General features: G+C 72.4%; 31 protein-coding genes and 2 pseudogenes. 19 read left to right on the top strand and 14 right to left on the bottom strand.

What is annotated here, in order from left to right:
- Window positions 1–107 precede the first annotated feature (107 nt).
- The 4 genes from AB0917_RS12595 (at window position 108) to AB0917_RS12580 (ending at window position 6,655) form a co-directional block, all read left to right on the top strand.
- On the top strand, window positions 108–911 hold the full coding sequence (locus AB0917_RS12595) for a zinc ribbon domain-containing protein (protein ID WP_366819491.1): 804 nt from the start codon (window positions 108–110) through the stop codon (window positions 909–911).
- A gap of 385 nt (window positions 912–1,296) precedes the next feature.
- Window positions 1,297–2,274: a terpene synthase family protein gene (locus AB0917_RS12590; protein WP_366819490.1), complete on the top strand. Its 978-nt coding sequence runs from the start codon at window positions 1,297–1,299 to the stop codon at window positions 2,272–2,274.
- Between the two features lie 441 nt (window positions 2,275–2,715).
- On the top strand, window positions 2,716–5,040 hold the full coding sequence (locus AB0917_RS12585) for an N-acetylmuramoyl-L-alanine amidase (protein WP_366819489.1): 2,325 nt from the start codon (window positions 2,716–2,718) through the stop codon (window positions 5,038–5,040).
- A gap of 118 nt (window positions 5,041–5,158) precedes the next feature.
- A complete protein-coding gene (locus tag AB0917_RS12580) occupies window positions 5,159–6,655 on the top strand; it encodes a carboxylesterase family protein (RefSeq protein ID WP_366819488.1) in 1,497 nt (498 codons plus the stop codon).
- On the opposite strand, the gene AB0917_RS12575 is transcribed toward AB0917_RS12580, so the two are convergent.
- From AB0917_RS12575 to AB0917_RS12550, 6 genes are all read right to left on the bottom strand, one after another.
- On the bottom strand, window positions 6,652–7,869 hold the full coding sequence (locus AB0917_RS12575; protein WP_366819487.1) for a CopD family protein: 1,218 nt from the start codon (window positions 7,867–7,869) through the stop codon (window positions 6,652–6,654). The genes AB0917_RS12580 and AB0917_RS12575 overlap by 4 nt on opposite strands.
- A gap of 104 nt (window positions 7,870–7,973) precedes the next feature.
- Window positions 7,974–8,801: a polysaccharide deacetylase family protein gene (locus AB0917_RS12570; protein ID WP_366819486.1), complete on the bottom strand. Its 828-nt coding sequence runs from the start codon at window positions 8,799–8,801 to the stop codon at window positions 7,974–7,976.
- Between the two features lie 415 nt (window positions 8,802–9,216).
- Window positions 9,217–9,732, bottom strand: coding sequence for an ATP-binding protein (locus AB0917_RS12565; RefSeq protein WP_366819485.1), 516 nt, complete (start codon window positions 9,730–9,732; stop codon window positions 9,217–9,219).
- Window positions 9,733–10,199: 467 nt separating this feature from the next.
- On the bottom strand, window positions 10,200–10,967 hold the full coding sequence (locus tag AB0917_RS12560; RefSeq protein ID WP_366819483.1) for an enoyl-CoA hydratase-related protein: 768 nt from the start codon (window positions 10,965–10,967) through the stop codon (window positions 10,200–10,202).
- A gap of 95 nt (window positions 10,968–11,062) precedes the next feature.
- Entirely contained in the window at window positions 11,063–12,307 is a 1,245-nt protein-coding gene (locus AB0917_RS12555) for an Ig-like domain-containing protein (RefSeq protein ID WP_366819482.1), read from the bottom strand.
- A 442-nt stretch (window positions 12,308–12,749) separates the two neighbouring features.
- Window positions 12,750–13,991 (bottom strand): Ig-like domain-containing protein, encoded by a 1,242-nt coding sequence (locus AB0917_RS12550; protein WP_366819481.1) that lies wholly within the window; start codon window positions 13,989–13,991, stop codon window positions 12,750–12,752.
- A 409-nt stretch (window positions 13,992–14,400) separates the two neighbouring features.
- Between AB0917_RS12550 and glgX the strand changes: the two genes are divergently transcribed.
- On the top strand, window positions 14,401–16,626 hold the full coding sequence (glgX, locus tag AB0917_RS12545; RefSeq protein WP_366819495.1) for a glycogen debranching protein GlgX: 2,226 nt from the start codon (window positions 14,401–14,403) through the stop codon (window positions 16,624–16,626).
- Between the two features lie 16 nt (window positions 16,627–16,642).
- On the opposite strand, the gene AB0917_RS12540 is transcribed toward glgX, so the two are convergent.
- The 4 genes from AB0917_RS12540 to AB0917_RS12525 all read right to left on the bottom strand — a co-directional run bounded on the left by AB0917_RS12540 (window position 16,643) and on the right by AB0917_RS12525 (window position 20,663).
- Window positions 16,643–17,293: a response regulator transcription factor gene (locus AB0917_RS12540; protein WP_366819480.1), complete on the bottom strand. Its 651-nt coding sequence runs from the start codon at window positions 17,291–17,293 to the stop codon at window positions 16,643–16,645.
- 179 nt (window positions 17,294–17,472) lie between these two features.
- The gene (locus AB0917_RS12535; RefSeq protein ID WP_366819479.1) at window positions 17,473–18,780 is read right to left on the bottom strand and encodes a histidine kinase; all 1,308 of its coding nucleotides are present in this window, start codon (window positions 18,778–18,780) and stop codon (window positions 17,473–17,475) included.
- A gap of 142 nt (window positions 18,781–18,922) precedes the next feature.
- Window positions 18,923–19,654, bottom strand: coding sequence for an ABC transporter permease (locus AB0917_RS12530; protein ID WP_366819494.1), 732 nt, complete (start codon window positions 19,652–19,654; stop codon window positions 18,923–18,925).
- Between the two features lie 91 nt (window positions 19,655–19,745).
- Window positions 19,746–20,663, bottom strand: a complete 918-nt coding sequence (locus tag AB0917_RS12525) for an ABC transporter ATP-binding protein (RefSeq protein WP_366819478.1) — start codon at window positions 20,661–20,663, stop codon at window positions 19,746–19,748.
- 206 nt (window positions 20,664–20,869) lie between these two features.
- Here AB0917_RS12525 and AB0917_RS12520 point away from each other — a divergent pair, with 206 nt between their 5' ends.
- On the top strand, window positions 20,870–22,831 hold the full coding sequence (locus tag AB0917_RS12520; protein WP_366819477.1) for an ABC transporter ATP-binding protein: 1,962 nt from the start codon (window positions 20,870–20,872) through the stop codon (window positions 22,829–22,831).
- On the top strand, window positions 22,828–24,711 hold the full coding sequence (locus AB0917_RS12515) for an ABC transporter ATP-binding protein (protein WP_366819476.1): 1,884 nt from the start codon (window positions 22,828–22,830) through the stop codon (window positions 24,709–24,711). The genes AB0917_RS12520 and AB0917_RS12515 overlap by 4 nt, the downstream gene beginning before the upstream one ends.
- A 69-nt stretch (window positions 24,712–24,780) precedes the next feature.
- Here AB0917_RS12515 and AB0917_RS12510 read toward each other — a convergent pair whose 3' ends face one another.
- Entirely contained in the window at window positions 24,781–25,845 is a 1,065-nt protein-coding gene (locus tag AB0917_RS12510) for an LPXTG cell wall anchor domain-containing protein (protein ID WP_366819475.1), read from the bottom strand.
- 284 nt (window positions 25,846–26,129) lie between these two features.
- Here AB0917_RS12510 and AB0917_RS12505 point away from each other — a divergent pair.
- Window positions 26,130–26,390 (top strand): annotated as a pseudogene (locus AB0917_RS12505) (TetR/AcrR family transcriptional regulator); the annotation flags it as partial.
- 474 nt (window positions 26,391–26,864) lie between these two features.
- The gene (locus tag AB0917_RS12500; RefSeq protein ID WP_366819474.1) at window positions 26,865–28,907 is read left to right on the top strand and encodes a M4 family metallopeptidase; all 2,043 of its coding nucleotides are present in this window, start codon (window positions 26,865–26,867) and stop codon (window positions 28,905–28,907) included.
- A gap of 175 nt (window positions 28,908–29,082) precedes the next feature.
- Here AB0917_RS12500 and glgP read toward each other — a convergent pair whose 3' ends face one another.
- Window positions 29,083–31,755, bottom strand: coding sequence for an alpha-glucan family phosphorylase (glgP, locus tag AB0917_RS12495; protein WP_366819473.1), 2,673 nt, complete (start codon window positions 31,753–31,755; stop codon window positions 29,083–29,085).
- Window positions 31,756–32,457: 702 nt separating this feature from the next.
- Between glgP and AB0917_RS12490 the strand changes: the two genes are divergently transcribed.
- The 4 genes from AB0917_RS12490 (at window position 32,458) to glgB (ending at window position 40,423) form a co-directional block, all read left to right on the top strand.
- Window positions 32,458–34,476, top strand: coding sequence for an alpha-1,4-glucan--maltose-1-phosphate maltosyltransferase (locus tag AB0917_RS12490; RefSeq protein ID WP_366819472.1), 2,019 nt, complete (start codon window positions 32,458–32,460; stop codon window positions 34,474–34,476).
- Window positions 34,473–36,179 carry a maltose alpha-D-glucosyltransferase gene (gene treS / locus AB0917_RS12485; RefSeq protein ID WP_366819471.1) on the top strand — a complete coding sequence of 569 codons (1,707 nt, stop codon included), beginning with the start codon at window positions 34,473–34,475 and terminating at the stop codon, window positions 36,177–36,179. Before AB0917_RS12490 ends, treS begins: the two co-directional genes overlap by 4 nt.
- Window positions 36,180–36,411: 232 nt before the next feature.
- Window positions 36,412–37,833 carry a phosphotransferase gene (locus AB0917_RS12480; RefSeq protein ID WP_366819470.1) on the top strand — a complete coding sequence of 474 codons (1,422 nt, stop codon included), beginning with the start codon at window positions 36,412–36,414 and terminating at the stop codon, window positions 37,831–37,833.
- A 58-nt stretch (window positions 37,834–37,891) separates the two neighbouring features.
- Window positions 37,892–40,423 (top strand): 1,4-alpha-glucan branching enzyme, encoded by a 2,532-nt coding sequence (gene glgB / locus AB0917_RS12475; protein WP_366819469.1) that lies wholly within the window; start codon window positions 37,892–37,894, stop codon window positions 40,421–40,423.
- Between the two features lie 87 nt (window positions 40,424–40,510).
- Here the strand turns inward: glgB and AB0917_RS12470 are convergent, their stop codons facing one another.
- Window positions 40,511–41,884, bottom strand: a complete 1,374-nt coding sequence (locus AB0917_RS12470) for a cation:dicarboxylase symporter family transporter (protein ID WP_366819468.1) — start codon at window positions 41,882–41,884, stop codon at window positions 40,511–40,513.
- Window positions 41,885–42,043: 159 nt separating this feature from the next.
- On the opposite strand from AB0917_RS12470, the gene AB0917_RS12465 reads away from it, so the two are divergent.
- The 3 genes from AB0917_RS12465 (at window position 42,044) to AB0917_RS12455 (ending at window position 45,285) form a co-directional block, all read left to right on the top strand.
- A complete protein-coding gene (locus tag AB0917_RS12465; RefSeq protein WP_366819467.1) occupies window positions 42,044–43,726 on the top strand; it encodes a sensor histidine kinase in 1,683 nt (560 codons plus the stop codon).
- The gene (locus AB0917_RS12460; RefSeq protein ID WP_366819466.1) at window positions 43,723–44,397 is read left to right on the top strand and encodes a response regulator; all 675 of its coding nucleotides are present in this window, start codon (window positions 43,723–43,725) and stop codon (window positions 44,395–44,397) included. The genes AB0917_RS12465 and AB0917_RS12460 overlap by 4 nt, the downstream gene beginning before the upstream one ends.
- A gap of 264 nt (window positions 44,398–44,661) precedes the next feature.
- Window positions 44,662–45,285, top strand: coding sequence for a helix-turn-helix transcriptional regulator (locus AB0917_RS12455; RefSeq protein ID WP_366819493.1), 624 nt, complete (start codon window positions 44,662–44,664; stop codon window positions 45,283–45,285).
- 76 nt (window positions 45,286–45,361) lie between these two features.
- Here AB0917_RS12455 and AB0917_RS12450 read toward each other — a convergent pair whose 3' ends face one another.
- The gene (locus AB0917_RS12450) at window positions 45,362–46,387 is read right to left on the bottom strand and encodes an ATP-dependent 6-phosphofructokinase (RefSeq protein WP_366819465.1); all 1,026 of its coding nucleotides are present in this window, start codon (window positions 46,385–46,387) and stop codon (window positions 45,362–45,364) included.
- 343 nt (window positions 46,388–46,730) lie between these two features.
- Here AB0917_RS12450 and pta point away from each other — a divergent pair, with 343 nt between their 5' ends.
- The 3 genes and pseudogenes from pta to pyk form a co-directional block, all read left to right on the top strand.
- Entirely contained in the window at window positions 46,731–48,812 is a 2,082-nt protein-coding gene (pta, locus tag AB0917_RS12445; protein ID WP_366819464.1) for a phosphate acetyltransferase, read from the top strand.
- 41 nt (window positions 48,813–48,853) lie between these two features.
- Window positions 48,854–50,065: an acetate kinase gene (locus tag AB0917_RS12440; RefSeq protein WP_366819492.1), complete on the top strand. Its 1,212-nt coding sequence runs from the start codon at window positions 48,854–48,856 to the stop codon at window positions 50,063–50,065.
- Window positions 50,066–50,181: 116 nt separating this feature from the next.
- Window positions 50,182–51,276: pseudogene (pyk, locus tag AB0917_RS12435) on the top strand (pyruvate kinase); the annotation flags it as partial.
- Window positions 51,277–51,372 lie beyond the last annotated feature (96 nt).

Here is a 51,372-nt window from a genome sequence, read left to right as displayed (position 1 = left end):
GAACAAGCGATAAAACAAATAATATCACTATGACATTAGTGGTCTTTCTCCCCGCGCCGCCCGCTCCCGTACGTCCGGCACCACCTCCCGTGCGGCCCGGACGACCCGTGCAGCCGGCGCCCGAGGCCGAGGCGCCCATCGGTGCCGTCCAGCCGGCCAAGCCGGTGGCCCGGCGGCCCGTCGTGCGGCCGGTGGAGGCGGACGAGGCGCCGGACGGGCCGCCGTGCCCGGCCTGCGGCACCCCGAACCTTCCCGGGCGGCGGTTCTGCCGGCGTTGCGCGGAGCCCCTCCAGCCCAAGGAGCAGGCCGCGCCCCTGCCGTGGTGGCGCACGGTGTGGCCGTTCCGCCGCCGGGTGCGGGTCCGCTCCGGGCGGGCGCTGCGGCGGATCCTGCTGGTGCTGGCGGTCGTCGGGCTGCTCCTCGTGGGGTTCCTGTTCCTCCCGGCCGGGCGCATGCTCTTCGAGGACGTACGGGACAAGCTCGGCGGTACGGCGGAGATCAGCCCCACCGGGGTGACCGCCAGCGGCGCGGCCCCCGGCCATCCGGCGGGCGCGGCCATCGACGGCCTGACCAACGAATACTGGGGCGCGCCCGGCCTGGGCTCGTCGCTGACGTGCACCTTCGACACGCCCTTCCGGCTGGTCGGGGTCGTCCTGCACACCGGGGCCTCGACGGAGCCCGAGGAGTTCCGGCGCGAGCCGCGGCCGGTCCGGGCGGACCTGGTCGTCACCACGGCGGACGGCACGGTCCATGAGCAGGAGCTGACGCTCAACGACAAGCCCGGTGAGCAGACGGTACGGACGGGCATCAGCGATGTCGTCTCCGTCCAGCTCGTCCTGCGGGAGGCGGCGGGGCAGGCGAAGGGCCGTCCGATCGCGGTCGGGGAGGTCGAGTTCTTCAAGCGCACCTGACGGGAGAGGGGGGGCTCGGCGGCGGACCTGACCAACCCCTGAGCGGTACGTGGCAGGTGCCGCCGCTCAGCTCCTCGGCATGACTTCTCTCATCGCGAAATTCCCGCTGTTCGGCCTGCGGACCCGGAAACGGCTCAACTGCTCGTGCCTGCTCAGCAGTTCGGACCGATGAAGCAATTCCGGTCACATACAGCTTCCCTCCGGCCCTCCACACGGGGTTGACTATGCCTCACGCATGGTGACGCGACCGCCCTCGCCGGCTCGCCGACCCAGCTCCGGCGGGCGCGTCCGTGCGCGAACACCGGGAATGCGCGATGCATATCCCCTATCCGCACTCATTCGACGAGGGGCAGCAATGAGCCAGATAATGTTACCGGCGTTTCACATGCCGTTCGACAGCGCAGGGTGCAATCCGGGTATGGAGAAGACCAGGGAGGCCACCTGGGAATGGGCGGAAGCGGAAGGGCTGATTCTCTCCGTTCCGGCCCGCAGGAAGATGATCCGCACCCGGCCCGAACTCTGGATTTCCCTGATCTTCCCGAAAGCGTCGCAGCACCATCTGGACCTTTTCTGCCAATGGCTGTTCTGGGCCTTCCTGGTGGACGACGAGTTCGACGACGGCCCGGCCGGGCGCGACCCCCTGATGTGCGAGGCGGCGATCGCCCGGCTGGTGGACGTGTTCGACGGGGCCGCGCCGCGCGGGCCGATGGAGCACGCGCTCGCCGGGCTGCGCGAGCGGACCTGCCGTGACCGGTCCGCCCGGTGGAACCGGCAGTTCCGGCGGGACACGGCGGCCTGGCTCTGGACGTACTACGCCGAGGCGGTCGAGCGGGCCGCCGGGCAGGTGCCGAGCCGGGCGGACTTCGCCAAGCACCGGCGGGACTCGGTGGCCATGCAGCCGTTCCTGGATCTGCACGAGATCACCGCCGGAATCGATCTGCCGGATTCCGCCCGCAGCCTGCCCGCGTACATCGCCCTGCGGAATGCGGTGACCGATCATTCAGGGCTCTGCAACGACATCTGCTCGTTCGAGAAGGAAGCCGCGCTCGGCTACGAGCACAACGCGGTGCGGCTCATCCAGCGCGACCGAGGCTCCACGATCCAGGAAGCCGTCGACGAGGCCGGAATTCAACTGGCACGTATTGCCGAACGCGTGATGCGGGCGGAGAAGGAGCTGATCGAGGAAATCGACGCGGCGGGGATCGGCGCCTCGACCCGGGCCGCACTCGAACGCTGCGTAGAGGACTACCGGGGGCTCGTGCGGGGCGACTTCGACTATCACGCACGCGCCGAGCGCTACACCCGCCCGGACCTGGTGGAGCGGGACGTAGGAAACTCGATGTCCCAGCACTTCGCCGCCTGACACCACCCTGCGGAACCCACGAGAGGCCGGGGCCTGGAGGGCGGAAGCGTTCCAGGCCCTGGGGGCCCTGGGGACCGGGACCCGAGACCGGGACCGGGACCCACGACCGACCCCCGAGGCCGAGAGCGCCACCCGAGGCCGGGGCCGAGCCCGAGGCCGGCATCCGAGGCCGAGAGCGCCACCCGAAATCGACACCCGAGGCCGAGAGCGCCACCCGAGACCGGCATCCGAGATCGACACCCGAGGCCGTCGATCGGATCACATCGCAACAGATCGGGAAAGAACAGGCGCGGTCAGAAGTTCTCACGTGAAACACTGCTTCCCGCACACATGCCCCGGGTCGCCCCACCGGCCGGGCCGACCACCGCGTCGTGCCCCCGGCCAGCGACTGGCCGGTCGGAACGCCATGCCTTTCCACCACAGTCCCCGGGGAAATCACACGTGAGAGCACAGCGAAGAATCTGGACCACGGCTGCCGTCGCCACCGCGGCCGTGACGGGCGTCCTGGTGTTCCAGGGCGTCACCGGCGACTCCACCCCCGTCGGTGACGCGGACGCCAAGTCCGCGCCCGTGGAGGCGGATGTCCACCGGACCCCGCTCAAGACCTCCGAGGACGGCGCCTCCGCCTCCCTCGCGCAGCGCTCCACCGAGCGGTTCAGTCTGCTCGGCGTGACCTGGACCGACCCCGCCGCCAAGGTGACCGGCCGGGTCGAGGCCCGTACCCGCTCCGCCGCCACCGGCCGGTGGACCGGCTGGCTGCCCCTGGACACCGAGATCGACGGGCGCACCGAGGCCGGCAGGGCCGGCGTCCGGGGCACCACCGAACCGCGCTGGGTCGGCCCGTCCAACGGTGTCGAGGTCCGTGTCAACGCCGCGGACGGCGTCCGGGCCGGGCTGCCCGCGGGGCTGCGGCTGGACACCGTCGACCCGGGCGGCGCCACCACGCCGCTCGCCGCCGAACCGGCCGCGTTCACCGCCGCGCCCGCCGCGTTCGCCGCCGAGGAGACCCCGTCCCAGGAGCCGACGCCGTCCGACGCGTCGTCACCGGAGGAGCCGCCGGAGGAGCCTTCCCCGGAGCCGCCGGCCCCCGACCCGACCACCGAGTCCCCCGCGCCGCCGCCCCCGAGCCCCACCCTCTCCCAGACTCCGACCGCAGGCCCGAGCCCGACCACGGCGTCCCCGAAGCCGTCCGCCTCGCCGCAGCCCACCGCCTCCTCGACCCCGCCGCTGCCGCCCGCCCCGCCGTCGACGGCCCCGCAGCCGCCGATCGTCTCGCGGGTCGCGTGGAAGGCGGACGAGTCGCTCAACAGCGAGTCGCCGGACTACCTGGACAAGGTCAAGGCCGTCTTCGTCCACCACACGACGCAGACCAACGCCTACTCCTGCGCCGACTCCCCGGCCATGGTGCGCGCGCTGCACACGTACCACGTGACGTCGAAGGGGTGGAAGGACCTCGGCTACAACTTCGTCGTCGACAAGTGCGGCACCGTCTTCGAAGGCCGCAAGGGCGGCATCGACCGGGCCGTGATGGCGGCGCACACCTACGGCTTCAACCGGGACACCGCCGGGATCGCCGTGATGGGCATGCACACGCAGACCCCGGCCACGAGCGCCGCGACCACCGCGGTCGCCCGCGTCGCCGCCTGGAAGCTCGGCCAGTACAAGGGTGACCCCGCAGGCACCGTCCAGCTGACCGCCGGGGCGGACGGCGGCAACATGGCCTTCAAGAAGTTCGTCGCCGGAAAGCAGTACCCCTTCCAGCAGATCTCCGGGCACCGGGACGGCTTCGCCACCGAATGCCCCGGCCTCGGCCTCTACAACCAGCTCCCCGCGATCCGCTCGATGGCCGGCGGCTCGGTCACCGGCCTCGCCATCGCCTCGGTGACCGGGGCGAGCGCCTCCGGCTCCACGTACTACACCAGGTCGGCCATCACCGTCGGCTGGAAGACGACCACGCCCGCCTCCTTCGTCAAGCGGTACGACCTGCTCGTCGGCGGCAAGCCGGTGGCCACCGTCAAGGGCGACGTCACCTCGGCCCCGGCCACCCTCGCCCTCGGCAGGCACTCCGTGCAGGTGAGGGCCGTCCACCAGTCGGGCAAGGTCACCACGTCGGCCGCTGCCACGGTCGTCGCCGAGCGGACGGCCCCCACCTTCTCCGCCAAGCCGGCCCTCACGCTGCGCACCGGCACGGTGAACACGGGCGCCGTCCCGCTCACCCTGAAGTGGAAGGCCACCGACACCGCCGCCCTCAAGGAGGTCCGGCTCACCGCGCCCGTCGCCAGGACGTACGGCCCGACGACGGGCAGCGCCTCGCACACCGCGAAGGCCGGGGCGGCGACCGCCTGGCGGATGACGGCGTACGACCGGGCGGGCAACACCGCCGCCGCCTCGGTCTCCGGCACCCCGGTGATCCTCCAGGAGACCGCCGCCAAGAGGACCGGGAAGTGGACGGCGAAGTCCTCCGGCAGCTACCTGGGCGGCAGGTCCCTGACCAGCGGCGCCAAGAACGCCAGCCTGACCTGGACGTTCACCGGCCGGTCAGTCTCCTGGGTGGTGTCGCGGGCCGCCACATCGGGGCAGGCATACGTCTACGTCGACGGCAAGAAGGCCGCCACGGTGGACCTGAAGTCCGCCACCACCAAGTACCGCGACGCGATCTGGACGAGGTCCTGGCCCACCAGTGCCAAGCACACCGTCAAGATCGTGGTGGTCGGTACGAAGGGCCGCCCGGACCTCACCACGGACGGGCTGGTCTATCTGAAGTGACGGATGGGCCGGCCCGTCCGAAGTGACGAACAGGCCCGCCCGTCCGAAGTGACGGACGGGTCGGCCGTCCGAAGCAGGGGTCCGGACCACCGCACCGCGAGAGGGGTTGGCGCGCACCATGTCCGACGTCGGGGCGGGGAGTCCCCCGCTGGCCAGGACCGTGCAGGGCACCGTGCGCGGTGCGGTGGCGGGGGGTGTCGCGGTCTTCCGCGGCATTCCGTACGCGGCTGCGCCGGTGGGCGCGGGGAGGTTCCGCGCGCCACGGCCGCCGGAGCCGTGGGAGGGCGTGCGCGACGCGGTCGCGTTCGGGCCGACGGCGCCCAAGCGGCCCTACGCCCCGCCGCTGGACCGGCTGCTGCCGGACCCGGAGGTGGCGGGCGAGGGGTGGCTGAACCTCAACGTGTGGACGCCGTCGCCGAAGCCGGGGGCCACCGGCCTCCTGCCCGTCCTCGTCTGGATCCACGGCGGTTCGCTGCTGCACGGTTCCTCGGCGGTGCCGGTGTACGACGGGTCCGCGTTCGCCCGGGACGGGGTGGTGCTCGTCTCGGTCAACTACCGCCTGGGCGTCGAGGGCTTCGGGGTGTTCCCGGACGCCCCCGCCAACCGGGGGCTGCTGGACCAGCTGGCCGCCCTGGAGTGGGTGCGGGACAACATCGCGGCGTTCGGCGGCGACCCGGACCGGGTGACGGTGGCCGGGGAGTCGGCGGGGGCGGTGTGCGTCGCCGCCCTGCTGGCCACGGACCGGGCGGCGGGGCTGTTCCGCCGGGCGGTGCTCCAGAGCGGGGCGCCCGCGGCCCTGGCCCCGGACGCCGCGCGCGGGACGACCGAGCTGATCGCGAAGCGGCTCGGCGTCCCCGCCACGGCCGCCGCACTGGCCGCCGTGGACCCGGACGCGCTGCTGACCGCGCAGACCGGGGTGACGAGCGGCGGCAACCCGCTGACCGGCCGCAACTCCTTCCAGATCGTGGTGGACGGTGAGCTGCTGACCCGGGACCCGGCCGAGGCGCTGCGTACGGGCACGGCGGCCGGGATCGACCTGCTGATGGGGACGACCACCGAGGAGTACCGGCTCTGGTTCGTCCCCGGCGGCCTGACGGAACGGATCAGCGGGCTCAAGCTCCGCCTGGCGCTGCTGAAGTTCAGGGTCCCGGGCGCCACCGCCCGCACCTACCGGGCCAACCGCCCCGACGCCACCCCGGGCGAACTCCTCGGCGCCCTCGCGACGGACCTGCTGCTGCGGGTCCCGCTCAACCGGCTGGCCGACGCCCGCGCCGGGGCGGAGGCCTCCACGTACGTCTACGAGTTCGGCTGGCCCTCCCCCGTACAGCGGCTCGGCGCCTGCCACGCGCTGGAGCTGGGCTTCGTCTTCGACACCCTCGCCCACCCCGACACGATGGCCCTGACCGGCCCGGAGGCCCCGCAGGGACTGGCGGACGCGATGCACCGGGCGTGGGTGGACTTCGCGACGACGGGGGACCCGGGCTGGCCGTCCTGGGACGCGTCCCAGCCCGTACAGCTCTTCGGCCCGGACGGACCGGCCCTCGTCCTGGCCCCGCGCGACGACGAGCTGCGGGGCTGGGAGCCGTACCGCGGGCCACGCCAGGACACACCCTAGGGACGCATGGAGATCCAGTGCGGGTCGGGGACCACGGTGAGGAGCGCGGAGACGACCACGACCGCGCCCAGCACGACCTGTTCGCGGCGGGCGAGGCGGTGGGCGAGGGCCGGGTCGGTGTCCCGGAGCATCCTTCGCCGGGCCGCCAGCGCCAGCGCGCTGACCACCGCCATCAGCGCCAGCTTGACCAGCAGAGTGCGCCCGTAGGCGGAGGTGAACACCACGTCCAGCGGCAGCCGGCGCAGGGTGGAGGCGGTGCCGGTGGCGGCGAGGGCCACGTACAGCCAGATGGCCAGGCGCGCGTACCGGCCGAGCAGCGCACGGGCGGCGATGGGCGAACCGCGCCAGAGCCACATGGTCCGCAGGACGTACAGCAGTCCCCCGGTCCACAGGGAGGCGGCGGTCAGGTGGACGACGGTGAGCGCGGCGCCGATCTCCGGGCTGTACGCCTCCGGGTGGGCGCGCAGGGCCTCCGCGCCGATGACGACGGCGAGCGGGGCGAGGGCGAAGGCCGGGCGCCTGCTCGCCGCGCAGAGGGCGGCGAGGGCCAGGCCGTTGGCGATGAGGAGGAGGAGCCCGCCGTCCCGGGTGGCGTACGTCTCGGTGATCCCGAGACCGCTGACGGCGGAGAGCTGGACGATCTGCCCGGCCGCGGCGGCGGCCCCGGCGACCGCGGCGTACACGGCCCAGCTCCGTACGGCGGTACGGGGACGGCCGCGGACCGGCCGGATGAGCTGCGGGGCGAGGAGCTCGCCGAGGTGCAGGGCGAGCGCCGTGAACAGGACGGTACGGAGCAGGGTGGTGAGCCCCGCGCCGGGTATCCGCAGCTCCCCGGTGCCACGCGCGACGAGCCCTGGGCCGAGCAGGGCTATGAGGAGCGCCAGGAGAGCGGCGGCGACCAGGGAGGCCACGACGGGGAGCCGGGACGGCCGGCCGGGCCCGTCCCCGGAGGCCACCGCAGCGGCCGGCACCGGCTGCGCCGGCTTCGCATCGGCGGTCACCGTGTGCGCCGGCCCCGCAGCGGCAGCCATCACATCGGCGGTCACCGCATCGGCCGGCACCGCGACGGCCGGTCCTACGGACAGTGCGCCGATGGACAGCGCGACGGTCGGCGTGTCGGCCTGCACGCCGGCGGGCACGGCGGCCGACGGCAGACCGTGGCCGCTCGGCTGAGCCGGTGCGGCCGGATCGACGGGAGGTCCGGAGAGCGTCACGGCTCGATCCTCTCCGGTGGACAAACACACAGCAAGCCGTGACGGACGCGGTGGCCGGGAGCGACCGGTCCGACGCCCGAACGCGGCCGGGCGCCCCCGTGATGTCAGCTCAGCAGCTCCGTGGCCGTCACCGCGCGCAGCCCGCGCCGGTCGATCTCGGTGAGGAGCAGGGGCAGCGCGGCGACGGTGACCGGGCGGCCGAGGCTCAGCCCCACCACGGAGCCGTGCCGGAGCTCGCCCGTCACCTTGCGGAGGACGGCCGGTACCCCGGTCGCGGCGTGGTCGAGCGACTCCACGTCGTACGAGAGGACGTGCGGGTACCCGGCCCGCCGGGCGAGGCGCTGGACGAGCGGGGTGGCGTCGGGGCCGGGCGAGGGGCGGAACCAGGTGCCGATGGAGCCGGTGAGCCGGCGCAGCCGCCGGGCGCAGGCGGTGATCTCCTCGTACGCCGTGGGCTCGTCGAGGGTGGCGAGGTCACGGTGGTTCTGGGTGTGGTTGCCGATCTCGTGTCCGCCGTCGAGGATCCGGCGGGCCATGGAGGGGTGCGCGTCGAGCCAGCTGCCGACGGCGAGGACGGTGACCCGGGCACCGGCCCGTTCGATCCGGGCGAGCGCGGTGCGGGCGAGATCCGGGTCGCCCCGGCCCTCGAAGGTGAGGGCGACGCGGGGCCGGTCGCGGGGGCCGTGGGTGATCCGGACGGGCTGCCCGGGGAAACGGCGCGGGGCGGCGGGGGCGGTGGGGGAAGCGGTGGCGGGCGAGCGTGCCGGCGCGGGCGGGGAGGCGTACGCGGGTGAGGTCGCGGGCGCCCCGGCGGCCACGGCCGCTCCCCCGTCCGGCCTTCTCGCGCAGCCCGCCGCGAGGGCCGTCGCGAGGAGCCCGGCCCCGGTGCCCAGCGCGTCGCGGCGGCGCATCGGCGCCCTGCGTCCGTCCATGCCCGACCACCTCGCGTCCCACGGAGTCCCCGGGACACAGTAGAGGCGGAACAGGCGAAATGTAACGATTGACCGATTGCCGGAATGATCTGTGAATCATTCAAGGCGCGCCATAAGAATGCATGGAAAGCCAGGCGAGTGACCGAGCCCACCTATGATTCAGCCAAGAAATGCCCGATTAGCCCGAGAATCACACCAAATGCCGCTTTGGCACCGAGGTCGCCCGTCTGCCATAGTCGGAGCCACGACCCCCATCGACCCGGGCCGAGGTCGTCACGAGCGGCCGTGAACACACCCCACATTCACGGCCCCCACAGCAGCCCCCGCAGCGCCGCACCACGGCAGACCGGGGGCTTCTGTGTACCTCCGGCCTTCATCGCCCCCCGCCCCCCGCCCCCTCACCGGCTCCCGGGCGTCAGCGGTCGGAGATGCGCATCTCGAACCAGGTGGTCTTGCCGCGCGGCAGCAGGTCCACCCCCCACCGGTCGGAGAGCTTGTCGACGAGGAAGAGCCCTCGCCCGCTGACGTCCATCTCGCGCACCGGCATCAGACACGGCAGCCCGCGCGAGGGGTCACGCACCTCGATCCGGATCCAGCCCCGGCGGCGCACCATCCGTAACCCGAAGACGCGGGCCCCGGTGTGGCGCACCGCGTTGCCGACCAGCTCGGAGACCAGGAGCACCGCGTACTCGGCGGTCTGCGGCGACAGGGCCCACTGCCGGAGCACCACGCAGGAGGTGAGCCGGCGGGCGGTCGCCGCGGACTCCGGCCGCGACGGCAGCCGCACCTCCGCCTCGGTCGGATTTCCGAACAACTCCAGCGCCTTGAACGCCTGTTCGTCATCCATGCCCGACGTCCAGCGCGCCGCGGTCGCGCTGCTGCGCGGTCGCGGCTGATCCACACCCTCCAGGCCCGCCATGACCACCATCATGGACGTACGCGCCGCCCTCCGGGGCCGTTCCGAGGGAATCCGATCCCCGCAACACCCCGTTCCGCGCCGGGCTGTTGGCATATGCCAGGGGCAGAACGAGGCCGCTCGGGGCCGCTGTGAGCTGGGGCGATGCGCCGCCCGAGCGGGCTTGCCCCGAGGGACGGGGCACCGGTCCTTAAGGTTGTCTTAAGGCCCGGATAATCCGCCCGGAGGGATGAACCCGCGTCACAAGCACCTCCGGAACGCGGCGGCCACCCGGCGCCCGCCCGCCGGAGAAACGTCCCGCCCGGCCGCCCGTACACCCGGGGAGCGCCCCTCCGGGAGGCCGTACGCCCGAAGGCCCGGAGGCCCGAAGCCTCGGGACCCAGAGGCCCGAAAGCCCGGGACCCAGAGGCCCGAAGGCCCCAAGGCCCAGGGCCCCGAGGCCCAGAAGCCCGGAGGAACCCCCCGCCCGGAGGAACGTCCGCTCAGAGGAACTTCGCCTTGCCGGGGCCCTCCTCCACGAAGCTGCGCATCCCGCGCTCGCGGTCCTCGGTGGCGAACAGCCCGGCGAACCAGTTCCGCTCGACGGTGAGCCCGGTGTCGATGTCCGTCTCCAGCCCGGCGTCCACCGACTCCTTGGCCGCCCGCAGGGCCAGCGCGGGCCCCTTCGCCAGCCGGGCGGCCCAGGCGTGCGCCTGCTCGTAGACCTCGGCGGCGGGCACCACCCGGTCCACCAGACCGAGCGTCAGGGCCTCGTCCGCCTTGACCATGCGGCCGGTGAAGATGAGGTCCTTGGCCCGGGACGGGCCGATCAGCCGGGCGAGGCGCTGGGTGCCGCCGGCTCCCGGGATCAGCCCCAGCAGGATCTCGGGCTGGCCGAGCTTGGCGTTGTCCGCGGCGATGCGGAAGTCGGCGCAGAGGGCCAGTTCGCAGCCGCCGCCGAGCGCGTAGCCGGTGACGGCGGCGACGACGGGCTTGGGGATGCGGGCGACGGCGGTGAAGGAGTCCTGGAGCGCCTTGGACCGCACGACCATCGCCGTGTGGTCCATCGCCTGCATCTCCTTGATGTCCGCACCGGCCGCGAACACCTTCTCGCCGCCGTAGAGGATCACCGCGCGCACGTCCTCGCGCCGGGTGGCCTCCTCGGCCAGCTCCCGCAGCCGGTCCTGGACCGCCACGTCCAGGGCGTTCATCGGCGGCCGGTCCAGCCGGATCGTCCCGACGTTGTCGCGTACTTCGAGGGTCACAGTCATGAAGGCAGGTTAACCACTGCTAACGCGGGCGGACCCGGTGCCGTTGGTCACAGCACCGGGTCCGCCGGGGTCCTGCCGGAAGTCGGGAGGAAGCCTTACTTCTTCCACTCCTCCCAGTCCATGTTCCAGCCGTTGAGGCCGTTGTCCGGCTGGATCTGCTTGTCCTTGGAGTTCTTCACGATGACCACGTCGCCGATCATCGACTTGTTGTAGAACCAGGCTGCCGGGGTCTGGCTGTCGTAGCCGCCGCGCACATCGCGCAGACCGACACAGCCGTGGCTGGTGTTGGTGTTGCCGAAGATGGAGGAGGCGCCCCAGTAGTTGCCGTGCAGGAAGGTGCCGGAGGTGGAGAGCCTCATGGCGTGCGGCACGTCCTTGATGTCGTACTCGCCGCCGAAGCCGACGGTGTCGCCGTTCATCCGGGTCACCTTGAGCTTCTCGCTGATGACCATCTGACCGTTGTACGTGGTCGTCGCCGGGGCGCCCGCGGAGATCGGGATGTCCTTGATCTCCTTGCCGTCGCGGACGACCTTCATCCGCTTGGTGCTCGCGTCGACGGTGGAGACCTGGCTGCGGCCGATGGTGAACGTCACCGTCTTGGCCTGCTTGCCGTAGACCCCCGGCCGTCCCTCCACGCCGTCCAGGTGGAGCTCCACGGTCACCTTGGTGCCCGGCTTCCAGTAGTGCTCGGGGCGGAAGTCGAGGCGGTCGTTGCCGAACCAGTGGCCCTCGATCTCGACGGGCGGGTCGGCGCTCACCTTGATGGCCTTCTCCACCGCGGCGGGCTCGGTGATGCCCCGGGTGAAGTTGATGGAGACCGGCATGCCGACCCCGACGGTGGAGCCGTCCTCCGGCGTGTAGTGCCCGATGAAGGTGTTCGCCGGCACCAGCGTGGTGAAGGTGGTGTCCTTGGCCGACTCACGGCCCTTCTCGTCCTTGGCGACCGCGTGCACCGCGTACTTGGTGGCGGCCGCGAGGTGCCGCTCCGGTACCCAGCTCGCGCCGTCGGCCGAGATCTCGCCCGCGACCTCGTTGCCCTTGGGGTCGGCGACCTTGACCGTGGTCAGCTTGCCCTGCGCGGCGGTGATCTTCAGTGCGCCGCTGGTCGCCACCGACTCCGCGCCGTCCTCCGGCGCGATGGTCACCACCGCCTGCGAGGCCGTGGTGTCCTCCGCCTTCGGGCTGCTCCTGCCGCTGTCCCGGCTTCCCGCTTCCGCGTCCCCGCCGCACGCCGTCACCAGCAACAGCATGGCGCCCAGGGCCAGAGCCAGGGGCCCCGATCCGCCGCGCCGCCTTCTGCCCGCCCCGGCCGATGCCTCCGATATCGGCTGCCCGTTCACTGTGGTTGTCTCCCCTCGCTGGGCCTGGCACCGCCATGGCCCGCATCCCCCGCGCGCTGCTCATACGCGCTCCACGCAAGATAATCACACCGTCGGCGCGGTGAATCCCCTCCGGAATGTCACTGTTCCGTCCCAAGTGGCCAAGGAGAGCCGTGCAGGTGGGGCGGGGTGCCGGACGGCCGGGAGCAGAGAGGCCGGGGTTGCCAGGGGAGCGGGGAGCAGGGGCGTCGCCCGGCCGGGGAGCAGGGGTGCCGGGCAGCCAGGGAACAGAGGTGCCGGGCGACCGGGGAGCAGGGGTGCCGGGCGGCCGGGGACCCGGGGCGGGCCCCCGGCGGAGCGCGGTGGTCTCAGTACAGAGCGGTGATCTCGGCGCAGAGCGGTGGCCTCAGCGGAGCGCGGTGGCCTCAGCACAGAGCGGTGATCTCGGCGCTGAGCGGTGGCCTCAGCGCAGAGCGGAGCCCGCCTTCCACTTCTTCCAGCCCATGTTCCAGCCGCTGAGCCCGTTGTCCGGCGCGACCGTTCTGTCCTTGGAGTTGACCACCTCCACCACGTCCCCGATCAGGGTCCGGTCGAAGAACCAGCCGCCCGGCGTGGTGGCGCTGCCGCCCTTCGCGTCGCGCAGCCCGATGCAGCCGTGGCTGACGTTCTCCTCGCCGAAGACGTCCTCGTCGGCCCAGTAGTTGCCGTGCAGGAAGGTGCCGGAGGTGGTGAGCCGGATGGCGTGCGGGACGTCCTTGATGTCGTACTCGCCCTTGCCCTTCTCATCCGTGAAGCCGACGGTGGCGCCGTCCATCCGGGTCACCTCGTGCATCTCGGTGACGACCATCCTCCCGTTGTACGTGGTCGTCTTCGGGGCCCCCGCGGTGATCGGGACCGTACTGATCAGCTTCCCGTCGCGGCGTACCTCCATGGTCTTGGCCTCCGCGTCCACCCGGGAGACCTGGGAGCGGCCGACGGTGAAGGTGACCGTCTTGTCCTGGCTGCCGTAGACCCCGGGGGCGCCCTCCACGTCCCGCAGCCCGATGTCCACGGTGACCTCGGTGCCCGGTTTCCAGTACGTCTGCGGGCGGAAGTCGAGCCGGTCCTTGCCGAACCAGTGGCCGACGACCTCCACCGCCGGTTTCGCGGTCACCCGGATGGCCTTCTGCACGGCCACGCGGTCGGTGATGGGCCGGTTGAAGGAGAACGAGACGATCATGCCCGTCCCCACGGTGGACCGGTTCTCCGGCTTGAAGTAGCCGATGAAGCGGTGCTCGGGGACGAGCGTGGTGAACGTGGCATGGCGGGCCGAGCGCTGTCCGGCCCTGTCCACCGCCACCGCGTCGACGCTGTACTTCGCGGCCAGGGCGAGCCGGGCCACGCCGGGCTCCGGGCTCCAGGAGAGCCCGTCCTCGGCGATGCGTCCCGCCACGGTCTGCTGCTGGGCGTCCTCGATCCGCATCACCTTGACGCTCTCCAGCCGGCCGTCGGGGATCTTCACCTGGATCCGGGTCTCCGCGTCGACCTCCTTCGCCCCGTCCTCCGGGAAGATGCTGATCACATCGTGGGGAGAGCCCTCTTTGCCGTTGAGCAGGGCCTCTCTCGTATCGGTGCATCCGGTCAGCAGGACCAGCACGGTGAGCAGTCCTGCCCATGTCAGCACGGCGGCCGAGCCCGCCCGTGCGCTCTTCGCTACGTGGTTCACGCTCCCCCAACGACCAGGGCCGGTCGGGGGAAACGTGAGCGCGGGCCCCCCGGTGGGCAGAACAGAGGGAAGGACTACCAGGAGAGGGCCGCGGCCGGGACGTCGCGCGCCCCCTTTCCGGTGCCCGTCCTCATGAGCCGCGGGAGGCGACACGGTGTCGAGCGCAGCCGAGCAGGAGGCAGTACAGGAACCGGCCGGGACGGCGGAGCGGCCCGGGGAACCACCCGGTCGGCCCGCACCCGGCATCCGTACGGAGGCCACGGGTAGGGACACCGCGAGCCCCGTACCTACGGACACCGCGAGCCCGGTACGTACGGAGACCGCCGGAACCGTACCTACGGAGGCCGCGAGCCCCGTGCGTACGGAGGCCGCCGGAACCGTACGTACCGAGGCGGCCGACGCCGTACGCATGGAGGCCCCGAACGGCCTGCGCGTGCGGACCGGGCAGGCCGTGCGGGCCGGGCAGGCCGTGCGCGCCGAACCCCGCACCCCCGCCGTCTGGCCCGGCGCCCCCATGCCGCTGGGCGCCCGCTTCCGGGTCGGCCCCGACGGGGTGGCCGGCACCAACTTCGCGCTCTGGGCGGGCGGGGCCGAGGCGGTCGAGCTGTGCCTCTTCGACGAGCACGGCGACGAGACCCGCTGCCCGCTCACCGAGCTGACCCACGAGATCTGGCACGGCTTCCTGCCGGGCGTCCGGCCCGGCCGGCGCTACGGCTACCGGGTGCACGGCCGCTGGGACCCGTGGACGGGCGCCCGCTGGAACGCGGCCAAGCTGCTGCTGGACCCGTACGCCCGCGCGGTCGACGGCACCTTCACCCTGCCGCCCGAGGTCTACGGGCACGTCCGGGACTGGCCGGACCAGCACGTCGCCGACACCGTGCGCGACAACCGGGACTCCGCGCCGCACGTGCCCAAGGGCGTCGTCGTCCACGATGACGACAACTGGGTGGAGGACCGCCGCCCCAAGACCCCGTGGGCCGACTCCGTCATCTACGAACTCCACGTACGCGGCTTCACCAAGCTCCACCCGGACATCCCGCCCGAGCTGCGCGGCACGTACGCGGGGCTCGCGCACCCGGCCGCCATCGAGCACCTGACGCGGCTGGGGGTGACGGCGGTGGAGCTGCTGCCGGTCCACCAGTTCGCCCACGAGGACCATCTGCTGCGGCGCGGGCTGCACAACTACTGGGGCTACAACTCCATCGGCTACTTCGCCCCGCACGCCGACTACTCCGCCTCCGGCTCGGCGGGCGGGCAGGTCGGCGAGTTCAAGCGGATGGTGCACGCGCTGCACAGCGCCGGGATCGAGGTCATCCTCGACGTCGTCTACAACCACACCGCCGAGGCGGGCGAGCTGGGCCCGATGCTCTCCCTGCGCGGCATCGACAACCGGGGCTACTACCGCCTCCAGAACGACCCCCGCCGCTACGCCGACTACACCGGCTGCGGCAACACCCTGCACGTGGTGCAGCCCCAGGTGCTGCGGCTCATCACCGACTCGCTGCGCTACTGGGTCACCGAGATGGGCGTCGACGGCTTCCGCTTCGACCTGGCGGCGGCGCTGGCCCGCTCGATGCACGACGTCGACATGCTCTCCCCGTTCCTCGCGGTGATCGCCCAGGACCCGGTGCTGCGCCGGGTCAAGCTGATCGCCGAGCCGTGGGACGTGGGCAACGGCGGCTACCAGGTAGGCGCCTTCCCTCCTCTCTGGACCGAGTGGAACGACCGCTACCGCGACGCCGTACGGGACTACTGGCGCGGCGCGCTCCCCGACGTACGGGATCTCGGCTACCGGCTGACCGGCTCCAGCGACCTGTACGCCTGGGGCGGCCGACGCCCGTACGCCTCGGTCAACTTCGTCACCGCGCACGACGGCTTCACCCTGCGCGACCTGGTCAGCTACGAGCACAAGCACAACGAGGCCAACGGCGAGGGCAACCGGGACGGGACCGGCGACAACCGGGCGTGGAACTGCGGGGCCGAGGGCGAGAGCGAGGACCCGGAGGTCAACGCGCTGCGCCGGCGCCAGCTCCGCAACCTGCTCACCACGCTGCTGCTCTCCACCGGGGTGCCGATGCTGGTGGCGGGCGACGAGATGGGCCGTACGCAGGGCGGCAACAACAACGCCTACTGCCAGGACAACGAGGTGAGCTGGCTGGACTGGTCGCTCCTGGAGCAGCCCGAGTGGCGCGAGCTGACCGAGCTGACGGCCCGGGTGCTGAAGCTGCGCCGGACCCACCCGGTGCTGCGCCGCCGCGCGTTCTTCTCGGGGCGGGCCCAGGCCCCGGACGGGCTGCGGGACCTGGCGTGGTTCACTCGGGACGGGCGGGAGATGACGGAGGGCGACTGGTACGCGCCCGCCGCCACGCTCGGGCTCTACCTCTCCGGGCGCGACATCCCGGGGCGGGACGCGCGGGGCGAGCCGGTCACCGACGACAGCTTCCTGGCCGTCCTGCACGCGGGCGCGGAGCCGGTGGAGTTCGCGCTGCCGGGGGCGCCGTGGGCCTCCTCGTACGGACTCGTCCTGGACACCTCCCGGGAGGACCAGGCCGAGCCGCCCGGCACGGTCCTCGAAGGGGGCACGGCGATGACCGTGCCGGCCCGCTCGGTGCTGCTGCTGCGGGTGGCGGCCTGAGCGGCGGGCGTACGGGTCAGCCGAGGATGCCCCGGTCGTAGCCGACGGCGACGGCGGCGGCCCGGTCCTTGGTGCCGAGCTTGGCGAAGATGTGGGTGAGGTGGGTCTTCACGGTCGCCTCGCTGATGAAGAGTTCGGCGGCGATCTCCCGGTTCGTCGTCCCCCGCGCCACCAGCACCAGCACCTCCCGCTCCCGGGCGGAGAGGGTCGCGTCGGCGGGGGCGGCGGGGGTACGGACCCGGGTCATCAGCCGGGTCGCGACGGCGGGCGACAGGACGCTGCGCCCGTCGGCGGCGGCCCGGACTGCGGCGAACAGCTCCTCGCGCGGGGCGTCCTTGAGCAGATAGCCGGTGGCGCCCGCCTCGATCGCGGGGAGCGTGTCGGAGTCGGTGTCGTACGTGGTCAGCACCAGGACCTGGCAGCGGGCCCCGCGCCGGGTCAGCTCGGCGATGGCGGCCACTCCCCCGCCGCCGGGCATCCGCAGGTCCATCAGGACGACATCGGGGTCCAGCCGCTCGGTGACGGCGAGGGCGTCCACGCCGTTCGACGCCTCGCCGAGGACCTCGAAGCCGGGGGCGGCGGCGAACATCCCGCGCAGCCCGTCGCGGACGACCGGGTGGTCGTCGACGAGGACGAGGGTGATGGTGCGGACGGGGTTCTCGCTCATGGACAGACACCCTAGGGTCACCGCGCGGCAGGTCATAGGCGTCCGGCCGGGGAGCACCGGCGGCGGGCCAGGTGTGGCGGGATGTCTGCCAGGGAGCACCCGCGGCGGGTCAGCCGTGTCCGACCCGGGAGCACCGGCGGCGGGTCAGCCGTGTCCGGCCCGGGAGCACCGGCGGCCGGTCAGCCGTGTCTGACCAGGGGGACCCTGGCGGAGACCGCCGTGCCGCCGCCCGGTTCCGACTCCACCTCGACCGTGCCCGCGATGCGCTCCGCGCGGGCCCGCATGCCGCCCAGGCCGAAACCGCCGGTGCGGCTCGCCGGGGCGGCGGCCGAGGGGTCGAAGCCGCGGCCGTCGTCCCGTACGTCCAGGGTCAGCTCGTCGTCCATGAAGGAGAGCGTGACGCCGACCCGTGAGGCCCCGGCGTGCCGCCCCGCGTTGGCCAGGGCCTCGCCCGCGATGCGCAGGAGGGTGGCGGCGACCTCGTCGTGGACCGGTTCGGCGGTGCCGGTGACGGTGAAGTCGGCCCGTACGCGGTGCTGGTCGGCCCAGGTGGCGACCGTCTTCTCCAGCGCGCCGGTCAGCTCGTCGTGCTCCAGGGCGACGGGGGCCAGGTTGTGGACGGAGCGGCGGGCCTCGCCGAGGCTGTGGCGGGCCAGGGCGGCGGCCCGCTCCAGGTGGACGCGGGCGGTGGCCGGGTCGGTGTCCCGGGTGGAGGTGACGACCTGGAGCTGGGCGATGATGCCGGTCAGCCCCTGGGCGAGGGTGTCGTGGATCTCGGCGGCGAGCCGGCGCCGCTCGTCGTCGACCCCGGCCTCACGGGCCTGGACCAGGAGCTGGGCGTGCAGCGCCGCGTTCTCCGCCATCGCCTCCTCCAGCCGGATGTTGGTGCGCTCCAGCTCGGCGATGGTCTCGACCTGGATGCGGGCCTTCTCCTCCTCGCGCATGCCGACGTACCAGAAGAAGAGGGCGAGGGCGGCGTTGATGAGGTACAGCGCGCCGAAGGCGACCCAGTTCATCAGGGAGGCGGGCGGCAGCCCTCCGCTCTGCGAACCGGCCAGGGTGGCGGCGGTGGCGAGCAGCCCGATGCGGACGGCACGCTTGGGGAGCAGGGGTTCGACGTCGAAGTAGCCGAGGGCCGCGTAGATCGCGAAGAACGGGTTGAGCCAGGCCAGGGCGAAGGCGAGGACGGTCCGTACGACGTAGTAGGCCACCCCCGCCGGGGCGCCCGGGGCGGTACGCGGACGGACCCGGCCCCACCAGAGCTGGAGCCCGTACGCCGCGGCGACCAGGACCCCGGCCCCGTACATCTCCGTACGGGTCATGAGCAGGTCGGCGGCGACGGACCCGACGAGGGTGGCCAGGGTGAGGACGGCGTAGGGCCCGTACCGGTAGAACTGCTCCCAGCGGTGCTCGACCGTACGGGGGCCCGTGGCGCCGGACGGGTGCGTCGGCCCGGACCGGCGCGGGAAGCAGGGCGGCTGCGTCATGCGCGCAGTCTCCCCCGGGCGCCCGCCGGCCGTCACGTTCCCCTGTGTCCTCACCGCGCTCGCGTTCCCTTGTGCTCCCACCGCACTGCTCACGCCCCCCGGTGCCCTCACCTCACCGCTCACGTCCCCCGGTGCCCTCACCTCACTGCCACCGGAAGACGCGGCTCGCCGTGAAGCCCAGCAGCGCGGTCCACAGCGCGACGATCCCCAGGTACGCCCAGCTCGGCCAGTGTCCGGACGCGGCCTGGTCCAGGGCCTGGGAGGCGGCGCCGAACGGGGTGATCTCCACGATGCGCCGCAGGGTGTCGGGCATCGCCTGGACGGGCACCCAGACCCCGGCGGTGAACATCATCGCGAGGTAGGCGACCGAGCCGACGGCGGTGGCCGCCTTCGTCGTACGGGACAGGGCGCAGATCGTGGCGCCCATCGCCAGTACGGTGGCGACCGCGAGCAGCAGCGCCAGGATGTAGCCGGGCAGCTGGCCGGGCAGCGGGACCCCGTAGGCGAGGCGGCCGGCCCCGATGACCAGGAGCGCCGAGCCGAGGGCGGCGACGCCGTGCAGCGTGATCTGGGCGGCGAGGATGGCGGAGGGCCGCACCGGGGTGGTGGACATCCGGCGCAGGATGCCGCGTTCGCGGTAGGCGGTGAGGACCGGGGGCATCGCCTGGAGTCCGGCCATGATCATGGCGAGCAGGACCGAGATGGGGACGTAGAGGTCGATGACCCGGCGTCCGCCGAGGTCGTCCTGCGCCTCCTTGAAGGCCGGGACGAAGCCCAGGATCACCAGGAGGACGACGGGGAAGGCGAGGATCCAGAAGAGGCTGCCCGGCTCACGGAGGAAGAGCCGGGTCTCGGCGATCAGGACGGCCGCCATGGGACCGCGGCGGGCGGCGGGCGCCTCGGGCCCGGCGACCGCTGCGGTGGTGGTGCCGGCGGTGCTGGTGGTGGTGACATCAGGCGTCATGTCAGGCGTCCTGTCCGGTGAGGTCGAGGAAGGCTTCGTCGAGGCTGGTCTCGGTGATCCGCAGCCGCTGGGCGGTGACGCCGAGTTCGGCGAGGAGGGCGATGAGCGGGGTGACCGTGTCGTCGGTGGCGTGCAGGACGAGGACACCGGAGGCGTCGGGCGGGGTCACCGAGGCCACGCCCGGCAGTGCGCCGAGCCGGTCCAGCTCGGGCCCGGTCGGGGGGCGGGAGGGGACGAAGGAGAGCACGGTGGAGCCGGTGGCCTGCCGGATCAGCCCGGACGGGGTGTCCAGGGCGACGACCTTGCCCCGGTCGATGACGGCGATCCGGTCGCAGAGGCGCTGGGCCTCCTCCATGAAGTGGGTGACGAGCAGGACGGTCACCCCGCCGTCGCGGACCTCCTCGATGAGCTTCCAGGTGTCGCGCCGGGCCCGCGGGTCCAGGCCGGTGGTCAGCTCGTCGAGCACCACGACCTTCGGGTTGCCGATCAGGGCGAGCGCGATGAACAGCCGCTGCTTCTGGCCGCCGGAGAGCTTGGCGAAACGGGTGGTGAGCCGGTCCTCCAGACCGAGCCGTTCCACGAGCGGCCGCCACCGGGCGGGGGCCGGGTAGAAGGAGCTGTAGAGCTCCAGCGCCTCCCGTACGGTCAGTTTGGCCTGGAGCTCGCTCTCCTGGAGCTGGGCGCCGAGCAGCTGCGTCACCCGGTCGTGGTCGGCGACGGGGTCGAGCCCGGCGACCTTGACGGTGCCCGCGTCGGGGATGCGCAGGCCCTCCACGCATTCGACGGTGGTGGTCTTGCCCGCCCCGTTGGGCCCGAGGATGCCGAAGATCTCCCCCTCGTCGACGGAGAAGGAGACGCCGTCGACCACATGGCGGCCCGCGTAGGTCTTGCGTACCCCGTTGACTTCGATGATTGCCATGTCCCCAGGGTTCCGGTGGGCGGGGGCGGGCGGTATCCGTCATCACGCTCGACGCGCCATCAACCGATCGGCTGACCCGGGGGTACGACCCGGCGGTCGGGAAAGCAGCCGAGGGAGGGCGGCCTCTTCGTTCGGCGCGGCTCCGGAGCGCGTCCGGCCGAAATTGGGAGGACCGATGTCAGTGGTGAAACGTAGAGTCGGCCCTGATGCCCGAAAAGCCTGCAGAGCACACGGACCGGTCCGCCGTGCGCTCCCTCCTGCGTCTGTGGCCCTACGTCCGTCCGGTGCGGTTGCGCCTGTTCACCGCCGCTTTCGTGGCGATCCTGGCGTCCTGTCTGTCGCTGGTGATCCCGCTGGTCCTGAAGTGGATGGTGGACGGGCCCGTGGCCGACCGGGACCCGGGCGGCATCTGGCTGGGCGCGCTGTACCTGCTGCTCCTCGGCATCGCGGAGGCCGCGCTGTTCGGGTTCCGGCGGTGGCTGGTGGCGCGTCCGCTGGCCGGGGTCGAGGCGTCGATGCGGGCCGACCTCTACCGCCATCTGCAACGGCTGCCGGTGGCCTTCCACGACCGCTGGCCCTCGGGTCAGCTGCTCTCGCGCGGTACGACGGACCTGATGCTGCTGCGGATGTTCCTGGCGTTCCCGCTGACCTTCCTGGTCGTCAACGCGGCGACGATCCTGGTCGGTTTCCTCATCCTGTTCGCCCAGGACTGGTCGCTCGGCCTCGTGCTGCTGGCGCCCGCGGTGCCCCTGATCATCCTGTGCTCGGTGTTCGAGACGAAGTACGCGCTGGTGGCGCGCAGGGCCCAGGACCAGGTCGGCGATCTGACCACGGTCGTCGAGGAGAGCGTGCTCGGCATCCGGATCGTCAAGGGCTTCGGCCGCCACCGCAGCCAGGCGAACGCCTTCAAGGCGCTGTCGCAGAAGCTGCGCACCACGGAGCTGGGCAAGGCCCGGCTGCTCGCCGGGATCTGGGCGCTCATCACCGCCATCCCCGAGCTGGCGATCGGCGCGGCCCTGGTGCTCGGCACGATCCAGGTGGCGGACGGCTCGCTGTCGGCGGGCACCCTGGTCGCCTTCCTCTCGACGGCGCTCGCGCTGCGGTGGCCGGTGGAGTCGATCGGGTTCCTGCTGGCGATGAGCCAGGAGTCGGCGACCGCGACCGACCGGTACTTCGAGGTGATGGACGCGGCGGAGGAGGAGGGTGCGGCGGCGGCCCGTAAGGACACTTCCGACGCTTCCGACACCCCGGCCACTCCGGACGCCCCGGACGCTCCCGCCGGGATGGTGTTCGAGGGCGTGGAGTTCCGCTACCCGGACGCGGAGCCGGGCTCTCCCCCCGTCCTCGCCCGGATCGACCTGCACGTGCGGCCCGGCGAGACGATGGCCCTGGTGGGCGGTACGGGCTCCGGCAAGACGACGCTCACCGCGCTGGTCCCCCGGCTGCACGAGGTGACCGGCGGGCGGATCACGCTGGACGGCGAGGACATCGCCACGATGGAGCGCTCGCACCTGCGGGAGCTGGTGTCGGTGGCGTTCGAGGAGCCGACGCTGTTCTCCGCGACGGTCGGCGAGAACGTGCTGATGGGCGCCGAGGACGCGGACGAGGAGCAGGTGCGGCGGGCGCTCGCGGTGGCGCAGGCCGACTTCGTGCACCAGCTGCCCAAGGGCCTGGACACGGAGGTCGGCGAGCAGGGTCTGAGCCTCTCGGGCGGCCAGCGCCAACGCCTCGCCCTGGCCCGTGCGGTGGTGGGCGAGCCGCGCTTCCTGGTGCTGGACGACCCGCTCTCGGCGCTCGACGTGCACACGGAGACGCTGGTGGAGGCGGCGCTGCGCCAGGTGCTGGAGGAGACGACGGCGGTGGTGGTGGCGCACCGGCCCTCCACCGTGATGCTGGCGGACCGGGTGGCGCTGCTGTCGGAGGGCCGGATCACGGCGGTGGGCACGCATCAGGAGCTGCTGCGGTCCAACGCGGAGTACGCGTGGCTGATGTCGGGGGCGGAACCGGGCGGGGCGGCCACGAGCCCCGGGCCCGGCGCCGGTCCCGCCCCGGCCGACGTGGGGCCCGTCGCCGCGGGCCCCGGTCCCGTGGCCGGCGAGGCCCCCGGGCCCGTGACCGCCGATTCCCCCGCCCAGCAGGTACCCGTCGAGGAGGGCAGCAGCCGATGACCACGACCACGGACGACACCGCGCACACCGTCCCCGGTGGCGACGACCGGCCGGAGCCCGGCCCGGCCGCTCCCGCCCCGGAGGGGGCCGGCGACCCCTTCGACCAGGACGACCTGCCCGCACCGCCCGGCGCGACCCGGGCGCTCCTGTTCTCCCTCCTGGCGCCGATGCGCGGCCGGGTGGCGGTGGTCGCGCTGCTGCTGGTGCTCCAGCAGGCGGCGGTGCAGGCGGGGCCGCTGCTGGTGGCGTACGCGATCGACAGCGGGGTCCCGGCGTTCCGGGACCACGACTACGGGCCGCTGATGGCGGTCGCGGTCGGCTACCTGCTCTGCTCGGTGGGCGCGGGCGTCCTCCAGTACGCCTTCATCCGGGGCTCGGCGCGGATCAACCAGAACGCGCTGCTGGACCTGCGCGGCCGGATCTTCCGCCACGCCCAGGCGCTGAGCGTGGACTTCCACGAGCGCTACACCTCGGGTCGGCTGATCTCCCGCTCCACCACGGACGTCGAATCGCTCCAGGAGCTGCTGAGCGAGGGGCTCCAGGAGCTGATCACCGTGGTCCTCTCCTTCGTGTCGATCGGGCTGGTCCTGCTCTGGCTGGACTTCGGCATCGGGTCGATCGCGGTGCTCTCCTTCGTACCGCTGTATCTGCTGGTACGGCTCTACCGGCGGCGGGCGGCCGTGGTGTACGGGGCGCGGTCCACGGCCATCGCGGCGGTGATCGTCAAGTTCGCGGAGACCATGAACGGCATCCGGCCGGTCCAGGCGTTCCGCCGGGAGCGTTCCAACGACGCCGCGTTCGCCTCGCTCAACCACGTGCACGAGAGGCGCAACGGCGACGCGCTGCTGGAGATGGCGCGCTATGTGATCGGCTCCCGGCTGGTGGCGAACACGGCGGTCGCCGGGATGGTCCTGTGGGGCGCCTACCGGGTGGCCGAGGGAACGCTCGCGCTCGGGGTGCTGGCGGCGGCGGTGCTGTATCTGCGCCGGCTCTACGACCCGATCGACCGGCTCGCGATGTTCCTCAACTCCTACCAGTCGGCGGCGGCCTCGCTGGAGAAGATCGCCGGTCTCCTGGCCCAGACGCCCACGGTCCCGGTGGCGGCGGACCCGAAGGAGCTGCCCGCCCGCTCCGGCGGCCACCCGGGCCGGGAGGTCGTCTTCGACGGGGTGCGGTTCGCCTACCGTACGGGCGGCGAGGTGCTGCCCGCCTTCGACCTGCGCATCCCGGCGGGCGCCACGGTGGCGGTCGTCGGCTCGACGGGCGCGGGCAAGTCGACCCTGGCCAAGCTGCTGGCCCGGTTCTACGACCCGACCGACGGCCGGGTGCTGCTGGACGGGGTGGACCTGCGGGACCTGGCCACGGCCGAGCTGCGCAAGGGCGTGGTGATGGTGACGCAGGAGGCGTTCCTGTTCTCGGGGACGGTCGCGGAGAACATCGCGATCGGCCGCCCGGACGCCACCCGCGACGAGATCGAGCGGGCGGCGAAGGCGATCGGCGCGCACGACTTCATCGCCTCGCTGCCCGAGGGGTACGACACCGACGTACGCAAGCGGGGCGGCCGGATCTCCGCGGGCCAGCGCCAGTTGGTCGCCTTCGCCCGCGCGCTGCTGGCGGACCCGGCGGTGCTGATCCTCGACGAGGCGACCAGCTCCCTGGACATCCCCGGCGAGCGGGCGGTGCAGCGCGCCATGGACACGGTGCTGCACGGCCGCACGGCGGTGGTGATCGCCCACCGCCTGTCCACCGTGGAGATCGCGGACCGGGTGCTGGTGATGGAGGCCGGCCGCATCGTGGAGGACGGCGCGCCCGCCGAACTGATCGGCGGGACGGGGCGGTTCGCGGGGCTGCACCGGACGTGGAAGGACAGCCTGGTCTGAGACGAGCGCGTACGTGGGTGTGGCCCCCGCCCGGTCGGGCGGGGGCCACACCCCTCATGGCGTACGGGCTCAGGCGACCGCGTCGCCCTTGCGGCGGCGGCCCAGGGCGAAGACGACGCCGGCGCCGGCGAGGACCGCCACTCCGCCGATGGTCGCGATGACCGGCAGGTTGGAGTCCGAACCGGTCTGGGCGAGGGTGCCCTCGGGCTTGATCTCGGTGTTGCCGACGGGCTTGACCACGACCGGCTTCTTGCCGCCGGTCTGCGGCTCGGCGTCGTTCGGCTTGCCCGCGTCGGCGCCGGCGGCGAGGACGTCGAACGTGTAGAACGACTCGCCGTCGACCTCGACGCAGTTGCCCTTGTCGTCGGCGTAGACGCCGAGGACGACCGCGACGGCGAGGCCGGCGGGCGCCTTCTTGGCGACGCTCAGCCGCGCGTCGATGGAGAAGGACTCCTTGGGCCGGACGTCGGTGTAGCCGATGTAGCCGGCGGTCTCGCCGTCGTGGTCGAGGGAGATGTCCGTCCAGACGCCCGTCTCGGGGTTCTTGAACTGGAGCGTGAAGTGCTCGGTGCTCTCGTCCCAGCTCTCGGGGTCCAGCTGCACGGCGACGAGAGCGAGATCGACCCGCTGGTAGGCCTTGTCGCCCTTGTTCTCGACGTTCAGCTTGAAGCCGTGGAAGCCGCTGCCGGCGACGACCTTGGAGGGGAGGCCGGAGAGCGAGGTCCGCAGGTTCTTGTCGATCTGCGGCTCCTTGGTGTCCTTGCAGATGTCACCGGAGGTGGCGGACGGCGACGGGGCGGGCGCGGTGGCGGTGGGCGACGCGGCCCCCTCCGCCGGCTTCTCCTCCTCGTCCGCGGGCTTCTCCTCCTCGTCCGCGGGCTTCTCCTGCTCCTCCTCGGTGGCGGGCTTCTCCTGCTCGGCCTCGTCGGCGGGCTTCTCCTGCTCCTGCCCGGGGGCGGGAGCGGACTCCGACTCCTCGGCCGCGGGGTCCTCGGCCTCCTCCGGAGCGGGGGAGCTCTCGCCCGCCTCGGTCGTCGGCCCGGGGGTCGCGAAGGCGGCAGGGGACGAAAGGAGAGTGACCGGGGCGAGTACGGCGGTCGCTGCTGCGACGGCCAGAGCGCGGCGGATCTTCATGCGATGAGGTCCTCTGGAGAGTCTGGGTGCCGCCGGAGCGGCACGAAGGCTGGGAGGGCCGTCCGGGTTTCAAAGGTGGAGGGAGACACGGGTGAGGCCAATGGGTATGACGGTCGCGGGTGGTGCGGGGTTGTACCCGGTGGCAGCCGAACCGTGTGAAGCAGCACACAGTAAACACACAGGACGCACACATAGTGCACGCGCACCCCACACAGAGTGCGCTTCCCCCCTCACCCCGGCAGCAGCCGCACCACCCCGTCCCGCAGCCGGGTCCGCTCCGTGGGGCCCGGCGCCCCTGGCTCGCCACCCTCCTCGACCCCATGGCGAGCGGCGACTTCGCGGGGTTCGAGGCGGTCCAGCGGTCCGCCGGACTGCCCGTCACCCCGCAGCGGGCCGCCGCCGTCACGCTCGCGCTGCACGCGGCGATCCCGCACCTGCTGGGAGGCGGCCCGGACACGCTGGCGGCGGCGGGGCTGGACGACCTCGACCGGTTCGTACGCGGACTCCTGGACGCGGTGTACCCGACGGGCGCCGCACCGGCCTGAGCACAACGGCACGACGCACGCACCGGTCCGAGCACAACGGCACGACGAACACACCGGTCCGAGCACATCGGCCCGAGCCCACCGGCAAGGCGCACGCACCGGCCCGACGGGCCGCCTCACGGACCCCCCGGTTCCGCTGGCGCGATCTGGCCAGAACCCGCCCCCGTCTCACCAGCTGGGCCGCAACCGCTTCCGGGCGGGCCGTTCGAACACCCCCCGCAGCGACGGAAACTGTGCCCACCCTGTGAATACGGGCCTTCACACATTCCGGCAACACCCCGGCAATGATCGGGGAAACGTCCGCTTAACGAACATGACCTTTCCGGCAACGAACGAATTCCGGCCAAGTTCTTGACGCGCTCCTGACAGGCGTATGGATCTGCTGACACTCTTCCCCCGTTCTGCGCACCGCCTGCACCGTCCCGGACGGCTCGTCCAGCGCCGCCGGTAACCCCCCTCGCAGAAGGAGTCCGCGTGAGATCCACGCCCAGCCGTCGCGCCACCGCGACCGGCGCTCTGATAGCCGCAGCAGCCATGATCGCCGTCGGACTTCAGTCCGGCCCCGCCACCGCCACCCCGGCCTCCGCCACCCCGTTCGGCGGCGTCATCGCCGGCACCCAGGCCGACCCGGGTTCGCTCCCCACCGACCTCTCCCCCGCCCAGCGCGCCGCACTCCTCAGCGAGGCCGACGCCGCCAAGGCGGCCACCGCCAAGGAGCTCGGGCTCGGCGCCACGGAGAAGCTCGTCGTCCGCGATGTCGTCCAGGACCGGGACGGCACCACGCACACCCGCTACGAGCGCACCCTCGACGGGCTCCCCGTCCTCGGCGGCGACCTCGTGGTCCAGGAGACCTTGGCCGGCCGGACCCTGAGCGTGACCAAGGCGTCGAAGGCGACCACCGCGCAGCTGAAGGCCGTCGGCCTCACCGCCGACGTGGCCCCGGCCACCGCCGAGAAGCAGGCGCTCGGTGCGGCGAAGGCGGAGGGCTCGAAGGCGACGGAGGCGAGCGAGGCGCCGCGCAAGGCCGTCTGGCTGGGCGGCGGCTCCCCGCAGCTCGCCTACGAGACCGTGGTCGGCGGGCTCCAGCACGACGGCACCCCCAACGAGCTGCACGTGATCACCGACGCCGCCACCGGCGAGAAGCTGTACGAGTGGCAGGCCGTCCACAACGGGACCGGCAACACCCAGTACAGCGGCCAGGTGACGCTGGGCACCGCGCCCTCGTACACGCTGACCGACACCACGCGCGGCAACCACAAGACGTACAACCTCAACCGGGGCACCTCCGGCACCGGCACGCTCTTCTCCAACTCGACCGACGTCTGGGGCAACGGCACCCCGCAGAACGCCGAGACGGCCGGCGCCGACGCCCACTACGGCGCCGCGCTCACCTGGGACTACTTCAAGAACGTGCACGGCCGCAACGGCATCCGCGGTGACGGCGTCGGCGCGTACTCCCGCGTCCACTACGGCAACAACTACGTCAACGCCTTCTGGCAGGACAGCTGCTTCTGCATGACGTACGGCGACGGGGACGGCAACGCCAAGCCGCTGACCTCCATCGACGTGGCCGCGCACGAGATGACGCACGGCGTCACCTCGAACACCGCACGCCTCGTCTACAGCGGTGAGTCCGGCGGCCTCAACGAGGCGACGTCCGACATCTTCGCCGCCGCCGTCGAGTTCCACGCGAACAACCCGCAGGACCCGGGCGACTACCTGGTCGGCGAGAAGATCGACATCCGGGGCAACGGCACCCCGCTGCGCTACATGGACAAGCCCAGCCGGGACGGCAACTCCAAGGACTACTGGTACTCCGGCATCGGCGGCGTCGACGTCCACTACTCCTCGGGCCCGGCCAACCACTGGTACTACCTGCTCTCCGAGGGCAGCGGCGCCAAGACGATCAACGGTGTCAGCTACGACTCCCCGACCTCCGACGGGCTGCCGGTCACCGGCATCGGCCGGGACAAGGCGTCGCTGATCTGGTTCAAGGCGCTCACCACCAAGTTCACCTCGACGACCAACTACGCCGCCGCCCGCACCGGCACGCTCGCGGTCGCCAGTGAGCTGTACGGCGCCACCAGCCCCGAGTACACGGCCGTGGCCCACGCCTGGGCCGCCATCAACGTCGGCGCCCGCCCCGGCGGCGGCGATCCCGACCCGGGCGGCAAGGTCTTCACCAACAACACCGTCGTGAACATCCCGGACGCGGGCGCGGCCGTCACCAGCTCGGTCACCGTCTCCGGCATCGCCGGCAACGCCCCGAGCACCCTCAAGGCCGACGTCAACATCAGCCACACCTGGCGCGGTGACCTGGTCATCGACCTGGTGGCCCCGGACGGCGGCACCTTCCGCCTGAAGAACGCCTCCCCCGGCGACTCCGCGGACAACGTGGTGGCGACCTACACGGTCAACGCCTCGTCCAAGGTGGCCAACGGGGTCTGGAAGCTGAGGGTCCAGGACGTCGCGCGGTACGACACCGGGCGGATCAACAGCTTCAAGCTCACCTTCTGATCCGGCGCAGGCACCGGAACACCGCTCGACCGAACGGCCCGGCAGGGGTTTCGCTCCCCTGCCGGGCCGTTCGTCGTGAGCAAGTCTCCTGTGTTCAGGAGGGGTTGTCCGCGTGGGCCCGGCACCCGGGAAACGCGGTGCCGGGCCTCTCGGCGGGCCGCCGTACGGCGCGGGCTCAGCGCATCAGCACGCCCGCGCCCTCCACCGCCGCTTCGCCGGGCACCGCCATCAGCCCCAACTCGGCGCCGGACGAGAGCAGTTCGTGCGAGGGCAGGACGCGCACGGTGTAGCCGTACGGTCCCGTCCGGTCCAGGGCGAGCGGGCCCTCGTACAGCCAGCGGTCCTCCAGGTCGTGGCCGCCCACCGGCTTCAGCGGGAAGACCTGGGCGTCCGCGATGGCGTCGGCCGAGTCCACCCGGCCCGCCACCACCTGGACCTCGACGTCGTCCGGGTCCAGGCCGCCGAGGGCGATCCGCACCCGCAGCGACAGGGTCGCCCCCAGCTCCGCCGAGCCGCCCGCCACGGTGCCGGTGACCGACTCCACATGGTCGACGGAGACCTCCGGCCAGGCCGCCCGGACCTTCGCCTTCCACTGGGCCAGCTCCCGCGCCACCGCCGGGCCGAGCGCCCGCCGGGAGTGCGCGGCGGGGGCGTAGAGCCGCTCCACGTACTCGCGCACCATCCGTCCCGCGAGCACCTTCGGCCCCAGGTTGACCAGGGTGGAGCGGACCATCTCGATCCACCGGTCCGGCAGCCCCGTGGCCCCCCGGTCGTAGAAGCGCGGGGCGACCCGGTCCTCGATCAGGGCGTACAGGGCGTTGGCCTCCAGCTCGTCGCGCCGGTCCTCGTCGACCGCCGAGCCGTCGGCGGTGGGGATCTCCCAGCCGAAGTCCGGCTCGAACCACTCGTCCCACCAGCCGTCGCGCACGGAGAGGTTGAGGCAGCCGTTGAGCGCCGCCTTCATCCCGCTCGTGCCGCACGCCTCCAGCGGGCGCAGCGGGTTGTTGAGCCAGACGTCGCAGCCCGGGTAGAGCTTCTGCGCCATGCCCATGCCGTAGTCCGGCAGGAAGACGATGCGGTGGCGCACGCGCGGGTCGTCCGCGAACCGCACCAGCTCCTGGACCAGCCGCTTGCCGCCGTCGTCGGCGGGGTGGGCCTTGCCGGCGACGACGATCTGGATCGGGTGCGTCGGGTGCAGGAGCAGGCCCCGCAGCCGGTCGCGGTCGCGCAGCATCAGCGTAAGGCGCTTGTACGAGGGGACGCGGCGGGCGAAGCCGATGGTCAGGACGTCGGGGTCCAGGACACCGTCGATCCAGCCCAGCTCGGCGGTGCCCGCGCCGCGCCGGCGCCAGGAGGCGTACAGCCGGCGGCGGACCTCGGTCACCAGCCGGCCGCGCAGCTCGCGTCGCAGCTCCCAGATCTCCTGGTCGCCGATGGAGCTCACCGCGTCCCAGCGGCGCGGGGTGCCGGACTGCCGCTCCACGGCATCGTCGGCCACCGGTGCGCCGGCCAGGACCTGGTGGGCGCGGCCGGTGCCGACCTGCCCGGCGCCCAGGCGGAAGACCTCGGGGGCGACCCAGGTCGGGGCGTGCACCCCGTTGGTGACGGAGGTGATCGGCACGTCGGCGGGGTCGAAGCCCGGCCACAGCCCGGAGAACATCTCCCGGCTGACGGCCCCGTGCAGGGTGGAGACGCCGTTGGCGCGCTGGGCGAGCCGGAGCCCCATCACGGCCATGTTGAACAGCTCGGGTTCGCCGCCGGGGTAGGTCTCCCGGCCCAACGGCAGGATCTTCTCCACGGGGACGCCGGGCAGCTCGCCGTCGTCGCCGAAGTGGCGGGCGATCAGCTGCCGGTCGAAGCGGTCCATCCCGGCGGGCACCGGGGTGTGGGTGGTGAAGACGGTCCCGGCCCGGACCACTTCGAGGGCCGCCTCGAAGCCGAGTCCGTCGGCGGCCAGTTCGCGGATGCGCTCCAGGCCGAGGAAGCCGGCGTGGCCCTCGTTGGTGTGGAACACCTCCGGTTCCGGGGTCCGGGTGAGCCGGCACCAGGTGCGCACCGCGCGCACCCCGCCGATGCCGAGCAGCATCTCCTGGAGCAGGCGGTGGTCGCTGCCGCCGCCGTAGAGCCGGTCGGTGACGTCGCGCTCGCCCGGCGCGTTCTCCTCGACGTCGGAGTCGAGCAGGAGGAGCGGGACGCGGCCGACCCGGGCCAGCCAGATGGAGGCGTGCAGCGAACGCCCGCCGGGCAGGGCGAGCACCACCCGGGCGGGGGTGCCGTCGGCCTCGCGGACCAGGTCGAGCGGCAGCTCGTTGGGGTCGAGGACGGGGTAGTGCTCCTGCTGCCAGCCCTCGCGGGAGAGGCTCTGGCGGAAGTAGCCGTGGCGGTAGAGCAGGCCGACGCCGATGAGCGGGACGCCCAGGTCGCTGGCGGCCTTGAGGTGGTCACCGGCGAGGATGCCGAGGCCGCCGCTGTACTGGGGCAGTGCGGCGGTGACGCCGAACTCGGGTGAGAAGTAGGCGACGGCGGCGGGGAGTTCCACGCCGGCCGCCTGCTGCTCCTGGTACCAGCGGGGGCCGTCCAGATACTCCTTCAGGTCGGCGGAGGCCTCGGCCAGGCGGCCCAGGTACTCCTCGTCCCGGCCCAGTTCGGCCAGGCGCCCGGCGGTCAGGGAGCCCAGCAGCCGTACGGGGTCGGCGTCCGCGGGCCGCCACCCCTCGGGGTCGGCGGACCGGAAGAGCTCGCGGGTCTCGGTATGCCACGACCAGCGCAGGTTGCGCGCGAGGTCGTGGAGAGGTCGGAGGGGTTCGGGGAGGACAGGACGCACGGTGAATCGACGAATGGCCTTCACGTACTCCACCTTTACAGGGGACTTGCGCATCCGAGCGGACGCACCACGGTGTGCGTCCCTTCCGTCACCCTCGACGGTAGCGGCCGTCCGTGGTCCGCGACCACGGCGCGCGGGCGGCTCACGGGGCCCGGGGCCGGTGGGCGCGCGCCGTGCCACAGGTGCACCACGCGTACCGCCCGCCGCCTCCCACCCCACCCTTCACCTGCGGGTTTGGCCGATTTCCTTCCCGTACGCGGCCTTGTGGACCTTCCGGTCACAGGGAAGGCTGCCGTGTGGCGCCGCAGAGCGGGTATCCGGAACCTGTGAGGGCGCTCCGGACGCGTACGCCCACCGGGGCGCGCGCCGGGCACGACCGGACCGGACCCGGGCGCGACCGGCCGGTTACGACCGAGTAGTTAACACAGCGCCGGATTTCCCGTGAACGAGCGCGGGGAAAGCTCTCCGCGTACTTCCCGGTACGCAGTCGGACCCGGCCCGCACACCTTCCCGGTGCGTCCGAAACACGCACGAAACACCCGCGACCCATCCATTCGAGTGCCATTCGAGTGAACGCGGACAGGAGCGGCCATGCCCACAGCCCGTCAGCGGACAGCTGAGCAGCTACAAAGGACAGATCCCCATCTTCGCGGCACGCGCGGTCGGTCCTCCGCGTCCGTGCCGTCCCCCGTGCACGCCGAGCTCCTCCAGCCCCCAGGTGATTCCATGATCGGTCGTATTCCCGTCCTGGACGTCCGTCCTCTCGTCGACTGCGGCAGACGGCCGGCGAAGGCCGTCGTCGGTGAGACCTTCCAGGTCACCGCCACCGTCTTCCGCGAAGGCCATGACGCGGTGGCGGCCAATGTCGTCCTGCGCGATCCCAGCGGACGGGTCGGACCGTGGACCCCGATGCGGGAGCTGGCCCCCGGCACGGACCGGTGGGGCGCGGAGATCACCCCGCACTCCGAGGGCCGCTGGACGTACACGGTGGAGGCGTGGAGCGATCCGGTCGCCACCTGGCGCCACCACGCCGCGATCAAGATCCCGGCCGGCATCGACACCGACCTGGTGCTGGCGGAGGGCGCGGCCCTGCTGGAGCGGGCCGCCGCCGGCGTGCCGAAGAAGAACGGGCGCGAGGCCGTGCTCGCGGCGGTGGACGCGCTGCGCGACACGGCCCACCCGCCGGCCGCCCGGCTGACCGCCGCCCTCACCCCGGCCGCCGAGGCGGTCCTGGCCCGCCACCCGCTGCGCGAACTGGTCACCCGGTCCAAGCCGCTGGCGGTGCGGGTGGAGCGCGAGCGGGCGCTGTACGGGTCGTGGTACGAGCTGTTCCCGCGCTCGGAGGGGGCGCGGCGGGAGCCGGTGGACCCGGGCGACACCGCGCCGGACGCGCCGACGCGGCTGGTCAGCGGCACGTTCCGGACGGCGGCCGAGCGGCTGCCCGCGGTCGCGGCCATGGGGTTCGATGTCGTGTACCTGCCCCCGATCCACCCCATCGGGACCACCCACCGCAAGGGCCCGGACAACTCCCTGACGGCCGGTGAGCACGATCCGGGCGTGCCGTGGGCGATCGGTTCGCCGGAGGGCGGGCACGACGCGGTCCACCCGGAGCTGGGCACGCTGGAGGACTTCGACCACTTCGTGGAGGTGGCCCGCAATCTGCGGATGGAGATCGCGCTGGACTTCGCGCTCCAGTGCTCGCCGGACCACCCGTGGGTCAAGGACCACCCGGACTGGTTCCACCACCGCCCCGACGGCTCGATCGCCTACGCCGAGAACCCGCCGAAGAAGTACCAGGACATCTACCCGATCGCCTTCGACAAGGACATGCGCGGCCTGGTGGCGGAGACCGTACGCGTCCTGCGCTTCTGGATGGACCGCGGCGTACGCATCTTCCGGGTCGACAACCCGCACACCAAGCCGGTGGTCTTCTGGGAGAAGGTCATCGCCGACGTCAACGGCACCGACCCCGACGTGATCTTCCTGGCGGAGGCGTTCACCCGCCCGGCGATGATGCACACCCTGGGCGCGGTCGGGTTCCAGCAGTCGTACACGTACTTCACCTGGCGCGACACCAAGCAGGAGCTGACCGAGTACGTCACGGAGCTGTCCGGCGAGGCCGCCTCGTACATGCGGCCGAACTTCTTCGTGAACACCCCGGACATCCTGCCGGGCCACCTCCAGCACGGCGGGCGGCCGGCCTTCGAGGCGCGTGCCGTGCTCGCCGCCACCCTCTCCCCGTCGTGGGGCCTCTACGCGGGATTCGAGCTGTGCGAGAACACTCCGGCCAAGCCGGGGAGCGAGGAGTACCTGCACTCGGAGAAGTACGAACTGCGCCCGAGGGACTGGGAGTCGGCGGAGCGCGAGGGCCGCACGCTGACGCCCCTGATCACCTCGCTGAACCGGATCCGACGACGTAACCCCGCGCTCCAGCAACTGCGAGACGTCCACTTCCACCACGCCGACAACGAGTCGCTGATCGTCTACAGCAAACGTTCCGGCTCGAACACCGTTCTGGTGGTCGTGAACCTCGACCCTCACCACACCCAGGAGGCCACGGTCTCGTTGGACATGGAGCGGCTCGGCCTTCAGGGGCACGAGCGCGTACCGGTGCGCGACGAGCTCACCGGCGACACCTATCACTGGGGCAGGGCCTTCTATGTGCGCCTGAAGCCGGGCACCACGCCCGCGCACATCGCCGTCCTGCGACCGTCCCCGCCGACCGGAGGGTCACCCACACCATGATCGTCAATGAGCCTGTCCACGACACGTTCGAGGACACTCCCGCCAAGGACCGTGATCCCGACTGGTTCAAGCGAGCCGTCTTCTACGAGGTGCTCGTCCGGTCCTTCCAGGACTCCAACGGCGACGGAATCGGCGACCTCAAGGGCATCACCGCCAAACTGGACTACCTCCAGTGGCTCGGTGTCGACTGCCTCTGGCTGCCGCCGTTCTTCAAGTCGCCGCTGCGCGACGGCGGTTACGACGTCTCCGACTACACCGCCGTGCTGCCGGAGTTCGGCGACCTCGCCGACTTCGTGGAGTTCGTGGACGCCTCGCACCAGCGGGGCATGCGCGTCATCATCGACTTCGTCATGAACCACACGAGCGATCAGCACGAGTGGTTCCAGCAGTCCCGCACCGACCCGGAGGGGCCGTACGGGGACTACTACATCTGGGCGGACGACGACAAGCAGTTCCAGGACGCCCGGATCATCTTCGTCGACACCGAGACGTCCAACTGGACCTTCGACCCGGTGCGCAAGCAGTACTACTGGCACCGCTTCTTCTCCCACCAGCCGGACCTCAACTACGAGAACCCGGCGGTGCAGGAGGAGATCCTCGCGGCCCTGCGCTTCTGGCTCGACCTGGGCATCGACGGCTTCCGGGTCGACGCGGTGCCCTACCTCTACCAGCGCGAGGGCACCAACTGCGAGAACCTCCCCGAGACCCACCACTTCCTCAAGCGGGTCCGCAAGGAGATCGACGCCAACTACCCGGACACGGTGCTCCTCGCCGAGGCCAACCAGTGGCCGGAGGACGTCGTCGACTACTTCGGCGACTTCGAGGCGGGCGGGGACGAGTGCCACATGGCGTTCCACTTCCCCGTCATGCCGCGCATCTTCATGGCGGTGCGCCGCGAGAGCCGCTACCCCGTCTCGGAGATCCTGGCGAAGACCCCGGCGATCCCGAAGAACTGCCAGTGGGGCATCTTCCTGCGCAACCACGACGAGCTGACCCTCGAGATGGTCACGGACGAAGAGCGCGACTACATGTACGCGGAGTACGCCAAGGACCCGCGGATGCGCGCCAACATCGGCATCCGCCGCCGCCTGGCCCCGCTGCTGGACAACGACCGCAACCAGATCGAGCTGTTCACCGCGCTGCTGCTGTCGCTGCCCGGCTCCCCGATCCTCTACTACGGGGACGAGATCGGGATGGGCGACAACATCTGGCTGGGCGACCGGGACGCGGTGCGCACCCCGATGCAGTGGACGCCCGACCGCAACGCCGGCTTCTCCTCCAGCGATCCGGGGCGGCTCTACCTCCCCACGATCATGGACCCGGTCTACGGCTACCAGGTCACCAACGTCGAGGCGTCGATGGCCTCGCCGTCCTCGCTGCTGCACTGGACCCGGCGGATGATCGAGATCCGCAAGCAGAACCCGGCCTTCGGGCTGGGTGAGTACACCGAGCTGCCGTCCTCCAACCCGGCGGTGCTGGCGTTCACCCGCGAGTACAAGGACGACCTCGTCCTGTGCGTGCACAACTTCTCGCGGTTCGCACAGCCCACGGAGCTGGACCTGCGATCGTTCAACGGACGCCATCCGGTGGAGCTGATCGGCGGGGTGCGCTTCCCGGCCATCGGCCAGTGGCCCTACCTGCTGACCCTTGCGGGACACGGCTTCTACTGGTTCCGGCTGCGCAAGGACGCGCCGCCGGCCTGACGGCGACGGCGCCTGGTGCGGGACGGTTTCCGCCGTCCCGCACGGGGCACTTGGACCGAGACGGAAGGCCGGGGGCCCTCATGGCTCCGCCGCCTTCGGCCTTCGAGGTTCCGCCGTTCGAGTCCGTACGGACCTTCCTCTCCCGACACGTCCCGCACAGCCGGACAGCCATTGCCGCAATCCGGGACACTCTTCGCATCCTGTGGTGTGCCCGGGGAAAGGACGCGATGCCATGTCGGAGGCTGCATCCACTCACGTCGCCCTGGCGAAGAGCACGAGGAACAGCGCAACCCCGAGCAGTACGCGGGACGGAGCCCTGCTGCCGTCCCTCGCCCCGCTGCTCCATGAATGGCTGCCCCGGCAGCGGTGGTTCGCCGGCAAGGGCCGGCCGGTCACCGGTTTCGCCCTGGTCTCCGCCACCGAGATGCTGCCGCTGGACGGCACCGCGGGGCCGGGCCTGCTCCACCTGCTGGTCCGGGTCCAGCAGCCGTCGCAGCCGGCTCGTACGGCCGACGACTGCTACCAGGTGCTGATCGGCGTACGGAGTTCGCTGCCGGCCACCCTCGCCGGCGCGCTGATCGGCCGGGTGGAGCGGGGCCCGCTGGCCGGGCGGACGGTCTACGACGCACTGCACGATCCACGCCTGGCCGACCTTCTGCTGGAACGATTCCGCCGGCCGGGCGCCCTCGGCTCCCTCCGCTTCGAGCGGGCCGCCGCGATCCCGGCCGGGCTGGCGCCCCGGGTCCTGGACGCCGAGCAGTCCAACTCCTCGCTCGTCTACGGCGACGCGTACATCCTCAAGATCTTCCGCCGGGTCTTCCCGGGCACCAACCCTGATCTGGAGCTGCCGCTCGCCCTGGCCCGCGAGGGGTGCGAACGGGTGCCGGCCCCGGTCGCCTGGTTCGAGGCCCCCGGCCCCGAACCGCTCACCCTCGGCGTGCTCCAGCCCTTCCTGCACGGCGCCCGGGACGGCTGGCAGCTCGCCCTGACCGCACTCACGGCGGGCCGCGACTTCGTCCCCGAGGCGCGGGCGCTGGGCCGGGCCACCGCCGAGGTGCACACCGCGCTCGCCGCGGCCCTGCCCACCCCGGCCCTGCACGGCACGCAGACCCGGCAGCTGATCGCCCAGATGACCCAGCGCCTGGAGGCCGCCGCCCAGGCGGTGCCCGCCCTCACCCCGTACGTCCCCGCCCTGCGCACCACGTTCGAGGCCGTCACGGCGCTGGGCCACCGGGGCGGCGGCTGGGCGCAGCAGCGGGTCCACGGCGACCTCCACCTCGGCCAGGCGCTGCGCTCCCCCGACGGCTTCTGGTCGCTGATCGACTTCGAGGGCGAACCGGCCCGCCCGCTGGACGAGCGCCGCCGCCCGGCGCCCCCGGTGCGCGATGTGGCGGGCATGCTGCGCTCCTTCGACTACGCGGCCCGCTCGCACCGCCCGTGGAACCCCGAGTGGGCGGCCCGTTGCCGCGCCGCCTACTGCGAGGGGTACGCGCTCGCCTCGGGCACCGACCCGCGCGGCGAGCCGGAGCTGCTGCGCGCCCACGAGACCGACAAGGCGGTGTACGAGGTGGTGTACGAGGCCCGGCACCGCCCCGACTGGCTGCCGGTCCCGATGGCCGCCATCCAGCGCCTGGCCCAGTCCGCCGCGGCCTGAGCCCGTACTCCCGCCGTTCACCCCTCCACCCTCCGAACCCCCCGAGGAGGCCGTCCCTGTGACCGCCCGCAAGCCGTCCCGCAAGGCATCCCGCAAGACCACCGCCGCCGAGGCCGGCGCCGGCCCCCGTGCCGACGCCGTGAGCGTGGAGGCCGCGCAGGCGTCCGCGCCCACGCCCGTGCCCGCTGTCGCCACCGCTCCCGCCTCCGCTCCTCTCTCCGCTCCCCCTCCCGCCTCCCTCGAAGCCGAGGCCGGGGCCGACGTCACGGCCGAGGCCGAGACCGCCGCGCCGGGAGCCGCCGCCACGGCCACCAAGGCCGCACCCGCCAAGGCCGCCCCCGCCAAGCGCACCCGGCCCCGGCGTACGGACCCGGTCCCGCCGCGCCCCCGGCAGGGCGACGAGGGCCGGGGCGCCCGCCCGGCACCGGCCCTGGACGGCGCGGACCGCGGCCGGCTGCTGGCCGGTGACCACCACGCGCCGCACGACGTGCTCGGCGCCCGGCCGGTCCCGGGCGGTGTGCTGGTCCGGGCGCTGCGCCCGTTCGCCCGCTCGGTGACGGTGCTGGCCGAGGGGGTGCGGGCCGAACTCGACGACGACGGCGACGGGTTCTTCTCCGGGGTGCTGCCGGTGAAGGAGGTGCCCGTCTACCGCCTCCAGGTCGCGTACGACGACCACACCATCGAGGTGGACGACCCGTACCGCTTCTGGCCCTCGCTCGGCGAGCTCGATCTGCATCTGATCGGGGAGGGCCGCCACGAGGAGCTGTGGCGGGCGCTGGGCGCGGAGCCGATGGTCCACCAGGGGGTGGCCGGGACCCGGTTCACCGTGTGGGCGCCGAACGCGCGCGGGGTGCGGGTGACCGGTGACTTCACCTACTGGGACGGCACGGGTACGCCGATGCGTTCGCTCGGCTCGACCGGGGTGTGGGAGCTGTTCCTGCCCGGGGTCGGGGAGGGCGCGCTGTACAAGTACGACATCTGCCGCCCGGACGGTTCGCACACGGTACGGGCCGACCCGATGGCCCGGCACACCGAGGTGCCGCCCGCCACCGCGTCCGTCGTCACCGCCTCGCACCACGAGTGGCGGGACGCGGACTGGATGGCCCACCGGGGCGACCGCCCGGTCCACGAGGCCCCCTTCTCGGTGTACGAGGTCCATCTCGCCTCCTGGCGGCCAGGACTGACGTACCGTCAACTGGCCGACCAGCTCCCGGCGTACGTCAAGGACCTGGGCTTCACCCACGTCGAGCTGATGCCGGTCTCCGAGCACCCCTTCGGCGGCTCCTGGGGCTACCAGGTCACCGGGTTCTACGCACCGACCTCCCGCATGGGCACCCCGGACGACTTCCGGTTCCTGGTGGACGCCCTGCACCGGGCGGGCATCGGCGTCATCATGGACTGGGTTCCGGCCCATTTCCCGCGTGACGACTGGGCGTTGGCCGAGTTCGACGGGCGCGCCCTGTACGAGCACTCCGACCCGCGGCGGGCGGCGCACCCGGACTGGGGGACGCTGGAGTTCGACTACGGCCGCACCGAGGTGCGTAACTTCCTGGTCGCCAACGCCACGTACTGGTGCGAGGAGTTCCACATCGACGGGCTGCGGGTCGACGCCGTCGCCTCGATGCTCTACCTCGACTACTCCCGCGAGGACGGCCAGTGGTCGCCCAACGACCAGGGCGGGCGGGAGAACTGGGACGCGGTCGCCTTCCTCCAGGAGATGAACGCGACCGTCTACCGGCGCAATCCCGGGGTCGTCACCGTCGCCGAGGAATCCACCGCCTGGGACGGCGTCACCCGGCCCACCGACAGCGGCGGCCTGGGCTTCGGGCTCAAGTGGAACATGGGGTGGATGCACGACTCGCTGCTGTACGTGGCGAAGGAGCCGGTGCACCGCAAGTACCACCACGACGAGATGACGTTCTCGATGGTGTACGCGTACAGCGAGAACTACGTGCTGCCGATCTCGCACGACGAGGTGGTGCACGGCAAGCAGGCGCTGGTGGCGAAGATGCCCGGCGACTGGTGGCAGCAGCGCGCCAACCACCGCGCCTACCTGGGCTTCATGTGGGCCCACCCCGGCAAGCAACTCCTGTTCATGGGACAGGAGTTCGCCCAGGGCGCGGAGTGGTCGGAGGGCCACGGCCCGGACTGGTGGCTGCTGGACCCCTCCTACGAGGCCTCCGGGGACCACCGCGGGGTGCGGCACCTGGTGGGCGACCTGAACGCGGTGTACGGGGCGGTGCCCGCGCTGTGGCAGCGCGACACCGTGCCGGAGGGGTTCAGCTGGGTGGACGGCGGGGCGGCCGAGGACAACGTCTTCGCCTTCCTCCGCTACGACGCGGACGGCTCTCCGCTGCTGGCGGTCTCGCACTTCTCCCCGGTGGTCCGCCACGACTACCGCCTCGGGGTGCCGGAGACCGGGACCGAGGGCTGGGTGGAGGTCCTCAACACGGACGCGGAGCGGTACGGCGGCAGCGACGTACGCAACGAGGAGCCGCTGAAGGCCGAGGCGGTGCCCGCGCACGGCCGGCCGGCCAGCATCTCGCTGACGCTGCCGCCGCTGGCGACGGTGTGGTTCCGGCCCGCCTGAGCGGCTGAGGGGAAGCGCAAGGACACCCGTACCGGGGGATACGGGTGTCCTTGGGTGGGGGGTGTCGCGATGGTTCGAAGCGGTCGGTCAGACCGTGGCGGGCGCGGCCGCCGTCTCGCGCGGCTCGGGTACGTCACCGGGGTCGGCGGAGCCTTCGGAGGGGGCGTGGTCGTCGACCAGGGTCCGCTCGTCGAACGGGATCTGTCCGGCGAGGACCCGGCCGACGCGCTCCTTGTCGATCTCCTTGGTCCAGTGGCCGACCAGGACCGTGGCGACCGCGTTGCCCGCGAAGTTGGTCAGGGCGCGGGCCTCGCTCATGAAGCGGTCGATGCCGACGATCAGGCCGACCCCGTCGACGAGTTCGGGGCGGTGCGACTGGAGCCCGCCCGCGAGGGTCGCCAGGCCCGCGCCGGTCACGCCCGCCGCCCCCTTCGAGGCGATGATCATGAAGATGAGGAGCGAGATCTGCTCGCTCGCGCCCAGCGGGTCGCCCATCGCGTTGGCGATGAAGAGCGAGGACATCGTGAGGTAGATCGCGGTGCCGTCGAGGTTGAAGGAGTAGCCGGTCGGCACGGTGATGCCGACGACGGGCTTGCTGACGCCCAGGTGCTCCATCTTCGCGATGAGCCGCGGCAGCGCGGACTCGGAGGAGGAGGTGGAGAGGATGAGCAGGAACTCGCGGCCCAGGTACTTCAGCAGGGAGATCAGGTTCACCCCGGCGACCAGGCGCAGGATGGCGCCGAGCACCACGAAGACGAAGAGTCCGCAGGTGACGTAGAAGCCGACCATGATGATGGCGAGCGACTTCAGGGCGTCGAGTCCGGTCTCGCCGACCACCGCCGCGATGGCCCCGAACGCGCCGACCGGGGCGGCCCACATGATCATGGCGAGGATGCGGAAGACGAGCCGCTGGATGTGGGTGATGCCCCGGATGATCGGCTCGCCCGCCGAGCCCATCGCCTGGAGCGCGAAGCCCGCGAGCAGCGCGACCAGCAGGGTCTGGAGCACCTCGCCGGCCGTGAAGGCGGAGACGATGGTGGTCGGGATGATGCCGAGCAGGAAGTCCACGGTGGACTCGCTGGCGCCCGCCGCCTGCTTCTCCCCGGCGGCGCGGGCCGCCTCGGTGATGTGGAGGGTGGAGCCGGGCTCCAGGAAGTTGCCGACCAGCAGGCCGATGGCGAGGGCGACGGTCGACATGACCAGGAAGTAGCCCAGCGCCAGGCCGCCCACGGCGCCGACCTTGGCCGCCTTGCGGACCGAGCCCACGCCCAGCACGATCGTGCAGAAGATGATCGGCGAGATCATCATCTTGATCAGGTTCACGAAGCCGGCGCCGATGGGCTTGAGTTCGACGGCCACCCCGGGGGCCGTGAAGCCCACCAGGATGCCGAGCGCCACGGCGGCGATCACGGCGATGTAGAGGTAGTGGGTACGGTCCCGCTGTTTGGCTGCCACTGCCACGGTGGGCTCCTCGGCTCGGTCCTCGCGTGCACCCCCGTCCCTGGGGGCTCCGGTGACTATCCACCGCCCTGTGACCCCGGTCACCCTTGCGTTCATATCGTTCACGGGGCGGTCTCGGGCCACGGGGACCGGCCGGCCGCGGGGAGGCAGACTGGGGCCATGCGCCTCCCCCGTACCCGCCCCCGCAGCCTGGCCGGGCAGCTCTTCGCCATGCAGGTCGTGCTCATCGCCGCGGTGGTGGCCGGGTGCGCGGTCTTCGCGTACGTCTCCGGCTCGGCGCAGGCCGAGCGGACGGCGGCCCGGCAGGTGCGGGCGGCGGCGCTGGCGGTGGCCGACTCCCCGTCCGTACGCGAGGCGATCCTCACCCCGGACCCCTCCGCCGCACTCCAGCCGTACGCGGAGCGGGTGCGCCGGGACACCGGGATCGCCTTCGTCACGATCATGGACACCGAGCGGGTGCGCTGGACGCATCCGGACGCCTCGCTGATCGGCGAGACCTTCCTCGGCCACACCGAGGAGGCGCTCGCCGGGGCGACCTTCACCGAGACGTACACCGGCACGCTGGGCCCCTCGATACGGGTGGTGACCCCGGTCCGCGACGGGGAGGAGATCATCGGCCTGGTCAGTGCGGGCATCACGGTGGACCTGGTCTCCTCGCAGGTACGGGAGCAGCTGGGCGCCCTCGCGCTGGCGGCGGGCGGGGCGCTGGCGCTGGGCGGGATCGGCACGTACGTGATCAACGCCCGGCTGCGGCGCCACACCCACGGGATGAACGCGGCCGAGCTGAGCCGGCTGCACGACTACCACCAGGCCACCCTGCACGCGGTGCGCGAGGGGCTGCTGATGCTGGACGGGCAGCGGCGGATCGCGCTGATCAACGACGCGGGGCGGGAGCTGCTGGGGATCGACCCGGAGGCGCAGGCGCTGGGGCGGACCGTGGACGAGCTGGCGCTGCCCGCGCCGCTGACCGGGGCGCTGCTGGCCTCCGAGGCGCGGGTGGACGAGCTGCACCTGACGGCGGAGCGGGTGGTGGTGGTCAACACCCGTCCGGTGGTGGGCGGTGAGCGGCGCGGCACGGTGGTGACCCTGCGCGACCACACCGAGCTCCAGGCGCTCACCGGTGAGCTGGACTCGGAGCGCGGCTTCACCCAGGCACTGCGCTCGCAGGCCCACGAGGCGGCGAACCGGCTGCACACCGTGGTGTCGCTGATCGAGCTGGGGCGGGTGGAGGAGGCGGTGGAGTTCGCGACGGCGGAGCTGGAGCTGGCGCAGGTGCTGACCGACCGGGTGGTGGGCGCGGTGGAGGAGCCGGTGCTGGCCGCGCTGCTGCTGGGCAAGGCGGCCCAGGCGCACGAGCGCGGGGTGGAGCTGGAGCTGGCGCAGGACAGCCTGATCGACGACGGGGCGCTGCCGGACACGCTCGCCCAGCGGGACCTGGTGACGATCCTGGGCAATCTGATCGACAACGCGGTGGACGCGGCCTCGGAGGGGGACGGCTCCGGCTCCGCGGGGGCCGTGCCCGCGCAGCGTACGGCTGCGCAGGGAGCCGGGCGGGCCCGGGTCACCGTGACCGCGCTCGCCGGCGAGGGGGAGCTGCTGCTGCGGGTCTCGGACACCGGGCCGGGCATCGGGCCCGAGGAGGCGGACGAGGTGTTCCGGCGCGGCTGGTCGACGCACGGGGCGGGGCGCGGGCTCGGCCTCGCGCTGGTGCGGCAGGCCGCGCACCGCAACGGCGGGAGCGTGGAGCTGGACCGGGCGCCGGAGGGCGGGGCGCGGTTCACCGTACGGCTGCCGCTCGGGGGCCGTACGGCTGCCGCTCGCGCGAAGGAGGTCACCGCGTGATCCGGGTCCTGGTGGTCGAGGACGATCCGGTGGCCGCCGACGCGCACCAGATGTACGTGGAGCGGGTCGACGGCTTCACCGTGGCCGCGGTGGCCCACACCCGGGCGGAGGCCGTACGGGTGCTGGAGCGGACCCCGGTGGACCTGCTCCTGCTGGACCTGTACCTCCCCGACGGGCACGGGCTCGGGCTGCTGCGGTCGCTGCGGGCCGCCGGGCACGGGGCGGACGTGATCGCGGTGACCTCGGCGCGGGACCTCGCGGTGGTGCGGGAGGGGGTGTCGCTGGGGGTCGTGCAGTACGTCCTGAAGCCGTTCACGTACCCCACGCTGCGGGACCGGCTGGTGCGGTACGCGGAGTTCCGGGCGGCCGCCGGGGAGGCGAGCGGGCAGGAGGAGGTGGACCGGGCGCTGGGCGCGCTGCGGGTCGCCCATCCGGCCGCGCTGCCCAAGGGGCTGAGCGGGCCGACCCTGGAGGCGGTGACCCGGGTCCTGCGGGAGTCCGCGCAGGGGGTGACGGCGGCGGCGGCCGGGGAGCTGCTGGGGATCTCGCGGATCACCGCGCGCCGCTATCTGGAGCATCTGGTGGCCGTGGGGAGCGCGGCGCGGCGTCCGCATTATGGGCAGGTCGGCCGACCGGAGCTCCACTACCGCTGGCTGGCCGGCGGCCGGTGAGCCCTGTCGGCGGGCCCTGCCACAAGCGCTTGCCGCACAGGCCCACGGGGTGGTGGGGGGGCTTGCGCGGAGGCGGGAAGAAAGCGCTGGTGGGACGCGTGAATGCGTACCGCCCGCCCGGTTCGTGCTAGGAGGTTCCTACGAAGCGTGTTCCGCGGTGGACGGACCGTAGCCAGAAACGGAAAGGGATCCTACGGTGGGGCCGTGCACCCCACCCCGCCCTTCAACGCCCCCGCCGCGCGCCGACTCCGTGAGGCACTGGGGATGGCGCCCGGCCACGTCGCCTACGGCCTCGCCGCCCAGTACGGGCTCCGGGTCCCCGCCGAGACCGTCGTCGCCTGGGAGCGCGGTATCGCGACCCCCGGCGAACGCGAGCTGACCGCGCTCGCCGGAGTCCTCTGGTGCGCCCCCGGCGAGCTGCTGACCGCCGCCACCACCCTGCGCGAGCACCGCCTCTCCCGGGAGCTCTCCGTCGACGACCTGGCGCGGCAGCTCGGGATGACCGGGGCCTCGTACCAGCGGATGGAGGAGTCGGGGCGCTGGAAGGGCAACGAGCGCCAGTCCACCGCGCTGTGCCGGGCGCTGGACCTGACACCGGCGCAGTTCCTCACGGCGACGGGCCGCGACGAGGAGCTGGCCGAGCTGCTGACCAGCGCGCTCACCACGCGCTGGCAGGCGTACGTCCGCCCGGTGGCGAAGATCGTCCCGCTGGAGCGGGCCCATGTCCAGGACGTCCTGGAGCAGCTGCACGCCGACTACCAGGCCCTGATGGTCCCCACCCTGAGCTGGAGCGGCACGGGCCAGGAACGGTCCGCGGCGCCGGGCGACGCGGGACAGGCGTTCCTGGCCCGGGTGGTGGACCAGTTCTGGCGGACCGCCGGGGTGTGACCCGCCGGGCGCGACGCGCGCCCCGCGCTCCCGCTCCACGGGTCTGGAAGACCGACTCCGGATCCAGAAGACGGATCTAGAAGACCGACTCCGCCTCGTACATCCGCTCCACCGGCACCGTCTTCAGCTGGGTGACCGCGTCCGCGAGCGGCACCATGGCGATGTCGTTGCCGCGCAGGGCGGTCATCCTGCCGAAGTCCCCGCGGTGCACGGCCTCCACCGCGTTCCAGCCGAAGCGGGTGGCGAGGACCCGGTCGTACGCGGTGGGCGTGCCGCCGCGCTGGACATGGCCGAGAATGACCGGCCGGGCCTCCTTGCCGAGCCGGGTCTCCAGCTCGACGGCGAGGCGGTTGCCGATGCCCTGGAAGCGCTCGTGGCCGTACTGGTCGATGGCGCCCTTGGCGTACGGCATGGAGCCCTCGGCCGGGTGCGCGCCCTCGGCGACGCAGATGACGGCGAACTTCTTGCCGCGGGCGAACCGCTCCTCGACCATCTTGACCAGGTCGTCGACCTGGAAGGGGCGCTCGGGCAGGCAGATGCCGTGGGCGCCGCCGGCCATCCCGGACTCCAGCGCGATCCAGCCCGCGTGGCGGCCCATGACCTCGACGACCATCACCCGCTGGTGGGACTCGGCGGTGGTCTTGAGGCGGTCTATGGCCTCGGTCGCGACGCCGACGGCCGTGTCGAAGCCGAAGGTCCGGTCGGTGGCGGAGATGTCGTTGTCGATGGTCTTCGGCACACCGACGACGGGCATGCCCGCGTCGGAGAGCATCCGGGCCGCGGTGAGCGTGCCCTCGCCGCCGATCGGGATGAGCGCGTCGATGTCGTAACGGCGGGCCAGCTCCTCGCAGTTCTCGGCGGCCTCGCGCAGCCGGTCGCGCTCCAGGCGGGCCGAGCCGAGGATGGTGCCGCCACGGGCGAGGATGCCGCTGACCGCGTTGAGGTCGAGGGGGCGGAAGTGGCCGTCGAGCAGCCCCTTGAAGCCGTCCTCGAAGCCGATGACCTCGTCGCCGTGGCCCACCACCGCCCGGTGGACGACCGACCGGATCACTGCGTTCAGGCCGGGGCAGTCGCCGCCCGCGGTGAGAATTCCGATGCGCATCGAGGTATGTCTCCTGCTCGTTAGTGCCGCGCTTCCCGGGGGCCGGCTCGAGACGGCCCCCGTGCCCTGAACCAGGTCGATTGTCCCATGCCCGGCACGGACCTCGCGCTTTTTGCCTGGCCGGGGGAGGGAAGGAGCGGGTAGGAGGGGGATGGGGAGCGGGACTTCCGCCGTGGAGGACCGGCCACCTCCGGCGGGCGGCATAGCGGCCCGCGCAGGTATCGTCAAGAGGCAATGCAGGCCAATGCCGCACCCCTCGGAACACCGGGGACAGCGCGGGGAGAACCCCCACGTCCTGGACGGACCGCGGGTCGCGGCACCGCACAACGACGGGAGAGCACGCGTGGCGCGCAGCGTGTACGTGACCGGGATCGACCGGGGGGACGGCCGGCAGGTCGTCGAGCTGGGAGTCATGGAGCTACTGACGCGTCAGGTGGACCGGGTCGGGGTCTTCCGTCCGCTGGTCCACGACGGGCCCGACCGGCTCTACGAGCTGCTGCGGGCCCGCTACCGGCTCTCCCAGAGCCCCGCTTCGGTCTACGGCCTGGACTACCACCAGGCCTCCACCGTGCAGGCGGAGAAGGGGACCGACGAGCTGGTCTCGCTGCTCGTCGAGCGCTTCCACCAGGTGGCCCGGGAGTACGAGGTGGTCCTCGTGCTCGGCAGCGACTTCGCCGACACCCAGCTCCCCGACGAGCTGGCGCTCAACGCCCGCCTGGCCAACGAGTTCGGCGCCTCGGTGATCGCGGTCGTCGGCGGCAAGGGCCAGACCGCGGAGTCCGTGCGCGCCGAGACCCGCAACGCCTACCGCGCCTACGCCGGGCTCGGCTGCGACGTCCTGGCGGTGGTGGTGAACCGGGTCGCCCCCGAGGACCGCGCGGTGATAGCGGAGCGGCTGGCGGCCCGGCTGCCGGTGCCCGTCTCCGTACTGCCGGACGACCCGGCGCTCTCCGCCCCGACGGTCGCCCAGATCACCGCGGCCCTGGACGGTACGGTGCTGCTCGGCGACGACTCGGGGCTCGCCCGCGACGCGCTGGACTTCGTCTTCGGCGGGGCGATGCTGCCCAACCTGCTGAACGCGCTGACCCCCGGCTGCATGGTCGTGACGCCCGGGGACCGCTCGGACCTGGTGGTGGGTTCGCTGGCCGCGCACAGCGCCGGCACCCCGCCCATCGCGGGCATCCTGCTGACCCTGAACGAGCGCCCCGGCGAGGAGATACTCACGCTGGCCGCCCGGCTCGCACCGGGGACCCCGGTCGTCTCGGTGGCCGGCGGCTCCTTCCCCACGGCGGCGGAACTCTTCACCCTGGAAGGGAAGTTGAACGCGGCGACGCCCCGCAAGGCGGAGACCGCGCTCGGCCTCTTCGAGCGACATGTCGACACCGGCGCCCTGCTGGAGCGGATCTCGGTGGCCCGCAGCGGCCGGGTCACCCCGATGATGTTCGAGCACGAGCTGCTGGAGCAGGCCCGCTCCGACCGCAAGCGCGTGGTCCTGCCCGAGGGCACCGAGGAGCGGGTGCTGCGCGCGGCCGACGTCCTGCTGCGCCGCGACGTCTGCGACCTCACCCTCCTCGGCGACGTGGACACGATCCGCAAGAAGGCCGCCGACCTCGGCATCGACCTCGCCGAGACCCAGATCGTCGACCCGCAGACCTCCGAGCTGCGCCAGGCCTTCGCCGAGCGGTACGCGCAACTGCGCGCGCACCGCGGGGTGACGGTGGAGCTGGCGTACGACGTGGTGGCGGACGTGAACTACTTCGGCACGCTGATGGTGCAGGAGGGGCTGGCCGACGGGATGGTCTCCGGTTCGGTGCACTCCACGGCGGCCACCATCCGCCCGGCGTTCGAGATCATCAAGACGAAGCCGGACGCCTCGATCGTCTCCTCCGTCTTCTTCATGTGCCTGGCCGACAAGGTGCTCGTCTACGGCGACTGCGCGGTCAACCCGGACCCGAACGCCGAGCAGCTCGCGGACATCGCGGTGCAGTCGGCGGTGACGGCGGCCCGCTTCGGCGTCGAGCCCCGGATCGCGATGCTGTCGTACTCCACCGGGACCTCCGGCTCCGGCGCCGACGTGGACAAGGTGCGCGAGGCGACCGAGCGGGTGCGGGCCGAGCGGCCCGAGCTGCGGGTGGAGGGGCCGATCCAGTACGACGCGGCCGTCGAGCCGTCCGTCGCGGCGACGAAGCTGCCGGGGTCGAAGGTGGCCGGGCAGGCCACCGTGCTGATCTTCCCGGACCTCAACACCGGCAACAACACCTACAAGGCCGTGCAGCGCTCGGCGGGCGCGGTGGCGGTCGGCCCGGTGCTCCAGGGGCTGCGCAAGCCCGTCAACGACCTGTCCCGGGGCGCGCTCGTCCAGGACATCGTCAACACCGTGGCGATCACGGCGATCCAGGCGCAGGGCGAGGAGCGCCCCGCATGACGACGACCACTCCCTCCGGAAACGAAAGCACGGCAGCCCCTGTGGAACCGCACCGCGTCCTCGTCCTCAACTCCGGCTCCTCCTCGGTGAAGTACCAGCTGCTCGACATGCGCGACCGCTCGCGGCTCGCCTCCGGTCTGGTCGAGCGGATCGGCGAGGAGACCTCGCGCCTGGTGCACACCCCGCTGACCGGCGGCGGCGCCGAGCCCCGGGAGCGCGTCGGCCGCATACCGGACCACGAGGCGGCGCTGAAGGCGGCGGCCGAGGAGCTGACGGCGGACGGGCTCGGCCTGGACTCCCCCGAACTCGCCGCGATCGGCCACCGGGTGGTGCACGGCGGGCTGAAGTTCAGCGCGCCGACCGTGGTCACCGACGAGGTGCTGAAGGAGATCGAGCGCCTGGTCCCGGTCGCCCCGCTGCACAACCCGGCCAACATCACCGGCATCCGTACGGCGCGGGCGCTGCGCCCTGACCTGCCGCAGGTCGCGGTCTTCGACACGGCGTTCCACACGACGATGCCGGAGTCGGCCGCCCGGTACGCGATCGACGTGGAGACCGCCGACGCGCACCGCATCCGCCGCTACGGCTTCCACGGCACCTCGCACGCGTACGTCTCCCGCAGGACGGCCGAGCTGCTGGGCAAGGCGCCCGAGGACGTCAACGTCATCGTGCTGCACCTGGGCAACGGGGCCTCCGCCTCGGCGGTCGCGGGCGGGCGGTGCGTGGAGACCTCCATGGGACTGACCCCCTTGGAAGGGCTCGTGATGGGTACGCGCTCCGGGGACATCGATCCGGCGGTCACCTTCCACCTGAAGCGGGTGGCGGGCATGTCGGCCGACGAGATCGACGTCCTGCTGAACAAGAGGAGCGGGCTGGTCGGGCTCTGCGGCGACAACGACATGCGGGAGATCCGCCGCCGGGTGGACGAGGGCGACGAGAGGGCCGCGCTCGCCTTCGACATCTACGTCCACCGGCTGAAGAAGTACATCGGCGCGTACGCGGCGGTGCTCGGCCGGGTGGACGCGGTGGCGTTCACGGCGGGGGTCGGGGAGAACTCGGCCCCGGTGCGGGAGGCTGCCATCGCGGGCCTGGAGGAGTTCGGTCTCGCGGTGGACGCCGGCCTCAACGCCGTACGGTCCGGTGAGCCGCGGCTGATCTCGCCGGAGTACGCGCGGGTCGCGGTCGCCGTGGTGCCGACGGACGAGGAGCTGGAGATCGCCGACCAGACGTTCGCGCTCGTGGGCCGGCCGTAGCCCGTGGCCCGTTCATCGGGGCTCGGACGGGTCGACAACTGAGCACCCCCGCGCCCCTTTGTATCTTCCACCAGCCGGAATATTCCGCAGCGAAACAAACCGATAGGATCCGCCCTATGCGCCGTTCCAAAATCGTCTGCACCCTCGGTCCCGCCGTCGACTCCCATGAGCAGCTCGTCGCTCTGATCGAGGCCGGCATGAGCGTGGCCCGTTTCAACTTCAGTCACGGCTCCCACGAGGAACACCAGGGCCGGTACGACCGTGTCCGCAAGGCGGCCGCCGAGACCGGCCGCGCGATCGGCGTCCTCGCCGACCTCCAGGGCCCGAAGATCCGCCTGGCCAAGTTCGCCGAGGGCCCGGTCGAGCTGGTCCGCGGGGACGAGTTCACCATCACCTCCGAGGACGTCGCCGGCGACAAGTCGATCTGCGGCACGACCTACAAGGGTCTGCCCGGCGACGTCACCAAGGGCGACCCGATCCTGATCAACGACGGCAACGTCGAGCTGAAGGTCGTCGAGGTCGTCGGCCCCCGGGTCAAGACCATCGTCATCGAGGGCGGTGTCATCTCCGACCACAAGGGCATCAACCTGCCCGGCGCCGCGGTGAACGTCCCGGCCCTCTCCGAGAAGGACGTCGAGGACCTGCGCTTCGCCCTGCGGATGGGCTGCGACCTGGTCGCCCTCTCCTTCGTCCGGGACGCCGACGACGTCAAGGACGTGCACAAGGTGATGGACGAGGAGGGCCGCCGGGTCCCCGTCATCGCCAAGGTGGAGAAGCCGCAGGCGGTCGAGCACATGGAGGGCGTCGTCATGGCGTTCGACGGTGTGATGGTGGCCCGTGGCGACCTGGCGGTGGAGTACCCGCTGGAGAAGGTCCCGATGGTGCAGAAGCGCCTCATCGAGCTGTGCCGGCGCAACGCCAAGCCGGTGATCGTGGCGACCCAGATGATGGAGTCGATGATCACCAACTCGCGGCCGACCCGCGCCGAGGCGTCCGACGTCGCCAACGCGATCCTGGACGGCGCGGACGCGGTCATGCTGTCGGCCGAGTCGTCGGTGGGCGCGTACCCGATCGAGACGGTCAAGACGATGTCGAAGATCGTCGTCGCCGCCGAGGAGGAGCTGCTCTCCAAGGGCCTCCAGCCGCTGGTCCCGGGCAAGAAGCCCCGTACGCAGGGCGGTTCGGTGGCCCGTGCGGCCTGCGAGATCGCGGTAGACAGATCACGTTCAACTCGTTGCAGCCACCGCTGAATATCGTGAATGCAGTGCAGGCCCCCGACCCTCCCGCTGGAAACGATCAGTACGGCC

The sequence above is a fragment of the Streptomyces sp. NPDC007346 genome, assembly GCF_040703535.1.
Taxonomy (GTDB): domain Bacteria; phylum Actinomycetota; class Actinomycetes; order Streptomycetales; family Streptomycetaceae; genus Streptomyces.
Note: the sequence above shows the minus strand (reverse complement) of the source record. Positions and strands in the feature narration are given on the sequence as shown.

Bases quoted from the DNA above. Each gene is read 5' to 3' on its own strand.
- AB0917_RS12520 (WP_366819477.1), top strand. From the start codon at position 20,870: ATGCCCGAAAAGCCTGCAGAGCACACGGACCGGTCCGCCGTGCGCTCC.
- AB0917_RS12540 (WP_366819480.1), bottom strand. From the start codon at position 17,293: ATGAGCGAGAACCCCGTCCGCACCATCACCCTCGTCCTCGTCGACGAC.
- AB0917_RS12560 (WP_366819483.1), bottom strand. From the start codon at position 10,967: ATGACTGTGACCCTCGAAGTACGCGACAACGTCGGGACGATCCGGCTG.
- AB0917_RS12515 (WP_366819476.1), top strand. From the start codon at position 22,828: ATGACCACGACCACGGACGACACCGCGCACACCGTCCCCGGTGGCGAC.
- AB0917_RS12455 (WP_366819493.1), top strand. From the start codon at position 44,662: ATGGCGCCCGGCCACGTCGCCTACGGCCTCGCCGCCCAGTACGGGCTC.
- AB0917_RS12480 (WP_366819470.1), top strand. From the start codon at position 36,412: ATGTCGGAGGCTGCATCCACTCACGTCGCCCTGGCGAAGAGCACGAGG.
- AB0917_RS12590 (WP_366819490.1), top strand. From the start codon at position 1,297: ATGCCGTTCGACAGCGCAGGGTGCAATCCGGGTATGGAGAAGACCAGG.
- AB0917_RS12580 (WP_366819488.1), top strand. From the start codon at position 5,159: ATGTCCGACGTCGGGGCGGGGAGTCCCCCGCTGGCCAGGACCGTGCAG.
- AB0917_RS12450 (WP_366819465.1), bottom strand. From the start codon at position 46,387: ATGCGCATCGGAATTCTCACCGCGGGCGGCGACTGCCCCGGCCTGAAC.
- AB0917_RS12570 (WP_366819486.1), bottom strand. From the start codon at position 8,801: ATGGACGGACGCAGGGCGCCGATGCGCCGCCGCGACGCGCTGGGCACC.
- AB0917_RS12510 (WP_366819475.1), bottom strand. From the start codon at position 25,845: ATGAAGATCCGCCGCGCTCTGGCCGTCGCAGCAGCGACCGCCGTACTC.
- AB0917_RS12490 (WP_366819472.1), top strand. From the start codon at position 32,458: ATGATCGGTCGTATTCCCGTCCTGGACGTCCGTCCTCTCGTCGACTGC.
- AB0917_RS12565 (WP_366819485.1), bottom strand. From the start codon at position 9,732: ATGATGGTGGTCATGGCGGGCCTGGAGGGTGTGGATCAGCCGCGACCG.
- AB0917_RS12530 (WP_366819494.1), bottom strand. From the start codon at position 19,654: ATGGCGGCCGTCCTGATCGCCGAGACCCGGCTCTTCCTCCGTGAGCCG.
- AB0917_RS12465 (WP_366819467.1), top strand. From the start codon at position 42,044: ATGCGCCTCCCCCGTACCCGCCCCCGCAGCCTGGCCGGGCAGCTCTTC.
- treS (WP_366819471.1), top strand. From the start codon at position 34,473: ATGATCGTCAATGAGCCTGTCCACGACACGTTCGAGGACACTCCCGCC.
- AB0917_RS12535 (WP_366819479.1), bottom strand. From the start codon at position 18,780: ATGACGCAGCCGCCCTGCTTCCCGCGCCGGTCCGGGCCGACGCACCCG.
- AB0917_RS12525 (WP_366819478.1), bottom strand. From the start codon at position 20,663: ATGGCAATCATCGAAGTCAACGGGGTACGCAAGACCTACGCGGGCCGC.
- glgX (WP_366819495.1), top strand. From the start codon at position 14,401: ATGGAGGCCCCGAACGGCCTGCGCGTGCGGACCGGGCAGGCCGTGCGG.